Origin of the sequence: Actinomycetospora sp. CA-084318 (genome assembly GCF_050955885.1) — a bacterium.
In the GTDB taxonomy this organism is placed as follows: Bacteria; Actinomycetota; Actinomycetes; order Mycobacteriales; family Pseudonocardiaceae; genus Actinomycetospora.
In genome coordinates this window covers 113,793-168,874 of the sequence record NZ_CP192098.1, presented here as the reverse complement: position 1 = coordinate 168,874, position 55,082 = coordinate 113,793, and the positions used below count along the sequence as shown (strand labels likewise).

The 55,082-nt window shown below is 74.5% G+C and carries 60 protein-coding genes and 1 riboswitch (1 of these 61 only partly in view); of the genes, 18 read left to right on the top strand and 42 right to left on the bottom strand.

The features are described 5' to 3' along the window. Together ACQPYX_RS00850 and ACQPYX_RS00845 are read left to right on the top strand one after the other, a co-directional pair. On the top strand, window positions 1–1,316 hold the 3' portion of the coding sequence (locus tag ACQPYX_RS00850) for a peptide chain release factor 3 (RefSeq protein WP_433801027.1). It extends 301 nt beyond the left edge of the window; only the last 1,316 of its 1,617 coding nucleotides appear in the window; the start codon falls outside the window, past its left edge; the stop codon is at window positions 1,314–1,316. Next, window positions 1,313–2,164, top strand: coding sequence for a polysaccharide lyase (locus ACQPYX_RS00845; protein WP_433801026.1), 852 nt, complete (start codon window positions 1,313–1,315; stop codon window positions 2,162–2,164). Before ACQPYX_RS00850 ends, ACQPYX_RS00845 begins: the two co-directional genes overlap by 4 nt. Before the next feature lie 126 nt (window positions 2,165–2,290). Here the strand turns inward: ACQPYX_RS00845 and ACQPYX_RS00840 are convergent, their stop codons facing one another. The 3 genes from ACQPYX_RS00840 to ACQPYX_RS00830 all read right to left on the bottom strand — a co-directional run bounded on the left by ACQPYX_RS00840 (window position 2,291) and on the right by ACQPYX_RS00830 (window position 5,129). Beyond that, complete coding sequence (locus tag ACQPYX_RS00840; RefSeq protein ID WP_433801025.1) at window positions 2,291–2,668, bottom strand: hypothetical protein; 378 nt, start codon at window positions 2,666–2,668, stop codon at window positions 2,291–2,293. Between the two features lie 51 nt (window positions 2,669–2,719). Further along, complete coding sequence (locus ACQPYX_RS00835) at window positions 2,720–3,079, bottom strand: hypothetical protein (RefSeq protein WP_433801024.1); 360 nt, start codon at window positions 3,077–3,079, stop codon at window positions 2,720–2,722. A 133-nt stretch (window positions 3,080–3,212) separates the two neighbouring features. Further along, complete coding sequence (locus ACQPYX_RS00830; RefSeq protein ID WP_433801023.1) at window positions 3,213–5,129, bottom strand: heparin lyase I family protein; 1,917 nt, start codon at window positions 5,127–5,129, stop codon at window positions 3,213–3,215. Window positions 5,130–5,350: 221 nt separating this feature from the next. Here ACQPYX_RS00830 and ACQPYX_RS00825 point away from each other — a divergent pair, with 221 nt between their 5' ends. The 4 genes from ACQPYX_RS00825 (at window position 5,351) to ACQPYX_RS00810 (ending at window position 8,611) form a co-directional block, all read left to right on the top strand. Continuing rightward, window positions 5,351–5,788 (top strand): VOC family protein, encoded by a 438-nt coding sequence (locus ACQPYX_RS00825; RefSeq protein ID WP_433801022.1) that lies wholly within the window; start codon window positions 5,351–5,353, stop codon window positions 5,786–5,788. An 80-nt stretch (window positions 5,789–5,868) separates the two neighbouring features. Continuing rightward, on the top strand, window positions 5,869–6,906 hold the full coding sequence (locus tag ACQPYX_RS00820; protein WP_433801021.1) for a protein kinase domain-containing protein: 1,038 nt from the start codon (window positions 5,869–5,871) through the stop codon (window positions 6,904–6,906). After that, complete coding sequence (locus ACQPYX_RS00815; protein WP_433801020.1) at window positions 6,903–8,147, top strand: PP2C family protein-serine/threonine phosphatase; 1,245 nt, start codon at window positions 6,903–6,905, stop codon at window positions 8,145–8,147. The genes ACQPYX_RS00820 and ACQPYX_RS00815 overlap by 4 nt, the downstream gene beginning before the upstream one ends. Further along, on the top strand, window positions 8,144–8,611 hold the full coding sequence (locus ACQPYX_RS00810) for an FHA domain-containing protein (protein ID WP_433801019.1): 468 nt from the start codon (window positions 8,144–8,146) through the stop codon (window positions 8,609–8,611). Before ACQPYX_RS00815 ends, ACQPYX_RS00810 begins: the two co-directional genes overlap by 4 nt. On the opposite strand, the gene ACQPYX_RS00805 is transcribed toward ACQPYX_RS00810, so the two are convergent. From ACQPYX_RS00805 to ACQPYX_RS00790, 4 genes are all read right to left on the bottom strand, one after another. After that, window positions 8,571–9,032, bottom strand: a complete 462-nt coding sequence (locus ACQPYX_RS00805) for a GtrA family protein (RefSeq protein ID WP_433801018.1) — start codon at window positions 9,030–9,032, stop codon at window positions 8,571–8,573. The two genes, ACQPYX_RS00810 and ACQPYX_RS00805, sit on opposite strands and share 41 nt — an antisense overlap. A 32-nt stretch (window positions 9,033–9,064) precedes the next feature. Further along, complete coding sequence (locus tag ACQPYX_RS00800; protein ID WP_433801017.1) at window positions 9,065–10,099, bottom strand: decaprenyl-phosphate phosphoribosyltransferase; 1,035 nt, start codon at window positions 10,097–10,099, stop codon at window positions 9,065–9,067. Continuing rightward, window positions 10,096–10,671, bottom strand: coding sequence for a phosphatase PAP2 family protein (locus tag ACQPYX_RS00795; RefSeq protein ID WP_433801016.1), 576 nt, complete (start codon window positions 10,669–10,671; stop codon window positions 10,096–10,098). Before ACQPYX_RS00795 ends, ACQPYX_RS00800 begins: the two co-directional genes overlap by 4 nt. A 74-nt stretch (window positions 10,672–10,745) precedes the next feature. Continuing rightward, complete coding sequence (locus ACQPYX_RS00790) at window positions 10,746–11,537, bottom strand: HAD family hydrolase (protein WP_433801015.1); 792 nt, start codon at window positions 11,535–11,537, stop codon at window positions 10,746–10,748. Window positions 11,538–11,594: 57 nt separating this feature from the next. On the opposite strand from ACQPYX_RS00790, the gene ACQPYX_RS00785 reads away from it, so the two are divergent. Beyond that, on the top strand, window positions 11,595–12,227 hold the full coding sequence (locus tag ACQPYX_RS00785) for an endonuclease (RefSeq protein WP_433801014.1): 633 nt from the start codon (window positions 11,595–11,597) through the stop codon (window positions 12,225–12,227). Window positions 12,228–12,299: 72 nt separating this feature from the next. After that, a complete protein-coding gene (locus ACQPYX_RS00780) occupies window positions 12,300–13,544 on the top strand; it encodes an ATP-grasp domain-containing protein (protein WP_433801013.1) in 1,245 nt (414 codons plus the stop codon). 15 nt (window positions 13,545–13,559) lie between these two features. Here the strand turns inward: ACQPYX_RS00780 and ACQPYX_RS00775 are convergent, their stop codons facing one another. From ACQPYX_RS00775 to ACQPYX_RS00760, 4 genes are read right to left on the bottom strand one after another with little or no spacing between them, the layout of a single operon-like run. After that, the gene (locus ACQPYX_RS00775) at window positions 13,560–13,997 is read right to left on the bottom strand and encodes a DUF350 domain-containing protein (RefSeq protein WP_433801012.1); all 438 of its coding nucleotides are present in this window, start codon (window positions 13,995–13,997) and stop codon (window positions 13,560–13,562) included. Between the two features lie 45 nt (window positions 13,998–14,042). After that, on the bottom strand, window positions 14,043–14,840 hold the full coding sequence (locus ACQPYX_RS00770) for an SCO6745 family protein (protein WP_433801011.1): 798 nt from the start codon (window positions 14,838–14,840) through the stop codon (window positions 14,043–14,045). A gap of 2 nt (window positions 14,841–14,842) precedes the next feature. Next, window positions 14,843–16,012, bottom strand: a complete 1,170-nt coding sequence (locus ACQPYX_RS00765) for a glutathionylspermidine synthase family protein (RefSeq protein ID WP_433801010.1) — start codon at window positions 16,010–16,012, stop codon at window positions 14,843–14,845. Window positions 16,013–16,024: 12 nt separating this feature from the next. Next, entirely contained in the window at window positions 16,025–16,825 is an 801-nt protein-coding gene (locus ACQPYX_RS00760) for a hypothetical protein (RefSeq protein ID WP_433801009.1), read from the bottom strand. A gap of 100 nt (window positions 16,826–16,925) precedes the next feature. Here ACQPYX_RS00760 and ACQPYX_RS00755 point away from each other — a divergent pair, with 100 nt between their 5' ends. From ACQPYX_RS00755 to ACQPYX_RS00745, 3 genes are all read left to right on the top strand, one after another. Then, window positions 16,926–18,137, top strand: a complete 1,212-nt coding sequence (locus ACQPYX_RS00755; RefSeq protein WP_433801008.1) for a septum formation family protein — start codon at window positions 16,926–16,928, stop codon at window positions 18,135–18,137. Window positions 18,138–18,144: 7 nt separating this feature from the next. Then, window positions 18,145–18,492, top strand: coding sequence for a metallopeptidase family protein (locus ACQPYX_RS00750; protein WP_433801007.1), 348 nt, complete (start codon window positions 18,145–18,147; stop codon window positions 18,490–18,492). A 126-nt stretch (window positions 18,493–18,618) separates the two neighbouring features. Continuing rightward, window positions 18,619–18,861 carry a hypothetical protein gene (locus tag ACQPYX_RS00745; RefSeq protein WP_433801006.1) on the top strand — a complete coding sequence of 81 codons (243 nt, stop codon included), beginning with the start codon at window positions 18,619–18,621 and terminating at the stop codon, window positions 18,859–18,861. Window positions 18,862–18,957: 96 nt separating this feature from the next. On the opposite strand, the gene ACQPYX_RS00740 is transcribed toward ACQPYX_RS00745, so the two are convergent. Genes ACQPYX_RS00740 through ACQPYX_RS00730 form a run of 3 tightly spaced genes read right to left on the bottom strand, consistent with a single transcriptional unit; the run spans window position 18,958 to window position 21,505 of the window. Further along, window positions 18,958–19,602 (bottom strand): histidine phosphatase family protein, encoded by a 645-nt coding sequence (locus tag ACQPYX_RS00740; protein WP_433801005.1) that lies wholly within the window; start codon window positions 19,600–19,602, stop codon window positions 18,958–18,960. A gap of 11 nt (window positions 19,603–19,613) precedes the next feature. Then, window positions 19,614–20,588, bottom strand: a complete 975-nt coding sequence (pheA, locus tag ACQPYX_RS00735) for a prephenate dehydratase (protein WP_433801004.1) — start codon at window positions 20,586–20,588, stop codon at window positions 19,614–19,616. Next, a complete protein-coding gene (locus ACQPYX_RS00730; RefSeq protein WP_433801003.1) occupies window positions 20,588–21,505 on the bottom strand; it encodes a hypothetical protein in 918 nt (305 codons plus the stop codon). Before ACQPYX_RS00730 ends, pheA begins: the two co-directional genes overlap by 1 nt. Before the next feature lie 114 nt (window positions 21,506–21,619). Here ACQPYX_RS00730 and ACQPYX_RS00725 point away from each other — a divergent pair, with 114 nt between their 5' ends. Beyond that, window positions 21,620–22,426 (top strand): DUF2470 domain-containing protein, encoded by an 807-nt coding sequence (locus tag ACQPYX_RS00725; protein ID WP_433801002.1) that lies wholly within the window; start codon window positions 21,620–21,622, stop codon window positions 22,424–22,426. Here the strand turns inward: ACQPYX_RS00725 and ACQPYX_RS00720 are convergent. Together ACQPYX_RS00720 and ACQPYX_RS00715 are read right to left on the bottom strand one after the other, a co-directional pair. Then, window positions 22,395–22,730, bottom strand: a complete 336-nt coding sequence (locus tag ACQPYX_RS00720) for a DUF3817 domain-containing protein (RefSeq protein ID WP_433801001.1) — start codon at window positions 22,728–22,730, stop codon at window positions 22,395–22,397. The two genes, ACQPYX_RS00725 and ACQPYX_RS00720, sit on opposite strands and share 32 nt — an antisense overlap. Then, window positions 22,727–23,164: a hypothetical protein gene (locus ACQPYX_RS00715; RefSeq protein ID WP_433801000.1), complete on the bottom strand. Its 438-nt coding sequence runs from the start codon at window positions 23,162–23,164 to the stop codon at window positions 22,727–22,729. The genes ACQPYX_RS00720 and ACQPYX_RS00715 overlap by 4 nt, the downstream gene beginning before the upstream one ends. Before the next feature lie 55 nt (window positions 23,165–23,219). Here ACQPYX_RS00715 and ACQPYX_RS00710 point away from each other — a divergent pair, with 55 nt between their 5' ends. The 3 genes from ACQPYX_RS00710 (at window position 23,220) to ACQPYX_RS00700 (ending at window position 26,341) form a co-directional block, all read left to right on the top strand. Then, on the top strand, window positions 23,220–24,020 hold the full coding sequence (locus ACQPYX_RS00710) for a CPBP family intramembrane glutamic endopeptidase (protein ID WP_433800999.1): 801 nt from the start codon (window positions 23,220–23,222) through the stop codon (window positions 24,018–24,020). A gap of 22 nt (window positions 24,021–24,042) precedes the next feature. Beyond that, the gene (locus ACQPYX_RS00705) at window positions 24,043–25,233 is read left to right on the top strand and encodes an arginine deiminase (protein WP_433800998.1); all 1,191 of its coding nucleotides are present in this window, start codon (window positions 24,043–24,045) and stop codon (window positions 25,231–25,233) included. A 175-nt stretch (window positions 25,234–25,408) separates the two neighbouring features. After that, window positions 25,409–26,341 carry a DUF5914 domain-containing protein gene (locus tag ACQPYX_RS00700; protein ID WP_433803647.1) on the top strand — a complete coding sequence of 311 codons (933 nt, stop codon included), beginning with the start codon at window positions 25,409–25,411 and terminating at the stop codon, window positions 26,339–26,341. 40 nt (window positions 26,342–26,381) lie between these two features. Here the strand turns inward: ACQPYX_RS00700 and ACQPYX_RS00695 are convergent, their stop codons facing one another. Further along, window positions 26,382–27,104, bottom strand: a complete 723-nt coding sequence (locus ACQPYX_RS00695) for a class I SAM-dependent methyltransferase (RefSeq protein WP_433800997.1) — start codon at window positions 27,102–27,104, stop codon at window positions 26,382–26,384. 217 nt (window positions 27,105–27,321) lie between these two features. On the opposite strand from ACQPYX_RS00695, the gene ACQPYX_RS00690 reads away from it, so the two are divergent. The 3 genes from ACQPYX_RS00690 (at window position 27,322) to ACQPYX_RS00680 (ending at window position 30,735) form a co-directional block, all read left to right on the top strand. Next, the gene (locus tag ACQPYX_RS00690) at window positions 27,322–28,977 is read left to right on the top strand and encodes a ferric reductase-like transmembrane domain-containing protein (RefSeq protein ID WP_433800996.1); all 1,656 of its coding nucleotides are present in this window, start codon (window positions 27,322–27,324) and stop codon (window positions 28,975–28,977) included. A gap of 52 nt (window positions 28,978–29,029) precedes the next feature. After that, complete coding sequence (locus tag ACQPYX_RS00685; protein WP_433800995.1) at window positions 29,030–30,103, top strand: hypothetical protein; 1,074 nt, start codon at window positions 29,030–29,032, stop codon at window positions 30,101–30,103. 71 nt (window positions 30,104–30,174) lie between these two features. Then, complete coding sequence (locus ACQPYX_RS00680) at window positions 30,175–30,735, top strand: ferritin (protein ID WP_433800994.1); 561 nt, start codon at window positions 30,175–30,177, stop codon at window positions 30,733–30,735. A gap of 7 nt (window positions 30,736–30,742) precedes the next feature. Here the strand turns inward: ACQPYX_RS00680 and ACQPYX_RS00675 are convergent, their stop codons facing one another. The 25 genes from ACQPYX_RS00675 to ACQPYX_RS00555 form a co-directional block, all read right to left on the bottom strand. Further along, a complete protein-coding gene (locus ACQPYX_RS00675; RefSeq protein ID WP_433800993.1) occupies window positions 30,743–31,660 on the bottom strand; it encodes a DUF4328 domain-containing protein in 918 nt (305 codons plus the stop codon). A 4-nt stretch (window positions 31,661–31,664) separates the two neighbouring features. Continuing rightward, a complete protein-coding gene (locus tag ACQPYX_RS00670) occupies window positions 31,665–31,985 on the bottom strand; it encodes a rhodanese-like domain-containing protein (protein ID WP_433800992.1) in 321 nt (106 codons plus the stop codon). A gap of 64 nt (window positions 31,986–32,049) precedes the next feature. Next, window positions 32,050–33,699, bottom strand: coding sequence for a solute symporter family protein (locus ACQPYX_RS00665; protein ID WP_433800991.1), 1,650 nt, complete (start codon window positions 33,697–33,699; stop codon window positions 32,050–32,052). After that, on the bottom strand, window positions 33,696–34,052 hold the full coding sequence (locus tag ACQPYX_RS00660) for a DUF485 domain-containing protein (RefSeq protein WP_433800990.1): 357 nt from the start codon (window positions 34,050–34,052) through the stop codon (window positions 33,696–33,698). Before ACQPYX_RS00660 ends, ACQPYX_RS00665 begins: the two co-directional genes overlap by 4 nt. 147 nt (window positions 34,053–34,199) lie before the next feature. Next, window positions 34,200–35,918, bottom strand: a complete 1,719-nt coding sequence (locus tag ACQPYX_RS00655) for a cation acetate symporter (RefSeq protein ID WP_433800989.1) — start codon at window positions 35,916–35,918, stop codon at window positions 34,200–34,202. 6 nt (window positions 35,919–35,924) lie between these two features. Next, the gene (locus ACQPYX_RS00650; protein ID WP_433800988.1) at window positions 35,925–36,785 is read right to left on the bottom strand and encodes a hypothetical protein; all 861 of its coding nucleotides are present in this window, start codon (window positions 36,783–36,785) and stop codon (window positions 35,925–35,927) included. Beyond that, on the bottom strand, window positions 36,782–37,642 hold the full coding sequence (locus ACQPYX_RS00645) for a LytR/AlgR family response regulator transcription factor (RefSeq protein WP_018331683.1): 861 nt from the start codon (window positions 37,640–37,642) through the stop codon (window positions 36,782–36,784). The genes ACQPYX_RS00650 and ACQPYX_RS00645 overlap by 4 nt, the downstream gene beginning before the upstream one ends. A gap of 128 nt (window positions 37,643–37,770) precedes the next feature. After that, a complete protein-coding gene (locus tag ACQPYX_RS00640; RefSeq protein WP_433800987.1) occupies window positions 37,771–38,124 on the bottom strand; it encodes a hypothetical protein in 354 nt (117 codons plus the stop codon). Next, window positions 38,121–38,864, bottom strand: a complete 744-nt coding sequence (locus tag ACQPYX_RS00635) for an ESX secretion-associated protein EspG (protein WP_433800986.1) — start codon at window positions 38,862–38,864, stop codon at window positions 38,121–38,123. The genes ACQPYX_RS00640 and ACQPYX_RS00635 overlap by 4 nt, the downstream gene beginning before the upstream one ends. Continuing rightward, window positions 38,861–40,156 (bottom strand): hypothetical protein, encoded by a 1,296-nt coding sequence (locus ACQPYX_RS00630; protein WP_433800985.1) that lies wholly within the window; start codon window positions 40,154–40,156, stop codon window positions 38,861–38,863. Before ACQPYX_RS00630 ends, ACQPYX_RS00635 begins: the two co-directional genes overlap by 4 nt. A gap of 66 nt (window positions 40,157–40,222) precedes the next feature. Then, window positions 40,223–41,128 (bottom strand): S49 family peptidase, encoded by a 906-nt coding sequence (locus tag ACQPYX_RS00625; protein ID WP_433800984.1) that lies wholly within the window; start codon window positions 41,126–41,128, stop codon window positions 40,223–40,225. A gap of 23 nt (window positions 41,129–41,151) precedes the next feature. Beyond that, window positions 41,152–42,357 carry a histidine kinase gene (locus ACQPYX_RS00620; protein ID WP_433800983.1) on the bottom strand — a complete coding sequence of 402 codons (1,206 nt, stop codon included), beginning with the start codon at window positions 42,355–42,357 and terminating at the stop codon, window positions 41,152–41,154. A gap of 85 nt (window positions 42,358–42,442) precedes the next feature. Further along, a complete protein-coding gene (locus tag ACQPYX_RS00615) occupies window positions 42,443–43,303 on the bottom strand; it encodes an Fpg/Nei family DNA glycosylase (protein WP_433800982.1) in 861 nt (286 codons plus the stop codon). 9 nt (window positions 43,304–43,312) lie between these two features. Further along, window positions 43,313–43,756 (bottom strand): hypothetical protein, encoded by a 444-nt coding sequence (locus ACQPYX_RS00610; RefSeq protein ID WP_433800981.1) that lies wholly within the window; start codon window positions 43,754–43,756, stop codon window positions 43,313–43,315. Window positions 43,757–43,765: 9 nt separating this feature from the next. Then, window positions 43,766–44,638 carry an alpha/beta fold hydrolase gene (locus tag ACQPYX_RS00605; RefSeq protein WP_433800980.1) on the bottom strand — a complete coding sequence of 291 codons (873 nt, stop codon included), beginning with the start codon at window positions 44,636–44,638 and terminating at the stop codon, window positions 43,766–43,768. Continuing rightward, entirely contained in the window at window positions 44,635–45,138 is a 504-nt protein-coding gene (locus ACQPYX_RS00600; protein WP_433800979.1) for a helix-turn-helix domain-containing protein, read from the bottom strand. The genes ACQPYX_RS00605 and ACQPYX_RS00600 overlap by 4 nt, the downstream gene beginning before the upstream one ends. Window positions 45,139–45,144: 6 nt before the next feature. Next, window positions 45,145–45,450, bottom strand: a complete 306-nt coding sequence (locus tag ACQPYX_RS00595; RefSeq protein ID WP_433800978.1) for a hypothetical protein — start codon at window positions 45,448–45,450, stop codon at window positions 45,145–45,147. A gap of 81 nt (window positions 45,451–45,531) precedes the next feature. Beyond that, a complete protein-coding gene (locus ACQPYX_RS00590) occupies window positions 45,532–45,744 on the bottom strand; it encodes a hypothetical protein (protein ID WP_433800977.1) in 213 nt (70 codons plus the stop codon). Between the two features lie 203 nt (window positions 45,745–45,947). Continuing rightward, window positions 45,948–47,729, bottom strand: a complete 1,782-nt coding sequence (locus ACQPYX_RS00585) for a PHA/PHB synthase family protein (protein ID WP_433800976.1) — start codon at window positions 47,727–47,729, stop codon at window positions 45,948–45,950. 176 nt (window positions 47,730–47,905) lie between these two features. Further along, a complete protein-coding gene (locus ACQPYX_RS00580; RefSeq protein WP_433800975.1) occupies window positions 47,906–48,790 on the bottom strand; it encodes a methyltransferase domain-containing protein in 885 nt (294 codons plus the stop codon). A gap of 208 nt (window positions 48,791–48,998) precedes the next feature. After that, entirely contained in the window at window positions 48,999–49,634 is a 636-nt protein-coding gene (locus tag ACQPYX_RS00575) for a hypothetical protein (protein WP_433800974.1), read from the bottom strand. Between the two features lie 90 nt (window positions 49,635–49,724). Next, on the bottom strand, window positions 49,725–50,753 hold the full coding sequence (locus ACQPYX_RS00570) for an aldo/keto reductase (protein WP_433800973.1): 1,029 nt from the start codon (window positions 50,751–50,753) through the stop codon (window positions 49,725–49,727). A 68-nt stretch (window positions 50,754–50,821) separates the two neighbouring features. Continuing rightward, window positions 50,822–51,952 carry a glutathione-independent formaldehyde dehydrogenase gene (locus ACQPYX_RS00565; protein WP_433800972.1) on the bottom strand — a complete coding sequence of 377 codons (1,131 nt, stop codon included), beginning with the start codon at window positions 51,950–51,952 and terminating at the stop codon, window positions 50,822–50,824. A 72-nt stretch (window positions 51,953–52,024) separates the two neighbouring features. Continuing rightward, the gene (locus ACQPYX_RS00560; RefSeq protein ID WP_433800971.1) at window positions 52,025–53,371 is read right to left on the bottom strand and encodes a purine-cytosine permease family protein; all 1,347 of its coding nucleotides are present in this window, start codon (window positions 53,369–53,371) and stop codon (window positions 52,025–52,027) included. After that, a riboswitch (TPP riboswitch) is annotated at window positions 53,369–53,475 on the bottom strand. (Overlaps the previous gene by 3 nt.) Window positions 53,476–53,539: 64 nt before the next feature. Next, entirely contained in the window at window positions 53,540–54,895 is a 1,356-nt protein-coding gene (locus ACQPYX_RS00555) for a DUF1996 domain-containing protein (protein WP_433800970.1), read from the bottom strand. Between the last annotated feature and the right edge of the window lie 187 nt (window positions 54,896–55,082).

The window sequence follows — 55,082 nt, the reverse complement described above, 5'->3', positions numbered from 1 at the left end:
GCGACTTCTCCGAGGACACCTACCGGGTGCTCGCCGCCGTGGACGCCGCGGTGATGCTCCTCGACGCCGCCCGCGGTCTCGAGCCGCAGACCCTGAAGCTCTTCGACGTCTGCCGGGCGCGGGGCGTGCCGGTGCTGACCTTCGTCAACAAGTGGGACCGTCCCGGCCGCGAGCCGCTGGAGCTGGTCGACGAGGTCGAGCAGCGGATCGGGCTCCGGCCCATGCCGATCACGTGGCCGGTCGGCATCGCCGGCGACTTCCACGGCCTGGTCGAGCGGGCCGACGGGACGATGCGCCGCTTCACCCGCGCCGCGCACGGGGCGTCGAAGGCGGCCGAGGAGATCCTCGACGCCGACCGTGCCGCCGCCGAGGAGGGCGTCGACTGGGAGCGGGCCACCGAGGAGCTCGAGCTGCTCGGCGAGATCGGCGCCGACTTCGACCCGGTCGACTTCCACGCGGGCACCGCGACGCCGGTCATGTTCGGGGCCGCGCTGTCGAACATCGGCGTCGCCCGCCTGCTCGACGCGCTCGTCGAGCTCGCGCCCCCGCCCGCCCCCCGGCCGTCGGCCGCCGGCGAGGAACGGCCGATCGACGCGCCGTTCTCCGGTCTGGTGTTCAAGGTCCAGGCCTCGATGGACAAGTCGCACCGCGACCGGGTCGCCTTCGTCCGCGTGTGCTCCGGGCGCTTCGAGCGCGGCATGGTGCTGACCCACGACGCCACTGGCCGGCCCTTCGCGACGAAGTACGCCCAGGCCATGTTCGGCCGGGACCGGTCGACCATCGACGAGGCGTTCCCCGGCGACATCGTCGGGCTGGTCAACGCGAACGCGCTGCGCCCGGGCGACACCCTGTGGGCGGAGAAGCCGGTCACGTTCCCGACCATCCCGAGCTTCGCGCCCGAACACTTCTCCGTGGCGAGGGTGGCGGACGCGTCGAAGACCAAGCAGTTCCGCAAGGGCATCGAGCAGCTCGACTCCGAGGGCGTCATCCAGGTGCTGTCCTCCGACCTGCGCGGTGACCAGGCGCCGGTGCTGGCCGCCGTCGGCCCCCTGCAGTTCGAGGTGGTCGCGGCCCGGCTCGCCGACGAGTTCTCGGCGCCGATCAAGCTCGAACGTCTCGACTACACGATCGCCCGCCGCACCGACGCGGCGGGCGTCGAGGCCCTGAAGGGGGCGATCGGGATCGAGGTGCTCACCCGGCGGACCGACGGCGAGCTGCTCGCGCTCTTCCCGCACAAGTGGCGCCTGCAGGCGGTCGTGCAGAACCAGCCGTCGCTGACGCTGGAACCGCTCATCGCCGAGGGGTCGGGCCAGTGAGGGCACACGGCCTGCTCGGTGCCGCGGTGTCCCTGCTGCTGGTGGCCGGCGTCGTCGTCGGGTGCTCCACCGACGAACCGTCGCGGTCGGGCAGCACCGCACCCGGCGTCGCCGCGACCGGCGAGCCGCCGCCCCTGACCGGCGCGCCCGACCCGGCCACCGTGCCGCCGCCCATCTGGCAGGCGTCGCTGTCCGGGCCGGACCCGCTGCGCAACTTCCGCGACACGCCGTACAACAACGACGGGGCGCCCGCGCCCAAGCTGGTCGACGCGCCCGGCGTGAGCGGCGCCAAAGCCCTCGAGTTCACCGTCCCCGGAGGCGGGCGACGCAGCGAGCTCGAGCCGAACATCAAGTTCTACCGCGAGGGCGACGAGGCCTGGTTCGGTTTCGCGTGGAACCTCCCCTCCGACTTCCCGGTGAACGCCGAGGGCTGGCAGGTCCTCGCCCAGTGGAAGAACTCGGGGGAGGGCAGCCCGCCGATCGAGGTCAAGGTCGAGGGCGGCCAGTTCAAGCTCGACGGCGGCGCGGGCGGCGACGACCCGGGCGGCAACTACTTCTCGGTGCCGATCGGGCCCGCCCTCACCGGGCGCCAGACCGACATCGTCGTGCACATCGTCTTCTCCACCGACCCGCAGAAGGCCTCGGTCGACGTCTGGCAGAACGGCCAGCAGCGGCTGACCGGCTACAAGCCGCCGGGCGGCACGCGCTACGAGGGCGACGACTCCTACCTCAAGACCGGCATCTACCGGGACTCCGCGATCTCCCAGACCGCGAACCTGTTCCTGGTCGACGCCCGCGTGGCCGACAGCTACGAGTCCGCGTCCGCGCTGGTCGGGCCGAAGGGCTGAGCCGGTCGTCGCCCCGGCCCCCCCGGACCCCCCGGACCGAGCGAACGGCACTCTCGCGCACATAGATGCTGCGAGAGTGCCGTTCGCTCGGTCCGGGTGGGGCGGGGTGGGGCTGGGTGCGGCGGCTCAGGCCGTCGGGCGCCGACCCGCGGGGAGTCCGCGCGGCGGGATCGCGTCGTTGATGATCTTCGAGAGGGTGTCGGGGTCGTCGACCTCCACCACCACCCGGTGGTAGGGCTCGCCCCGCAGGTAGATGGCCAGCAGCGTCGTCGCCGCGTGCACCATCCACAGCTGCCGGCGCTCGCCGACGCCGTAGGTCCCCGCGCGCAGCAGACCGGGCACGCTCACGCCGGGCAGGTGCACGCGGGGACTGGCCACCACGGCGTCCCGGCGACCGAGCGTGCGAGCGCCGAGGACGCGGTCGATCGGCAGGAACAGACCACTGCGGAACGCGTAGAACCGATCACGCCCGGTGAACCGGAGCAGAACTCCCTGCTCGGTCACCCTGGTCTGGACGCCCACCCCGCGGCCCCCTCCGCGCACCCGTCGCGCGTCCTACGGACGACCGGCCCGGGCCGACGACTGCTCGTAGGCCTGCGCGGCGGCCCGCCGGGCCTCCTCGTAGCCCTTCGCGACGGCCGTGTGCCCGTCGTCGTGGGCCTCGGCGACCGCCCGCTCGGCGGCCTTCGCCATCTCCGCGAGCGCGCGCTCGGCCTCGTCGGCCGCCCGCGACAGGTCCGAGCTCGCCCCGCCCGAGGCGGCGTCGGACGTGGTGTCCGAGGGCGCGCCGGAGGTGGTGCCGGTGGACGGCCCGGTGTGGTCCGTCGGGTCGGGGGTGCCGTGGCGACCGCGCGTGGGCTCCGCCGGGGCGTTCCCGGTCGACGGGGTGCCCGGTGCGGGGGTCGATGAGGTCACTGCGTCTCCGTGCGTCCGACGTCTCGGGCCGCCCGGCTCGGCGCGCAAGCGATTGCGATGCGGCCGGACCCGGTCGGGCCCGCGTCCGGCCAGCATGGCAAACCGGATGGTCGGGGACGACGCCACCCCCCGCTCAGCGCGGGTACGCCGCCGCGTAACTGGTCCCGATCCGCCAGTCGTCGAAGAACAGCGTGCCCGGTTGGCCGATGGCGGTACTCCGGTAGATGCCGGTCTTGAGGTAACTGGTGGTGCCCGGGTAGAGCGTGCCGGCCGGCGGGCGGAACCCGCGGATCGTCTGCCGCCCGTCGACCCAAGTGTCCACCGACCCGCCGCCCTCGGCGAAGCGGACGTGCACCACCACCTGCTGCGCCCGACCCGGGGTGGCCGGACCCATCGGGATCTCGAACGGCGCCCCGCGGTCGAACCCACCGTCGAGCTGGAACTGTCCGCCGCCGACCTTGACCGAGAGCGGGGGCGAGCCCGTCCCGTCGTTCTTCCACTGCGTGATGACCTGCCAGTCGTCCGTCCCCGCCGGGAACCCCGGGGCCAGGGTCACCGAGAAGCCGAAGAACAGGTCGTCGCCGTTGCGCAGCGACCGGAAGTTCGGCTCCAGCTCGGCCCGCTGCCCGCCGCCGGGCATCGTCACCTGCAGGGCCGGACCGAGCGCCGAGGCCACCACGCCCGGTGCGGCCGCGCTGACCGTGTTCCAGGGCGTGGACCGGTAGTTCGCGAGTCCGCGGGCGAAGTCCGCCTGCCAGAGCAGCTTCCCGCCGTCCGGCGCCGGGCCGCCCGGCACCGTGGTCGGAGCGGCCGGACCGGCGCCCGGCGTGCCCGCGAGGAACCCGACGACGTCGAGCACCACGTGCATCGCCGAGCCGGCGTCGGCCACCTGGATCGTGCCCTGGGGGCTCACCGGGACCACCGCGAAGCCGGGCCGCACCGCGCCGGCGGGCACGACCACCGCCGACGTCGTCGGGGGTGGTCCGGCGCCCCAGACGCCGATCGCGCCGTTCGCCGAGGGCCCGAGCCCGGTGACGTTGAGCAGCACGGACGAGACGCCCGTCGCCGGGACGCCGGCGCGACCGAGGACGGGGACCGTGCGGATCTGGCCCGGCGTCAGCGGTCCCGTCCCGACGGCGGCCGTGGCCGGGTCGGGCGTCCGGCTGTCGTAGAGCCGCGCCGGGGTCACGGCCCGCCCGACCGGCGCCGGCACCACCGCGACCAGGTCCGCCAGCAGGTCGACCGTGCCGGCCTGGTTGGCGACCGTGATCGACCCGTCGTCGCCGACGGGCACGATGGTCATGTTCGGCAGGGTGTCGCCGGGGACGAGGGTGAGCTGCGGCGCGAACGGCTTCGGGCCGCCGGTGCCCCAGGCCGAGACCGTGGTCGGCTGCGCGGCGTCGGTCGCGGTCAGCGAGAGCAGCACCGCCGAGCCGGGCGGCGCCGGTGCGAACCCGCGGCCGTCGACCTGCACCCGCCGCTGCTCGCCGGGCTGCAGCGCGCCCTCCGCGCGCGTGTCCAGCACGCGCTGCGGCACCCCGGAGGCGAGCGGCGAGTTCTCCGGGAACCACCCGACGACGTCGACGGTCGCGTCGGAGACCCCCGTGACGTTGAACAGGCTGACCGCACCGCCGCCGCCCAGCTTGGTGACGATCGTCTTCGTCACCGGCACGTCGGGCGCGAGGGAGAGCGTCGACGTCGGCGGCCGCGGGGCGTCCTGCGGCCACAGCGTCATGTAGGTCGAGCCGAACAGCGTGGTGCCGGTGACGTTAAGGACCACCGTGCCCGCGCCGGTGTCGGGCACGCCGCCGCGCCCGGCCACGGGGATCGAGACCGTCTGCCCCGGGCCGAGCGGACCGGCCGTCGTGAAGCCCTTGTCGACGACCTTCGCGGGCACGCGGGAGTCGAAGAGCCGGGCGGCCTGCAGGGGGACGAAGGCGCCGGCCCCGGCGGGTGGCACCGGCGGCGGGGCGGACTGCGCGAGCGCGGGCGCGGCGCCGCCGAGGAGGGCCGCGACCAGGAGGAGCGGGAGGACCCAGCGCGTTCTCATGGGCTCCTCGAGTGGCGACCGGCGGGGCCACCGCCGTTCCCCCGATCGGGCGGTGCCGGACGACGATGCCACACGGCCCGCGACCGCCGTCCGTCAGGCCCTCCCCCCGTGGCAGCGAAGCGTCGTTGCTGTCACCGGGCGACAGCAACGACGCTTTCCTGCCATCAAGGGGGCAGGACGACGCTTTCCTGCCACCGAGGCCGCGCGCCACCATGGCGCGCATGAGCCTCGAGGTGCAGGTCACGGTGGACGCGGAGGATCCCGGCGCGCTCGCGACGTTCTGGGCGGCGGCGCTGGACTACGAGGTGCAGGCACCCCCGCCACCGTTCGGGTCGTGGGACGAGGCCCTCGAGGCGTGGGGCGTCCCGCCGGAGCGGCGCAACGACGCGTCCGCGGCGGTCGACCCGGACGGCCGGGGGCCGCGGATGTTCTTCCAGCGGGTGCCGGAGGGCAAGACGGTGAAGAACCGGGTGCACCTCGACCTGCGCGCCGCCCCCGGGCTCACCGGCGACGAACGGATGGCCGCGCTCGAGGCCGAGGCGCAGCGTCTCGTCGGACACGGCGCCACCCGGCTGCTGCGCGTCGAGCCGGACCCGCCGCTGATCGGCGGCAACATCGTCATGGCCGACCCCGAGGGCAACGAGTTCTGCCTCGACTGAGCGGTGGCGCGGCGGGGGTATCGTTCTCCGGACCGCCTGCGGGTGGCGTCGGGTGAGCGAGGTACGGGGTGGACGGACGAGTGCGGTCGAGCCGTCTGCGCACCCCCGTCCGCGACGCGGGGCCGTTCCCCACCGATCCGGCCGTGCTCCTGCCCGAGTCGCGGCGCACGTGCCCGGACTGCCACGCCCCGGTCGGCCGCGGGCGCGACGGCCGACCGGGTCGGCTCACCGGCACGTGCCCGGCCTGTCGCTGCGGGTTCGACCTGCGCCCCGACCTCGCCGTCGGCACGGTGCTGGCCGACCGCTACCGGGTGCTCGACGTCCTCGCCCGGGGCGGTGCGTGGCTGTACCGGGCCCACGACGAGGACCGTGACGACGAGGTGGTGCTCGCCCGCGTCCGCGACGACGGCACCGCCGCGACCGCGCTGGTCGGCCGTCCGCACCCGGCGCTCGTCGGGGTGCGGGACGTCCTCGACCACGCCGGCACGCGGCTCGTCCTGGACCGCCTGCACGGCACGCCGCCCCGCGGGCCGCTCCCCCCGGCCGAGGCGGTCCGGATCCTCACCGCGATCGCGCCCGCCGTCGCGCACCTGCACGCGCTCGGGCTGCTGCACGCCGACCTCAAACCCGCCAACGTCCTGCTCACCCCGCGCGGCCCGGTGCTCGTCGACCTCGGGTCGCTGCGCCGCGCCGACGACCGCACCAGTGCGGTGTGGGGCACCGACGGGTTCCTCGCCCCCGAGATCGCCCCGGGCGGCGCCGGCCCGTCCGTGGCCTCCGAGGTCTTCGCCCTCGGCCGGTCGCTGGACGTGCTGCTGGGCGCCCCGGTGCTGCCCCACCTCGGGCCGCCGCGGGAGCCGTCGGTGCTCGACGCGGTCGTCCGCCGGGCGACGGCGGTCGAGCCCGGCCTGCGCCATCCCGACGTCGCGGAGTTCGCCCGCGACCTCGTCCTCGCCCTGCAGCGGGGCCCGGCGTGCACCACCCTCCCGGGGCAACCCGTCGATCACGGCGTGGGCGTGGCGGACGCCGTGGACCTCGTGCACCAAGATGGCTCCCTGCGCTCACCCGCGCCGCCGTCCCGCCCGTCCCAGTCCGAGACAGGAGCCTGCCCGCCGTGACCGAGTCCTCCGCGCCGCCGTCCCCGACGAACGGCCCCGGCGACCCGGCTCGGGGCGGCCCGGATCGCGACCCCGACGCCACCTCCGCCACCACCCACGACCCCGTGACCGCGGACCCGGACGACCCGGACCCCACCGGGGGCGTGCCCGTGCAGTCCGTGGGCCCCGCGGGCAGCGCCGGGGAGCACACCGACCTGCGGGCGGTGCTGGAGGCGACGCGCAACCAGATCGAGACCGCGGACTGCCCGGAGTGCGGCGCGAGCGTCGACGAGGCCCAGGACGTGGTGTGCGGGCGCTGCGGGACGCGGCGTCCCGCGGTGCGCGACCACGTGGAGTTCCGCCTCGGCCCGGCGGCCGCCGTCACCGACCGCGGCCTGCGGCGCCGGCGCAACGAGGACGCCTGCGCGCTGGGCCGGATCGCGACCGCCGACGGCGAGGTGCTGGTGGCGTCCGTGTGCGACGGGGTCGCCTCGGCCCGCCGGGGCGACGAGGCCTCGCTCGCGGCCGCGGAGGCCTGCGTCGCCGCGGTGCTGACGCGGATCACCGCCCGGGGGTCGCTGGGCCTCGACGAGCTCGCCGCCACCGGGGCGGGCGCGGCCGCCGAGGCCGCCGCGGACCTCGTGCGCCACGGCGACCCGGCCGACCCGCCCGCCACCACCTACACCGGCGCGGTCACCCGCGGCGGCTCGGCCGTCGTCTCCTGGGTGGGCGACAGCCGCATCTACTGGCTCGCCGGCGACGGCACCTCGCAGCTGCTCTCCACCGACGACTCGTGGGCCGAGGAGATCGCCGCCGCCGGGGTGATGAGCCGCGAGCAGGCCCACGCCGACCGTCGTGCCCACGTGCTCACCCGCTGGCTGGGCTACGACTCGCCCGAGGGGCCCGCGCGCGCCCGCCGCTTCCGGCCCGCCGGGCCCGGCTTCCTGCTGCTGTGCAGCGACGGCATCTGGAACCACGTGCCCGACGCCGACCGGCTCGCCGCCGTCCTGGCCTCCGGGCGTGGCGCGGCCGACGTGCTCGGCGACGCCCGGGCCCTCGTCGACGCGGCGCTGGCCGACGGCGGCTACGACAACGCGACCGTCGCGCTCGTCCCCCTCGACCCGGCCGACGGCGACGAGTGGGACACCCGCTCGGGCGGGGAGGACACCGGTCCCATCCTCATCCCCCTCGACCCCGACGACGACGCCCGCCGCGACCCGGCCGCCGAGTCGACGGTGGACCCACCCGACGGGTCGGCGTGACGCGCTGGACCGCGCGCGTCTGGGCCGACCGGGACCACTACGAGCTGGTGCGCGCGCGGGACGACGGGTCGTCACCGGTCCCGGAGTTCCCGCGCGAGCCGCGGGAGTTCACCGTCGAGCTGGCGGGCGAGCAGGTGGCGATCGGGCGGCGGCCGGTGGCCGACGAGGCGGGCGCCGCGGAGCGGGCCGGTCCCGCCCCGTCCCCGGACGACCCCGGGATCGACCTGACCGGTCCGCCGCGCGACCCGGGCGTCTCGCACCTGCACGCGGTGCTGCTGTCCGTCGGCGACGACCGCTGGGTGGTCCTCGACGCCGGGTCCACCAACGGCACCACCGTGAACTACGGCGCGGAGGCCCTGACGCCGGGCGCGCCGGTCCCGCTGAGCTCCGGGGACACGATCCACGTCGGTGCGTGGACCACGATCACCGTCCGGCGACGGGACGACGCAGCGGATCGAGCCTGAGCCGCAGGGTCGCCGGGTCGGCCTCGGCCGCCGGGACCACCACCGCGCGCCGCTGCCCCCGGGCGAGGACGAAGCGCGCGGCGAGGAAGCTCGCCGGCACCGCGGCGACGGACGCGACCAGCGGGGCGATGCGCTCGTCCACCCCGAGGGTCACGAGCGCGACGACGCCGACCGTGGTCGCCGCGATGTTCACCGCCTGCGACGCCGGGTAGAGCACGAACCGCCGCCAGGACGGGCGGAGCCGGAAGGTGAAGCGGCAGTTCAGGAAGAACGACACGATCATCGCGACGCCGAGCCCGAGGACGTGGGCGGTCAGGTAGCCGACCTCGCGCAGGGCCAGCAGGTAGACCGCGTAGTAGGTCACCGCGTTGACCACGCCGACGAGGGCGTAGCGCACGAGGGCGGCGAGGGTCCTGGTCATGTCGCCGTGTCCGTACCCGCGGCGCGCACGGTTCAGTGCACGGCCGAGGTGGACACCGCGAGGAAGAGCAGTACCGCCCAGGCGAGGCCGAGCACCTGGAGCACCCGGTCGTTGATCACGATCTCCTCGGGCTCCCCGCCGTTGCCGCCGTCGACGTCGACCGCGTAGCGCAGGATCGCCACCACGAACGGCACCACCGAGATGATCGCCCACATGCTCGGCGGGGTCGGCAGGGCGTTGCGGACCGGCTGCACGCCGATCTGGAAGGCCCACAGCGAGTAGGCCAGGATCACGATGGTGGCCGAGAGCGACCACACGAACCGCAGGTACGAGGCGGAGTAGCGCTCCAGCGACTTGCGGATCTTGGCTCCGGTGCGCTCGGCGAGCCGCATCTCCGCGTACCGCTTGCCCGAGGCCATGAACAGCGAGCCGAACGCCATGGTCAGCAGGAACCACGGCGAGAGGTACAGCGACGCGGCCGCGCCGCCGGCGATGGCGCGCATGAGGAAGCCGGAGCTCACGATGCACACGTCGATGACGGGCTCGTGCTTGAGCCACAGGCAGTACGCGAGCTGGACGACCACGTAGACCACGACGACGATCGCCAGGTCCAGCGAGGCCACGAAGCTCAGCGCGATCGCCCCGGCGAAGAGCACCACCGCGGTCCCGTAGGCCACCGCGGGCGGCACGATCCCGGCCGCGATCGGGCGGAACCGCTTCTTCGGGTGCGCCCGGTCGGCCTCGACGTCGCGCGCGTCGTTGACCAGGTACACCCCGGACGCGGCGAGCGAGAACGCCGCGAAGGCGACGAGGACCTGGATCCAGACCGAGAACTCGCCGAGCCGGCCCGCCGCGAAGGGGGCGGCGAAGACGAGGACGTTCTTGACCCACTGCTTGGGCCGCATCGTCTTGAGCAGCCCGAGCGGCACCGCCAGCGGCCCGGTGCGCCGCACCGGGACCGCCGTGTCCTCCGGGGCGTCCTCCGGCTCGCGGTTCTCGTCGAGGACGACCTCCTCGGCGGCGGGCTCGGAGGGGAGGGCGGCGGCCTTCTCCTGGGACGTGGTCATCGGGTCCTCCAGCGGCCCAGTCGGCCCCGCTCGATCACGCGGCGCGTCGCGAGGGCGCACGCGGCTCCGAGGGCGGTTCCGGCCAGCACGTCGGTCGGGTAGTGGACGCCCAGCACGAGGCGGGAGAGCGCCATCGCCGGGATCACGGCGGTGAGGGGCCCCTCGGCGCCGGAGCGACGCAGCAGGCCGGCGTAGAGCACGACCGCCGCGGTGGTCGACGTGGCGTGCGAGGAGGGGAAGGACAGCCGGCTCGGGGTGCCCACGTGCACGGCGATCCGCGGGTCGTGCGGGCGTCGCCGGCGGACCACCCGCTTCACCGCGATCGAGGCGCCGTGCGCCCCGGCCACGCCCACGGCAGCGGTGGCCCAGGTACGACGACGGGCGGGGTCGAGCGCCGCGCCCGCGGCGCCGAGGGCCAACCAGCCGGCGGCGTGCTCACCGAACAGGGACATCGCCCGCGCGGCACGCACCACCGTGGGGTGGTCGATGCGGCGCTGGACCGCGACCAGCAGCCCGGCCTCGTCGACTCCCCCGGGTGCCCGGTCGAGCACACGTCCTCCTCGGCGCAGCATTCGATTGCGCTCCGATGCTACGCGGGCCTTGACACGCGCCCCCCACCGAGGCAGGGGCCGCGCCGACCGCGGGCTCAGAACCAGCGCTCGAGCACCATCGCCACGCCGTCGTCGTCGTGGTGGCCGGTGACCTCGTCGGCGGCGTCCGCGAGGTCGGGGTGGGCGTTGCCCATCGCCACGCCGTGCCCGGCCCAGCGCAGCATCGCGAGGTCGTTCGGCATGTCCCCGAACGCCACGACCTCCTCCGCCGGCACCCCGTGGTGCGCCGCGGCGAGGGCGAGCCCGTGCGCCTTCGTCACGCCGGGGACCGAGCACTCGACGAGCCCCTTGCCGGTGGAGAACGTGACGTCGACCAGGTCGCCGAGCGTGGCGCGCACCGCGGTGGCCATGGCGTCGCTCGACATGCCCGGGTGCCGCGCGAGCACCTTCACCGCGGGCCGGGCGGCGAGGTCGCCGGTCGCGATCTCGACGTGGTCGGACCCGGGCCACGCGGGCTGGTAGGCCGGTTCGCAGCAGAACTCGGGGGCGTCCACCCGCTCGACCGCGAGCCCTGCGCCGGGCAGCGCGGTGCGGAGCCGGTCGATCACCTCGGCGAGCGCGTCGACGTCGAGCTCCGCGGCCTCGACCACCCGCCGGCTCCCGGCGTCCCAGAGCACCGCGCCATTGGCCGCGACGCACAGGCCGCGCAGCCCGATCGCGTCGCACACCGGGTCGATCCAGCGCGGCGGCCGCCCGGTGGCGATGACCAGCGGCACCCCCGCCTCCGACATGCGCTCCAGGACGCGCACCAGCCGCGGACCCGGCCGGTCGTCGGCACCGAGCAGGGTGCCGTCGACGTCGCTGGCCACCAGGCGGGGTGCTCTCATGTCGGCGATTCTCCGCCGCCGGCGCGTCGCGCGCCCGAGCCCGGGTATGCCGCCTGCATGAGCCACACGCAGACGGCCGCCCGGCTGCTCGAGGACGCGGGCGAGACCTTCGCCGCCGAGGCCGGCATCACGCTCGACGACAAGCCCGCCCCGCTCTACCGGCTGCTCGTCCTCACCGTGCTGCTCTCCAGCCGGGTGCAGGCCCGGCTCGGCACCCGCGCGTGCGCCGAGCTCGTCGACTCCGACCTCGGGACGCCGGACAAGATGCGGGCGGCGACCCACCAGCAGGTCCACGACGCGCTCGACCGCGCGAAGTTCCTCTCGAAGGACCAGACCGCGGACGCCCTGATCGACGGGGCCGCCCTCGTGGCCGACCGGTGGTCCGGCGACCTGCGGCGGATGCGCGCCGAGGCGGACGGCGACGCCGACCGGCTCGGCGAGCTGCTCCGCGAGGTCCCGCGCCTCGGACCGGTCGGGGCCGACATCTTCCTGCGCGAGGTGCAGGCGGTGTGGCCGGAGTTCCGTCCGCACCTCGACGGCAAGGCCACCGACGGGGCGAGGGCGGTCGGGCTGCCGACCGATCCCGACACGCTCGCGGGCCTGGTCGACGAGGGGGATCTGGCCCGCTTCGCGGCCGCGCTCGTCCGGGCGGCGCTGGACGACGAGGTGGCGGAACGCGTCTCGGCGTGATCACGGTCTAGTCTCGGCGCGAACTCGCTCGTCCCCCGATCGGACGAGCGTCCGGCGTGAGAGGCGGTCGCGGTGCTCCTCGACGAGGCCCGCAGGGAGCCCGGCCGGGCCCGACGGCCGGAGGTCGACCTCGACCGCTCGGTGCCCGCCCTCCTGCTCAAGCTCGGTTCCTACCCCCTGCACCACGGTGGGCTCGGGGTGGTGCGGAGCCTGGGTCGGGCCGGCGTCGACGTGTACGCCGTGACCGAGGGGGCGCACACGCCGGTCGCCTGCTCCCGGTACCTGCGCGGCCGGTTCACCTGGCCGACGACCGGCGGGGAGGACCCGGCCGAGCTCGCCGAGGGGCTGCACGCCCTCGCCCGCACGATCGGGCGCCGGCCGGTGCTGGTGCCCACCGACGACGAGAGCGCCATCGCGATCGCCGAGCTCGGCGACGAGCTCGCCGACGACTTCCGCTTCGCGCGCAGCTCCGACCCCGCCCTCCCCCGCCGGGTGGCGAGCAAGGAGGGGCTGGCGGAGGTCTGCGCGCAGCACGGCGTCCCGACCCCGGCCACCGTGGTGCCCGCGTCGCGCGACGAGGTCGAGGCGTACGCGGCGCACGGCACGTTCCCGGTGGTGGTGAAGAGCCGGGCGCCCTTCGAGCGGCACCGCCACCCCTCGGTCCGCTCGACCACCGTGGTCGGCACCCCCGACGAGCTGCGGGCGATGGCCCGGGACTGGGACGACGAGCCCTGGGTGATCCTGCAGGAGTACCTCCCGCCGGAGGACTCCGAGGACTGGGTGGTGCACGCCTGGACCGGCCCGGACTCCGCGGCCGTGTACACCGGGGTGAAGCTGCGCTCGTGGCCGCCGCGCGCCGGCGTCACGACGGCGGGTCGGGCCCGGTGGAACCCCGAGCTCGCCGACCTCGCGACCCGCCTGTTCGCCGCGACCGGGTTCGCCGGCATCGCCGATCTCGACGTCCGCCGGGACCGGCGCGACGGCCGGTACAAGCTGGTGGACTTCAACCCGCGGGTCGGCGCCCAGTTCCGGCTGTTCTCCGACGACGCGGGCCTCGACGTGGTCCGCGCCCAGCACCTGGCGCTGACCGGCCGCCCGGTGCCGTCCGCGGAGGTGCCGGAGGGCCGGGCCTTCGTCGCCGAGGACTTCGACTACGCGGCCCGGGTCGCCTATCGCGGCCGGCGCACCGACGGACCCGCCCCGGCCGGGCGGGCCCCGTCCACCGAGTTCGCCTGGCTCGCCGCCGACGACCCGCTGCCGGTGCTCCCGGTGGTCGTCGGCCGGGCCCGGCCGTTCCTGGCCCGGCTCCTGCCCTGACCGACGTCAGAGGCCTCAGATGATGGCGACGGCGACGACGATGCCGAGCGCGAGGTGCATCCCGGCGATCATCGCCGAGACCGGCGTGTAGCCCTCGTCGTGCAGGCAGGCCCCGACGTCGAGCCGCGAGACGAACTCGAGCCCGCGCACCGCGATCACCTGGGCGAGGATCCCGACCAGGCCGAAGATCAGGGTGTTGAGGATGCCGGTGAGGAAGCCGCCGCCGGAGACGTAGATGGCGGTGACGACGATGAACGCCATCGACACGAGGCCGGAGGCCGCGACGACGACGGCGTTCGGCCGGCCCTCGCGCACCAGCGCGCGCAGGTCCCCGGGCGTGGTCAGGTCGATCGCGAAGTAGCCGACGTACATCAGCACCGCGCCGATCACCGCGTAGATGGCGATCAGGCCGATGCCGGAGAACAGGGTCGGGAAGAAGTCGGGCGTGAGCACGCGGCCCCCAGACGGGTGGTCCAACCGGACGAAAGGGGCGCCAGACTAGCGGGTCAGGCCGATCGGGTTGGGGACCGGCACGACGCTCCAGCACGCGTCCGCGATCGGCGCCAGCAGCTCGGCCAGCCGCTCGGTGCGCTCCGGGCCGAGCGCCGCCCACGGCGCGGCCGCCGCCCGGTCGGTGGCGTCCTCCACAGCGGCGTGCACTGCGGCCGCCTCCGCGGGCGAGTACCGCGCGCGGGCCGCATCCCAGACGTCGTCGGGAAGGCGCCGGCCCAGCCGCAGGTCGCGCTCCGGGGACTCCCCGGCGAGCACCTTGAGCACGTGCGAGTCCACCGGGGAGACGCCGTGCACGGTCAGGGCGGCGAGGTGCCCGTCGCCGCGGTGCTCGCGCAGCGTCGTCGTGGCCTGCCAGAGCGCCAGGTGCGGATCGGCCGGCCGGGGCAGGGCCCGGTTGGCCGCACCGAGGACGCGGCCGGCGTCCTCACAGGCCCGCGACGCCTCCCAGGCGAGGTCGGCGGCCTCCCGCACCGACACGTCGTCGGGAAGGACCGGCAGCTCGCGGACGGCGGCGTCGATGCCGCGCAGCCGGCGTTCGAGCGCCACCTCCGGGGTGACCGTGACGGCCTCGAGGGCGTCGGCGATGCGGTCGGGCGCGAAGCCGCCGAACGCCGCCGTGATCACCGGCGACGGCACCGACCCGAGCGGCGCCGCGCGCTGCGCGACGTAGCGCGACCAGAACGAGGGCCCGAGGTCCTCCGTGGCACGCAGCGAGGCGGGCGCGAAGTAGATCAGCGCGTGGACCGGCTCGAACAGCCGCCACATCCGGCGGGCCGGGTGCACGGTCAGTCCGGGATGCGGTGCGGCACGAACGCCGCGCCGTTGTCGGTGACCAGGCCCGTCGACTCGCGGATGCCCATCCCGGCCGCCTCGTCGCCGACGATCCACGCCCCGAGCACGGGGCGGTAGCCGTCGAACTCCGGCAGCGGGTCGAAGAGCTGGTAGACGTAGCCCTCCTCGCCGTACACCCCGCCGGTCTCGACGACGGGCTCCCCGGCGCCGGCGACGATCTGCACGTTCGCGCCCTCGCGGCCGAGCAGCGGCTTGCGGACGTACTCGGTGAGGAAGCCGGGGTCGCCCAGGCTCGCGGGCAGCAGGTTCGGGTGCCCCGGGTACATCTCCCACAGCACGGCCAGCAGCGCCTTGTTCGAGAGCAGCGTCTTCCACAGCGGCTCGACCCACTGGGTCTCCGGGAGGCTGCGGGTGACGTGCTTGCCGAAGTCGTCGCCGAGGATCCACTCCCAGGGGTAGAGCTTGCAGACGCAGCTCATCGGGGCCTCCTCGAGGTCGACGAACCGGTCCAGCGCGGAGTCCCAGCCGATCTGCTCGATCGCCAGGCCCACGGTGTCCAGCCCGGCCTCGGCGGCCGTCTCCTGGAGGTAGGCGGTGGTGACGTGGTCCTCGCCCGTGGTCTCGGCCTGCGACCAGCAGAAGTGCACGTCGCCGCGCGGCAGGTTCTCCGCGATCGCGCCCCACTGCGCGACGAGCTTCTCGTGCAGCGAGTTCCACTGGTCCTGGTCGCCGTAGACGTCCTTGAGCCAGTACCACTGGCAGATCGACGCCTCGAGCAGCGAGGTCGGGGTGTCGGCGTTGTACTCCAGCAGCTTCGCCGGCCCGGAGCCGTCGTAGCGCAGGTCGAAGCGGCCGTAGAGGTGCGGGTCGTGCCGCTTCCAGGAGTCGGCCACCTGGTCCCAGCACCACTCGGGCAGCGCGAAGTCGCGGAAGCGGCCCGCCGTCACCACGTGGTCCACCGCCTCGAGACACATCGAGTGCAGCAGCTCGACGTCGGCCTCGAGGGAGAGGATCTCGGCCATGTCGAACACGTAGTGCACGGACTCGTCCCAGTACGGGCGGGTGCCGTTGGCGGACGTCGTCGCCGGGGTCCCGAAGACGAGCCCCTGCTCCTCGATCTTCTGGCGCCAGTCGGGGCGGGGGGTGGATCGCTCGCGTCGCACGCGGTGAGCCTCTCAGCTGCCGGAGCTGGAGCCGCCGGAGGAGCTGCCCGACGAGCCGCGGCTGCCCGACCCGCTCGTGCCCGACGACGTGCCGCCCACCCCGAGCCCGCCGCGGCTCACGGTGCCGCTGCTGCCGTTGGAGGTGCCGACGCTGCTGCCGGACGTCCCGCGCAGCGAGGTGCCGCTGGCCGGCGGGTTGGTGGTCCCGCCGCGGGCCACCGTGCCGACGGGGGCGTTCGAGCCGTAGTTGTAGTGGTACTGGTTGCCGAACCCACCGAGGAAGATCGGCACGAAGGCCCCGCTGGAGTTGTAGTAGCCGCCCTGCTGGACGCCGCTGGAGCACTGGCTGTCGTCCACGACGACGCCGTTCTGGTCCACGCACTGCGCGGTGGTCTCGTCGTCCCCGCTCGAGGCGGCGTACGCGATCGCCACGATCGCGACGATCCCGACCGCGACCCCGCCGCCGATCAGGATGCGCTTGCGGGTCTTCGACTTCCGCTGCTCGGCGGCGGCCGCCGCCTCCTCCTGGGCCCGGCGGCGGCGCTCGGCCTCCCGGCGGGCGCGCTGCTCGGCCACGGTGGGCTCGCGCGGGGTCGTCGTCTCCGGGTCCTGGTAGCGGATGCCGCCGCGGCGCTTCTCGGGCTCGGGCGTGGGCGAGACGAGCGTGCCCTCCGGCCCGGTGTCGCCCGGCTCGGCGGCCTCGCCGCGCTGCACGGCCTGCCACTCCTGCGCGGTGTCGGGCGCGGCCGGCGTGCCCTCCGGCGGCGTCGGGGCGTCGTCCGCCCGGTGCGCGCCGCCCGGCTGGTCGGTCATGTCCCTCCGCCCCCGCTCATGTCGCCAGTCCATCACACCACCGGGCCCGTCGTCCCCCCGTCAAGGCGACGAACCGGGCACGCGGCATGATGGCAGCACCATGCTCGTACGGGAACGCCCGTCCTCCGGCCGAGGGGACGACTCAGGTACCGACCGTGACGACCACGCCGGTCGGCGGCTCATCGCGCGCCGCGGCGTCGTCGGTGTGCTCGTCGGCGCGCTGGTGATGCTGCTCGCCGCGTCCGCCCTGGCGGCCACCGGCTCGAGCCTCGGGTTCCTCGGGCTCGCCTCGAACGAGGGCGGGTCGCCGGGGATCCTCGGCGGCTCCAGCACCGGCCCCTCGACCGACCGCGCGGAGCTGCCGTCCACCCCCGGGACGTGCCTGACCTGGACGACCGCCGACGGCTCGGACGTCTCGCAGGTGCCGTGCGCGCAGTCGCACCTGTTCGAGACGGCGGGTCCGGTCCAGGCCCCGCTGCCCGACGGCGCGCCGTTCCCGGCGGACGCCGCGTGGCAGCAGCTGGTGGCCGCGCAGTGCGGCCCGGTGGTGCAGAGCTACCTCGGGAAGGCGCTCGACCCGACCGGCCGCTACAAGGTGGGCGCCCTCAAGCCCACCCAGTCGGCGTGGGACGACGGCGACCGCACGGTCCGCTGCGGCCTGCAGGCCCCCGGCCGCTCCGGCGCGCTGTTCTCCTCGACGGGGAAGGTCGCCGACGCCGACCAGGCCGTGGTGTTCGCGCCCGGCACCTGCCTCGGCCTCGCGGGCAAGGAGGTGTCCGACCCGGTGTCGTCGTGCGCGAAGACGCACGCGGCCGAGGTCGCGGGCACCGTCGACCTGGGCGCGAAGTTCCCGAACGGGCTGCCCTCGGTCGACGACCAGGACAACTTCCTGCAGCCCGAGTGCACGAAGGTCGCGCAGGACGCGGTCGGGGCGCAGAAGCTGACCGACTCGAAGCTCACCGTGTACTGGACGAACATCAACCAGGCCTCGTGGGACGCCGGGACGCGCCGCGTCAGCTGCAACATGGGCTCGCTGCTCGCCGACAACTCCGGGTTCGCGCCGCTCACCGGCGCGGTCAAGGACGGCGTGACGATCGGTGGCGCGGCCCCGGCCTCGGCCGACCCGCTGCCGCCCGCGGGCGCCCCGGCCGAGGCGCCGGCCACCACCGACCCGGCGGCCCCGGGCGCCGACGCCACCGACCCGGTCGTCCCCGCGCAGCCGACGCCGACCCAGCCCCAGCCGGGCCTGCAGCTGCCGGTGCCGCTGCCCGGCGTCGGCCAGCCGGCCGCACCCGCCGCGCCGGCCAACTGAGCCCGGGGTGGACGGGGTCGCCCCCGAGCGCTTCGAGGAGCTCGTCGGGGAGGCCCTCGACGAGCTCCCGCCGGAGCTGCTGCGGGCCATGGACAACGTCGTCGTGCTCGTCGAGCCCCGCCATCCGGACGAACCCGACCTGCTCGGGCTCTACGAGGGCGTCGCCCTGACCGAGCGCACCAGCGACTACGGCGGCGTCCTGCCCGACCGGATCACCCTCTACCGGGACGCCCTCGTCGAGCTGTGCGCGGACGAGGACGAGCTGCGCGACGAGGTGGCGATCACCGTGGTGCACGAGATCGCGCATCACTTCGGGATCGACGAGGAGACCCTGCACCGGTACGGCTGGGGCTGATCGCCGTCCCGTCGCCGCCGCGAGGTGTACGTGGGGCAGCTCTCGAGGCCTGCCGACCTGTCTGGCGTACACCTCGCGGCACCTCGGGGTGGACGCGCGGCCACGCGGCGGGGAGGGTGGCCGCCCATGGCGGACCTGATCGCGGAGTTCCTGCAGGCCGTGGACGGCGCCGGGGAGCGGGTGATCCCGGAGTCGGCCCTGGCCGGCGGGGTCGCGGAGGACCAGCAGGCGCAGTTCGACGCGTTCCTGGCGCAGCTCGAGGCGGCCGGGCTGATCGTGGACGTGAGCCCGGAGGAGGTCGGGCGGCGCTTCGTGCACGTCGCCGTGACCGACAGCGGGCGCCGCTACATCGCCGACCAGGGGTCGTGACGGGGGCACGATCTCGTCGCGCGGAGCGAAGTGCTCGCCCAGCGAGCACATCGCTCGGCTCGTCCGGATCATGACCCGCGCAGAGCGGGGGTGGCGTCAGCCGCCCGTCGCGTCCCGGCTCGAGGCCAGGCCACCCGGAGCCTCGCGACGCCACGCCACCAGCCGCCACCCGCCGTCCGGAAGGCCCTCGAACTCGAGGCGGCCGCAGTTGTCGAGGTGGTCGTCCCCGTCCGGGAGCAGGTCGTCGCCCCCCGCGAGGGCGTGCCCCACGAGACGGAGCACCGCGCCGTGGCTGACCAGCACCGTCGTGCCGTCCGGGTGCCGCCGGCGGAGCGCCTCGACGGCGGGCAGGTAGCGGTCGAGCACGTCCTGGGCGGACTCCCCGCCCGGCATGCGCGCCGAGAGGTCGCCGGCGCGCCAGGCGTCGTACACGTCGCGGAAGACCGCGACCGACTCGTCGTCGGAGTGCCCCTCGAGGTCACCGACCTGCACCTCGTGCACCCCGTCGACCACGCCGACCGGCAGCCCGAGCACCGTCCCGACGATGCCGGCGGTCTCCTGGGCGCGGCGGGCGCGCGAGCCGTACAGCGCGCTGACCGAGAGCGCGGACAGCTCCTTGCCGAGCGCCTCGGCCTGCAGCCGGCCGAGGTCGGTGAGCCCGGGACCGGGCAGCACGGTGTCGAGGATCTTCCCGACGTTGGCGGGAGTCTGTCCGTGACGGGCGAGCACCAGGGTCGGCACGGTCTCCACGTCTACCCGACGACGGGCCTCGCGGCCGTACGGGATGGCAGGGATCGCAGTGCCTGCAGCCACTCCGCGGCCGCCGCGTGGTCCGCCGCGGACTGTCCCGGGACCGTCGCGGCCACCGGCGGCGACGGCGCCGTCGAGCCCTCCGGGACGGTTGCGCGCGGGTACGAGCCGAGGAAGCGCAGGTCGGTACAGCGGCGGTGCAGGGCCGCGAGCGCCTCGCCCATGGCCGCCTCGGCGACGTGCCCGGCGCCGTCGAGGAAGAACCAGTACGTGCCCAGGCGCGCCTTCGAGGGCCGCGACTCGATGCGCGTGAGGTCGACGCCGCGGATGGCGAACTCGGTGAGGATCGCGAGCAGGGCGCCCGGCTCGTTCACCGTCGTCGCGGCGATCGACGTGCGGTCCGCGCCGGTCGGCGCGGGCAGGGCGACGTCCGCGCGCCCGACGACGACGAAGCGGGTCACGGCGTCCCCGGTGTCGTGCACCCCGTCGGCGAGCACCTCGAGCCCGTAGTGGCGGGCCGCGACCGGCGCGCAGACGGCGGCGTCCACCTGGCCGTCGGCCACGGCCGCCGCGGCCGCCGCCGTCGACGGCGTCATCCGCACCTCGGCGCGGGGCAGGTGCGCCGCGAGCCACCGGCGGGTCTGGGCCTCGCCGTGCGGGTGGGACGCGACGGTGGCCACGTCGGCGCCCCTCGTCCCCGGCCGCACCAGCACCCCGAACCGCACCGGCAGCAGGATCTCCCGGACCACGACGACGGGCGGGGTCTCGACGAGCCCGTCCATCGTCGCGGGCACCGCCCCCTCGACCGAGCTCTCGATCGGCACGCACGCGAGGTCGGCGTCGCCGGCCCGCAGCGCGTCGAGGGCCGCGGTGGTGCTGGCGGCCGGGGTGGTCGACGCGCCCGGGAAGTCGTCGAGCACCGTGCCGAGCGCCTGCTCGCAGAAGGTGCCGTGCGGACCGAGGAACGCGATGCGCACTAGACGAGCCCGAGCCGGGCCATCTCGGCCCCCTGGTCGGCGGGCGCGGTGGACCCGAACGACGACAGGTGCGCCCGGACCCGCGCCGCGGTGGGCTCGTCGACGGCGGCCGCCTCGTGGGCCAGCGCGTCCACGTCGGTGGTCTCGAGCGCCTGCCGGACCTCCGCGACGAGCTCGTCGGTCACCTCTCCGTCCGCGGGCGCCGCGCGCAGGGCCCGGGTGACGGCGACGAGCAGGTTGAGCCAGCCGTGGTGGTCGAAACCGGTCTCCGGGTCGACGTGGCGGGCGGCGGACTGCAGACCGATGCTGGCGGTGAAGGAGCGCCCGGACGCGGCGACGACCGCGAGGAAGCGCGACACGTCGGTGACGCCGGGGAAGACACCCGCCCGGTCGCCGCCGCAGCGCAGCTTGGGCCGGCAGCCGTGGCCGACCACCCGCTTCACGCCGTCGATCCAGTCCTGCGAGCCGTCGGCGTCGGGCCGGCGCGGCTCGACGACCGCCACGACCTCGTCCGGCACGAACTCGGTGACCCGCTCCAGCCAGACCGAGTCGACGTCGTGCGGCGCGGGCATCTCGACGGTGCCCGTGGTCAGCAACGCGGCGCGCGAGGAGGTCAGCGACAGCGCCTTCGGCACCCCGCCGAGTCCGGTGTCGACCGACAGCGCGACCGGCAGCGGTGCGGACGGGCGCCGTTTCACCAGCTCGGCGACGAACTCCTGCAACCGCGACACCGGCACGACCAGGGCTCCGAGCAGGCCACCGTGCTCCCCCGCCCGGGCCTCGAGGTGCGCCCCGACGACGTCGGCCATCTCTCGACGCGGACCCGGCGACACGAGCACCGCGTCGTCGAGGATGCGCGCGAGGAGCGTGGGCACACCGTCGACCGGTGCCCCACCGGCCTGGGGGACGGTGGACACGAGGGCACGGTAGCGGGCGACCGGCCGGGTCCGGTCCACCGGGCGTCGACCTTGCCCTCCCACCCCTCGGTTCGGTTAGGCTCACCTAAGTTCAACGACCGTGAGGAGCCCGCCGTGGCCAGGAGCTGCCCGCCCCAGCCCGCCGTCCCGAGTCCGGCCGAGCGCGCCCGGGCCACGGCCGAGCGCGCGTCGTCCGCGGCGCTGATCACCGGGGCGCCCACCGGGGACGCGACCGACCGGGTCGTCCCCACGCTGCACCACGTACCCGCCTCCGGGGCGGCGACGCTGCAGGTCCCGGCCGACCACCCGCTGGTCGCCGCCACCCGCGCCGCCGACCACCTGCCCGTGATGATGGAGCTCTCGGACACCGCCCCGGTCCCGGTGCGTCAGCCGGTCCGCGGCCTGGTCTGGGTCTGCGGCCGGGTGCGGGTGCTGCCGGCGCGCGTGGCGCGACGCGCGGCGCTGCGGATCGCGGCCGACCGGCCCGACGAGCGGCTGCTCGACGTCGGGCACGGCGACGTCCTGCTCCGCCTCGACCCGGCGTCGGTGGTGCTCAGCGACGCCGAGGGCACCGGGACGCTCACCCCAGCCGAGATGGCCGCCGCGCCGGGCGACCCCTTCACCGAGTGCGGCGACGCCTGGCTCGCCCACCTGGCCGGGGCGCACGGCTCGCTGGTCGCGGGCCTGGCCCGGCACCTCCCCACCGCCCTGCGCCGCCCGGAGCACACGCTGGTGCCGCTCGCGGTGGACCGGCTGGGGCTGCGCCTGCGGGTGGAGACCGCGCACGGCGACCACGACGTGCGGCTCGGCTTCTCCCGCCCGGTCGCCTGCCCGCGGATGCTGGGCGCGGAGGTGCGCCGGCTCGCGGGCCTGCCGGAACCCTCGGACGTCAGCCCGACGACGCGCGCAGCGGAGCGGTGACCTTCCGCTCGGCCACGAACGACACGAACGGGATCGTCCCGGCCAGCGCCACCAGCAGCAGCCTGCCGACCGGCCAGCGGGCCTTCACGCCCAGGTCGGCGGTGAGGGCCAGGTAGCCCATGTAGAGGAAGCCGTGGATCGGTCCGACGATCGCGACGAGCAGCGGCTGGTCGGCGAAGTACTTGAGCGGCATCGCGACCAGCACGAGCACGAGGAGGCCGACACCGACCACGTAGGCGCCCACGCGGTAGCGCCGCATGGCGGCGACGACCTTCTCGGAGAGGGCGGCGGTCGGTGCGGTCACGGGGTGGGCTCCTCCCGGTCGCGGCGGCCCAGTTCGGCCAGCATCGCGTTGTAGTCCTCGGTGGCACGGATCCGGGCCGGCCGTCCCGCACCGGCACCCGGCTCGACCCCCGCCGGCCGCGGGGTGAACGGGCTGTCCTCCTCGGGGATCGTCCCGACCGCGGGGGCCGGGGACGACCCGGCGTCCGGAAGGCCCTCCTGGATCTCGGCCAGGTACCGGGCCTCGGAGCGCAGCATCCGCCACCACAGGGCGGCGAAGAAGACGCCGAACAACGGCCACTGCAGCGCGTACCCGGCGTTGAGCAGGGTGCCCGTGGCCGACTCGGCGCGGATCAGCTGCCAGTAGGCCATACCCCCGCACACCACGACGGCGCAGAGCGCGAGCACGGTCCAGCCCACCCAGCGGGGGGTCGCGAGCACTCGCAGGACCTGCACCCCTCCGAGGTTACCGACGCGGCGCGCGGGCGCGCCGGGCCTACTGTGATCACCGATGAACAGCTGGCTGTCCCCGGCGCGGCCGGACGTCGAGGTCGTGACCGGCCGCGACCGCCGGCTCCTGGTCACCGAGATCCTCGTCGTCGCCACCGTGACCCTCGGCCTGTCCGGCCTGCGGTCGCTGATCTCCCTGCTGGACTCGCTCGCCGCGCCCGCCCCGCTGGCGCAGCGCCAGGTGACGATCGACCAGCCCCTCGCGACCGACGCCTGGGTCGACCTCGCCGCGCAGCTCGCCTCGTCGCTGCAGCTGATCGCGTGGGGCGGGCTCGGGCTCTACCTGCTCCTGCGCGCGGGCACCGGGCCGCGCGGGGTGGGGCTGGACGGGCGCCGGCCGTGGCGCGACCTGCGCGCCGCGTGCGGGCTCGCCGCCCTGATCGGCATCCCCGGGCTCGGCTTCTACCTGGTCACGCGCGCGATCGGGATCAACCTGACGGTGGTCCCGTCGGTCCTCGACGACCACTGGTGGCGCGTCCCGGTGCTGCTCGTGTCGGCCTTCGCCAACTCCTGGGCGGAGGAGGTGCTGGTCGTCGGCTGGCTGCTCACCGCCCTGCGTCGGCTCGGGTTCACCGAGAACCGCTCGCTGCTGGTCGCCGCCGTCCTGCGCGGCTCGTACCACCTCTACCAGGGCTTCGGCGGCGGTCTCGGCAACCTCGTCATGGGCCTGGTGTTCGGGCGCTACTGGCAGCGCACCGGCCGGTTGTGGCCGCTCGTCGTGGCGCACACGCTGATCGACGTCGTCGCGTTCGTGGGTTCGGCGCTGCTCGCCGGGAAGGTGTCCTTCCTGCCGGGGCGCTGACGCGGTCCTAGGGTCGTCGGCCATGGCGCCGCGCGTGGACACCGAGGTCGGCCCGCTGCGGACGGTGGTGCTCCACCGCCCCGGCCCCGAGCTGCAGCGGCTCACGCCGCGCAACGCCGACCGGCTCCTCTTCGACGGCATCCCGTGGGTCGAGCGGGCGCAGCTCGAGCACGACCGCTTCGCCGGGACGCTGCGCGCGCACGGCGTCGAGGTGCTCCTGCTCGCGGATCTGCTCACCGAGGCCCTGCACGACGACGCGGCGGCCGACTCCGGCATCGCCGCGGCGGTCGACGAACGGGTCCTCGGCCGGGAGCTCGGGGCGGCCGTGCGGGAGCAGATGGCCGGGCTCGCCCCCGACGACCTCGCCGCCGCCCTGATCGGCGGGCTGACCTTCCGCGAGCTCGGCGACGGCGAGAACTCCCTCGTCCGCCGGATGCACGGGCCGGACGACTTCGCCGTCGACCCGCTGCCCAACCTCATGTTCACCCGCGACTCGTCGATGCGGGTCGGCGACCGGGTGGTGGCCGCCGTGATGGGGATGCCCGCACGACGACGCGAGGCCTCGCTCGTGGCGCTGGCGCACGCCGGGCGCCCCGCCCTGGGCGGCGTCACCCACACCGCGCCGCGGGACGTCTCGGCCGTGGAGGGCGGCGACGTGCTGCTGCTGGCGCCCGGGGTGCTCGCGATCGGGGTCGGGGAGCGCACGAGCCCCGCGGGGGCCGAGTCGTTCGCGCGGGCGATGTTCGCCGACGGGCTGGCCCACACCGTGCTCGCGGTCCCGATCACGCAGCGCCGGGCGACGATGCACCTGGACACGGTGGCGACGATGGTCGACGTCGACACCATGGTGGTGTTCCCCGAGGTCCTCGACGCGCTCGAGGCGTGGACGATCCGGCCGAGCACGCCCGGGCTGTCCATCACGGGCCCCGAACCGTTCCGTCCCGCCGCCGCCCGGGCGATGGGCATCGACGAGCTCCGGGCGGTGGACACCGGGCCCGCGGGGGTGGCCGCCGAGCGCGAGCAGTGGGACGACGGCAACAACACCCTCGCGCTCGCACCCGGCCTCGTCGTCGCCTACGAGCGCAACACCACGACGAACGGTCGGCTGCGCGACGCGGGGATCGAGGTCGTGACGATCGAGGGGTTCGAACTGGGCTCCGGGCGCGGCGGGCCGCGCTGCCTGTCGTGCCCGTGGGCCCGCGACGTCCCCTGATCGGGTCGGCGCGCCTCGTTCGGCGCAGCCAGACGTGCGTCCGGCCACAGACCACCACGCCCCACTGCACCGGTACGGACGCCGTCCTAGCGTCCGTTGCGTGCTGAAGAAGCGCCCGGTCGGCCGAACCTCGGCGAACCCTCTGCGACGACTGTCCGGCGAACGCTGGGAGGCCATGGAGCCGACCTGGCGGGACGCGAAGCCGGGCATCATCCACGCCGCGCTGGAGCGGGCGCAGGCGCGGCCGTCGGGCAACTGGTACGTCGTCGGCGCGTCGCGCGACATCCGGGTCGGCTCCCCGACCGGTGTCACCGTGGCGGGCGTCGAGCTCGTCGTCTGGCGGTCCCCCGACGGCGGGCTGCACGCCGGCCCGGGCGCCTGCCCGCACCTCGGCGCGGACCTGTCCACCGCCCAGCAGTCCGGCTGCGAGCTCATCTGCCGCTGGCACGGCCTCGCGCTCGGTCCCTCCGGACGCGCGGGCTGGCGCACGCTGCCCGCCCACGACGACGGGGTGCTGGTCTGGGTCCGGCTCGACGCGGTCGGCGGCGAGGAGCCCACCGACGCGCCGGTCCTGCCGGTGCGCCCGCCGCACGCCGAGAGCCTCGTCGCGGTGGCGTCGATGGTCGGCACCTGCGAGCCCGACGACGTGATCGCCAACCGGCTCGACCCCTGGCACGGCGCCTGGTTCCACCCGCACTCGTTCGCCGACCTGCGGGTCGACTCCGCCCCCGGGCGCACCGCGTCCGAGGCGGAGGACCACTTCGACCTGCACGTCGCCTTCCGGCTCACCCGGACCTGGGGCGTGCCGGTCGAGGCCCGCTTCACCTGCCCCGATCCGCGCACCATCGTCATGCACATCACCCGCGGCGAGGGGGCCGGCAGCGTCGTCGAGACGCACGCGACCCCGATCGCCCCGCACCCCGACGGCCGCGCCCGCACCCTCGTGACCGAGGCCGTCGTCGCCCACTCCGAGCGGCCCGGGTTCGTGCACGCGACGAAGGCGCAGCGCCTCGTCCGCCCGCTCATGGAGTTCGCGGCGAAGCGGCTGTGGGTGGACGACATCGAGTACGCCGAGCGCACCTACGAGGTGCGCCGGCGCCGCATGTGAGCACTTTCCGTGGCCGGGGCCACGGAAAGTGCTCACGTCCTCACACCGGGCGGCGGCCCAGGATCGTGTGCACGATGCCCTTCTGCCAGCCGTCGACCGGCTCGACCCGGACGTCGTCGAGACCCGCGTCGCGCAGCCGACCGGTGAGCCGGGCGATGCCGTCGAAGTGCAGTACCGACCGCCACAGGTAGCGGTACAGCGACGCGTCCCCGGTGACCCGCCACCCGAGCGGGATGATGATCGCCCAGCAGACGGCGGTCCACGTCGCGCGCGCCCGCGCCGAGTCGGCCACCGAGTACTCGTGCACCGCCAGCGGCGCGCCCGGCGCGAGCAGCCCGTGGAGGTCCTTCACGCCCGCCGTGACGTCCGGCAGGTTGCGCAGCAGGTACGCCGCGAGGATGCCGTCGAACGGCCCCTCGACGCCGTGCGCGGCCAGTTCCTCGGCGCGGGAGTGCACGAACCGCACGGTGCTCGGCCACGACTTGGCCCGGGCCTGCGCGAGCATCTCCGCCGACGCGTCCGCGGCCACGATCTCGGCCTTCGGATAGGTCTCCACCAGCGCCTGCGTGGACAGCCCGGTCCCGCACCCGACGTCGAGCAGGCGCAGCCCGGCCCCGTCGTCGGGCAGGGCCAGCCGCCGCGCGGAGAGCCGCAGGTGGTCGAGGTAGCCCGGGTTCGCGCCGACGAGGCGGTCGTAGGACGTGGCGTCCTGGTCGAACGCCGCCGGCACCACGGCGGCCTCTCGGGCGCGGTCGAAGGTCACGGTCGTCCATCCTGCCGTGCGGACCCGTCGGGGGCATGTCCGGCACCCGGGACGAACCGGTCGCGGGGCCGCCGGGCACCAACCTGAGAGGCGTACCGACGAACGGCGCAGCGATCATGCCCGTCGTCGCCGGATCCCGGTCGATCGGCGCGGTCGGGCGGGCGGGCCTCTCAGACTCGCCGGTCACGGTCCGGTCACGGGCCTAGCTTCTCCGGCCGTGCGCAGACGGATGACGACGATCGTGTGGAGCGGCGTGCTCCTCGCGATGACCGCGGTGCCGTTCGTCCTCTCGGCCTGGCGCGGGCACTCGACCGCGCCGGCGACGATGCTGTCGGTCGGGCTGGGCGTGCTCGGGCTCGGCGCGCTCGTCGTGGTCGTCCTGGTGCCCAGTCGCATCCGCACCCTCACCCGCGCCTTCGGCGTCGACCGGGTGATGGGCCTGCACCGCTGGCTCGGCCTGCTCGCGCTCGCCGCCGTCGTGCTGCACGCCGTCGTGGCGCTGTGGAACCACCCCGCGCTGATCAACCCGCTGACCGCGCGGGACACCGCGAAGGTCGGCTGGGGCTCGTTGGTGTCGCTGCTGCTGGTCGGCGGGGTCGCCGCGGGCGGACGACGTCCCGGCGCCCGCTACGAGGTGTGGGCGCGGCTGCACGTGGCGCTCGCGGCGGCCGGACTGGTGCTCGCCGCGCTGCACGTCGTCTGGCTGAACCACCTCGTGACCGACCCCGTGATGCGGGGCTGCCTGCTGGTCCTCGCGGCGGCGCTGCTCCTCGTGCTCTCGCACCGCTGGGTGTGGCGTCCGCTGTTCTCCCGCCAGGGCGCCTACGTCGTGTACGGCGTGCGCCGCGAGAGCCCGACCGTGTCGACCCTGGTCCTGGCCCCGGTCCACCTGCGCCGCGGCGGGCTCCACTTCGAACCCGGCCAGTTCGTGTGGCTGCGGCTGCGGCGCGCGGTGGTGGGCACCGAGGAGCACCCGTTCACCATCGCCTCGAGCGCCAACGTCACCGGCCGGCTCGAGCTGACGGTGCGCGACCAGGGCGACTTCTCGCACCGCGTCGCCGCGCTGCGCCAGGGCGACAAGGTGTGGCTGGACGGGCCGCACGGGTCGTTCACCGCCGAGGACCACGGCGGCCGGGCGGGGCTCGTGCTCGTCGCGGGCGGCGTCGGGATCACCCCGATGATGAGCATGCTGCGCACCCTCGCGGAGCGCGGCGACGGCCGCCGGCACCGCCTGGTCCTGGCCGAGCGGGGCACCGAGCCGCTGTTCGCCGACGAGCTCGCGGTGCTCACCCGCCGGTTGGACCTGCAGATCACCCGGACCGCGGGCCGCCGGATCGACCTCGCGTTCCTCGCCGAGGTGCTGCCGCCCGCCCCGGAGCGCGACCACCTCGACTACTTCGTCTGCGGGCCGGCGTCCCTGGCCACCGGGACCCTCGCCGCGCTCGAGCAGCTCGCCGTGCCCACGTCCCGGGTGCACTGCGAGCAGTTCGGCTGGTCCGGGCCGCTGCCCACCTCCACCACGACCTCCGGGACGTCCGTCCCGGTCGATCCTGCTCCCCCGAAGGATCCCCATGTCCCGACACTCGGCCCGGCCGCGCATCCCGCGGTGGGCGGTCGCCGTCCCGCTCTCGATCCTGCTCGTCCTGGGGGCGGCGCAGGCGTGGGCGTCGTCGCGCACGAGCGAGGGCCCCACGACGGGCTCGACGAGCTCGGCGGGCTCGCCGCACGGACGGGCCCCCTCCCTGCTGTCCCGGCTGGCGTCCGCGATCACGGGGCGGTCGCGACGCGAGGAGAACGCCGACGAGCCGGCCGCCCCGGGCGCGACGACGGCGTCCGCCGCTCCCGCCGCGGCGGCCGGCACGCATCACTCTGAGCAGCACCACCAGCAGCAGCAGGCACAGCCCAACCCGAACTGCACGCTGGTCGTGCCCCCGGCGCCCCTGAGCGCCGCCGGTCTCGCCACCCCGTACCGGCTGCAGGGCTCCGACGGGAAGGGCGCCTGCCACGAGGCGGACACGGCGCAGGCCGCGTTCGTGGAGGCCACGGTGCTCGACCCCGCGACCGGCGCGCTGTCGGTCTACCACCCGCTGGTGGTCGACGACGGGTCCCGGCCCGCCGCCGCGCCGGTCACCCCGCACCTGCCCGCGGGCGCGGTGGTCGGCGTGTGGTTCGGCTTCAACGGCACCACCCTCACCCTCGGCGGCGACGACGCCGGGTGCGTGAACGGCACGCCCGGCTCGCCGTTCGGCCAGTTCGCCGACTGCGGCGCGGCCCGCTTCTTCGCGGCCGCGAACGCCTCCGTCGCCGCGGGCCGGACCACCGTGCCCGGGCTCGGCACCGCCGCCGACGGCCGGCCGTGCCCGACGACGCGGGACTTCGCGGTGGTCGACCAGGACCAGAGCGACAACCTCGCCACCTCCTACCGCGTGCTCGACGACGGCCGGACCGCGCAGGACGCGGTGGCGAACCGCGGCCTCGGCGGCACCGTGCTGACCAACGCCAGCGACAACGGGCTGCTCGACGCCTTCGTCGACCCCGCCCTGGGCTGTCACCCGATGACCGCACCCGACCTCGGCGACGACGGTCGGGCGGTCCCCTCCCTCGCACTGAACGAGCTGCAGGCCGCCGCCCACCAGGGCGACCCGGTCGCGGTCGTCCCGGCGAACGACCCGATGGTGCTGGCCGGGGACGCGCCGTCGCGCGCCAAGCTGACGCTCTACCGGCTCGGGGTCGACCAGTCGCCGGCCGCGCCGTCCGACGGAGCCGCGTACTGCCGCTCCCTGGTCTCCGTCGCCCCCGGACGGCTGGCGGCCGACCGGGCCCGGTTCAGCGCCGCGCCCTCGCCCGACCCCGCGGCGGCGAACTCGCTGTTCACGTTCCTCGCCCAACGGCTGCAGACCTCGTTCCAGAACCTGCACTGCGCCGACCTCGGCGTCGGGAAGCCGCCGGTGACCGTGCAGCAGGACGGGGACCGGGCGGTGGCCGCGACGGTCGGCTGAGCCGGGGCGGGGATGGTGCCGCGAGGCGGACGCCATACCCCCGCGAGGTAAGGCCGCCCTACACTCACCGGATGGAAGAGCCGTCCTCCTCGAGGTTCCACGACCTCCTGCGCGACCAGATCCGCCACGAGTTCACCGCGTCGCAGCAGTACACCGCCGTCGCGGTCTACTGCGACGACGAGGACCTCCCGCAGCTGGCGGCGCACTTCTACGCGCAGGCGCTCGAGGAGCGCAACCACGCCATGGGCATGGTGCAGTACCTGCTCGACAACGACGTCCACGTCCGCATCCCGGGCATCGACGAGGTCCGCAACGACTTCAAGTCCGTCGAGGACGTCGTCGAGCTCGTGCTCGAGCAGGAGCGGCGGGTCACCGACCAGATCACGCTGCTCGCCCGCACCGCGCGCGACCAGGGCGACTACCTCGGCGAGCAGTTCATGCAGTGGTACCTCAAGGAGCAGGTGGAGGAGGTCGCCTCCATGACGACGCTGCTGCGCATCGTGCGCCGGGCCGGGGAGAACCTCTTCCACGTCGAGGACTTCGTCGCCCGCGAGATGCCGGCGGACGCGGGCACCGACCCCACCGCGCCGCCCTCGGCCGGCGGGATCGCCACCCTCGGCGGCGGGGCCTGACCAGGGGCTACCCGGCCACGACGTAGCTGCGCCCCGAGGCGCGCAGCACCGGCGCGAGCAGCTCGGTGAGGTGCGCCGTGACCCGGACCGTCAGCACGGCGACCACCGCGGCGAGGACGTCGGACCAGAAGTGCAGGACGACGCCGTCGGCGAGGGCCTGCGTGCTGTCGGCGAACCCCTGGACCACCGTGACGAGCCCGAGCACCACGCCGACCACCCAGGCCGCCCACCAGGCGAGGACCGTGCGGGACGGCGTCGGCCGGACGTCGGCGGGCCGGCCCGAGGCGGCGTGCTCGATCTCCGCGAGGGTCGCCCCCGGCACGGTCAGCGTCAGCGGCGGCAGGACGCAGCCCACCAGCAGCATGCGGGTGGAGCGCCAGGGCCGCGTGCCCGAAGCCTCCGCCGCGATCTCCCGGGCCCGCAGCAGCCAGCGCAGGAACACCGCTCCCGTGGCGAGCGCGGCCACCGGCGCGAGCAGGCCGAACAGGCCGACGATCGCGTCGGACCAGCCGAGCAGGACACCGGAGAGCGCCCGGTCGCGGCTCACCAGGAGCAGCACGTAGCGGAAGGCCTCGCCGAACGCCGCGACGCCGCAGAGCAGGGCGGTGGTGACGGCGAGCCGGCGCAGCAGGTCCGCGGTGGCCCGCAGCGCGTCGTCCGGCGCGGGCGGGGGCGGTGGGGCGAGGGGACCGTCCGGGTCGCCCGGCTCGGGGCGCGCCGCCCACGGCCACAGGCTCCACCGCGGGATCGACCGGTAGCGGGGCGGGCCGGCGTAGGGCGCGCGGCGCGGGGCCGGCGTGCGGGGGCGGGTCGCGTCGGGCGTCGTCGCGACCCAGCGGACCCCGCCGAGGACGCGGCCGCAGTGCACGCAGAACCGCCCGGTCCCGCCGGGCGGCTGCTCGCGGCCGCACCGCGGACAGGTCACGGGCTCAGACCACCTGGGCCGGGCCGGGCCCGTCGGCGACCACCGGACGCCCGGCGGCCTCCCACGCGAGCATCCCGCCGGTCACGTTGACCGCCTCCCGCCCCTGGTTGCGCAGGTAGGCGGTGACCTGGGCCGACCGGCCGCCGACGCGGCAGACCACGGCGAGCGGGCCGTCCGGGACCTGGTCGAGCCGCTCCAGGAACGCCGACATGGGGACGTGCACCGCCTCCGGGGCGTGGCCGGCGGCCCACTCGTCGTCCTCCCGGACGTCGAGCAGCGTGGCTCCCGCGGGCACCTCGGACACCGACACGGCCGGGACGTTCATGGTCCCCATTGTGCGCTCCGCGCCGGTGAGCACCCGGTGGGGCATCCCCCACCGGGTGCACCCCTCAGTGCGAGACCGCGGTGTTCGACGAGCCCGCGCCGGTCATGGAGCGGACCTCCATCTCGGCGGCCTTGCGCTCGTGCTCCTCCTGCTCGGCCGCGGTGCCCTTGTTCGCCCCGACGTAGGTACCGACGACGCCCAGCAGGAACGAGAGCGGGATCGACACGATGCCCGGGTTGGACAGCGGGAACAGCGCGAAGTCCGTCCCCTCCCCGAAGATCGACGTCGACGAGCCGGACACCACCGGCGAGAAGACGATCAGCACGACACAGGACACGAGCCCGCCGTAGATCGAGAACAGCGCGCCGGTGGTGTTGAACTTCTTCCAGAACAGCGAGTAGAGCAGCGTCGGCAGGTTCGCCGAGGCGGCCACCGCGAACGCGAGCGCCACCAGGAACGCGACGTTCTGGCCGTTGGCCAGGATGCCGCCGATCACCGCCACGAACCCGACGACGAGCGCGGTCCGACGGGCGACCCGGACCTCGGAGCCCGGCTCGGGCTTCCCCTCCTTGAGCACCGACGCGTACACGTCGTGGGCGAAGGAGGCCGCCGAGGTGATCGTCAGGCCGGCGACCACCGCGAGGATCGTCGCGAACGCGATCGCCGAGACGACGCCGAGCAGGACCGTGCCGCCGAGCTCGAAGGCGAGCAGCGGGGCCGCGTCGTTGACGTTCTTCGACGACAGCAGGTTGGCCGGCACGATCGCCGCCGCGCCGTACCCGATCACCAGGGTGAACAGGTAGAAGATGCCGATGATCCAGATGGCCCAGTTCACCGAGCGGCGGGCCTCCTTGGCCGTGGGCACGGTGTAGAAGCGCATCAGGACGTGCGGCAGACCCGCGGTGCCGAGGACGAGCGCCACGGCCAGCGACAGGAAGTCGATCCGGCTGGTGATCGTCTTGCCGTACTGGTTGCCGGCGTTGAGCAGGTTGGTCGGGGACCCGTCGTTCGCGGCGCCGAGCAGCGCGGAGAGGTTGAACCCGTACAGGCCCAGCACCCACACCGTCATCACCGCGGCGCCGATGACCAGCAGCGTCGCCTTGATGATCTGCACCCAGGTGGTGCCGCGCATGCCGCCGTAGAGGACGTAGACGATCATGACGAGGCCGACGAGCGCGATGACGATCGACTGGCCGTCGAAGATCGTGCCCGGCGTGTTGGGGATGCCGAGCAGCAGCGAGATCAGGCCGCCGGCGCCCGCCATCTGCGCGAGCAGGTAGAAGAACGAGACCACCAGGGTCGACACGGCGGCCGCGGCCCGCACCGGGCGCTGCTTCATCCGGAAGGCGAGGACGTCGCCGAGGGTGAAGCGGCCGACGTTGCGCAGCAGCTCGGCGACCAGCAGGAGCGCGGTGAGCCACGCGACCAGGAAGCCGATCGAGTACAGGAAGCCGTCGTAGCCGTTGACGGCGATCGCGCCGGCGATGCCGAGGAACGAGGCCGCGGAGAGGTAGTCCCCGGAGATGGCGACGCCGTTCTGCGGGCCGGTGAACGAGCTCCCGGCCGCGTAGTAGTCCGACGCGGTCGTCGCCGACCGGCTCACCCGGTAGACGATGAAGAGGGTGACGACGACGAACGCCAGGAAGATCCCGATGTTCAGGTACGGGTTGCCGAGCTGGGAGGCCCCGCCCTGGGCGAGCAGTCCGGTCGTCACAGCTTCCCCTCCACCGTCTCGCGCAGCGCCTCGGCCTGCGGGTCGATGTTCTTCTCGGCGAACTTGGCGTACAGCACGGCGATCACGAAGGTGGACACGAACTGCAGGAGGCCGAGCAGGAGGCCGACCGTGAAGTTCGTGCCGCCCAGGCGGGTGTTCACGACCCCGGGCGCGAAGTCGGCCAGGAGCACGTACACCAGGAACCAGGCGAGGAACAGGCCGCTCATCAGGAAGATGTAGCGACGCCAGCGGTTGCGGAGCGCCTTGAACTCCGGGTTCCGCTGCATCTCTTCGTAGGGGGTGGGAGCTCCGAGCGGGTCGGAACCCCTCGAGCTCTCCTCGGTCGCGCTCATGCGTCTCACCCTTCGGGGCCGTCGGTCCGCCGCGTGCCGGAGTTCCAACGGACGAACCCTAGTGGGCGTCACTCCGGCGCAGATGGTCCTTTCGTGTGGCGAAAGGCGTTACGTACTGTATGCCCTGTGTGAAGCGAGTGGGTGATCTCAGCGACCCACACGCATCTCGCCGAGCCCGAGACGCTCGGGAGCGTGCAGCCGCAACAGGGTCCGGCCCACCTGGGCCGGGATCCGCGAGGCCGTCGCGCGGCTGACGACCACCATCGTGATCACCGCGGCGGGCACCGACACGGCGGCCGGCTGGCCGAGCAGGATGCCCACGACGCCGTCGAGCCGGACCCCGGCCAGGGTGGTGACGGCCGCCGCGAGCGAGAGCGTCCCGCCCACCGCGATCCCGCTGATCGCCCCCCGGTCGGTCAGTCCCCGCCACCAGATGCCGAGCAGCAGCAGCGGGGCGAACGTCGAGGCGGCCACGGCCAGCGCCAGCGTCACCGCGTGCGCGAACTCCAGCCGGGCGAAGACCAGCGCCCCGACGATCGGCACCACCCCCGCCACGTGCGCGGCGATCCGGAAGTCGCCGAGGCGCCCGGGCAGGACGTCGCTGGAGAGCACGCCGGCCACCGAGAGCAGCAGCCCCGCCGACACCGACAGCAGGGTCGCCGCGATCCCGGCCGCGACGAGCCCGCCCATCGCGGCGCCGATCCAGCCGCCGATGGTGAGCGAGGGCAGCAGCAGGACCACGGCGTCACCCTCGCCCGCGGTGAGCAGTTGGGGGGCGACGGAGCGGGAGAGCGCCCCCAGCACGATCGGCACGATGCTGAAGAAGCCGAGCAGCGCGATGACCAGCACCGTCGTGCGGCGGGCCGCCCGCCCGTCGGGGTTGGTGTAGTAGCGGACCAGCACGTGCGGCAGCCCCGCCGTCCCGAGGCAGGTCGCGAGCAGCAGCGAGTACACCCACAGCGGGTCGCGCTGCCCGTCGCCGAACGGCGTGTCCCAGGCCCGGTTGTCGGTGACCGCCTCGCCCACCACCGGCATCCGGGCGCCGGCCGGGAACACCAGCGTCGTGTCGCGCGGGATGTCCTGCGTCCCGGGGCCCCAGGTGACGGTGGACGGGTCCCCGCCGTCCGGCCGCACCTCGACGGTGACCGGGTCGACCACGGTGAGCTGGACCGGGTCGTGGATCTCGACGGTGGTCGGGCGGTCGAAGGCGACCACCCCGCCCCGGTCCGGGGCCGCGGTGAGCCCCGTCCCGAGGAACCAGGCGACGAGCACGACGGCCGGCAGCACGAGCGCGACGCCCTTGAGCCAGAAGCCGAACGCCTGGACGAGCGTCATCGAGCGCATGCCGCCGAAGGTGACCGCCGCCGTCACCACGAGACCGACCGCGAGCACCCCGACCCAGCCCGGGGCACCGGTGACGACCATCAGCACCAGCCCGGCGGCCTGCAGCTGCGGCACCAGGTAGAGCCAGCCGATCACCACGACGACGAGCGTGGTGAGGCCGCGCAGCGTCGTGGAGTCGAGCCGCGTCTCGGCGAAGTCGGGCACCGTGTACGCCCCGGACCGGCGCAGCGGGGCGGCGACGAAGAGCAGGAGCACCCCGAACCCGGCAACGAACCCGACGGGGTACCAGAGCCCGTCGACCCCGTGCGAGAGCACGATGCCGGCGATCCCGAGGAACGACGCGACCGACAGCGACTGCCCGGCGATCGCGGCGGCGTTCGCGCGGCTGCGCACCGTGCGCGACGCGGCCAGGAAGTCGTCGGTGGAGCGGGTGACACGCACCCCGAGCGAGCCGATCGCGATGACCGCGACGGCCGCGAGCCCGAAGAGGACGACGGCGACGACGGAGTCCGACCCGGACATGGCGGCTCAGTCCTCGACGTCGTCGGCGAAGTCGAGCTCGTTGCGCTCGGCCGTCCGGGTGTAGAGCCATCCCAGCAGGAGCAGGAAGGGGAACGCGAGCACGCCCAGCAGGACCCACGGCAGCGAGACGCCGAACACGACGGTCCCGGCGACCGAGGGCATCGTCAGGAAGACGACCGGGAGCACGCCCAGGACGATGACCGCGACGACCGCGAGCCGGACGGCGAGCATGAGCTGCGAGCGCATGAGGTTGGACAGGAGCAGTTCACCGGTCGCGGTCTGCTGCTCGATCTCGGCGACGGTGCCGACCGCGCGGGTGGGCGAGCGACGCTCGGCCAGCACGATCCGCTGCCGCTCCGGCGGCGTCGCGTGCGGGATCTCGGGTCCCGTCCCGGGTCCGTAGAGCGGCTTCTTGTCGTCGAACCGCACCTCCTCGGAGGCGGTGACGCCGGAGGCCGGGAAGGTGGAGGCGAGCGGCAGCCCGCGCACGGGCGTCGGGTCGATCTCGACGTCGGGTGGCGCGGCCGGTGTGGGCGGACCCGCGGGCGGGCGCTCCGCGTACATCGGCACGACCTCGGCCGGGCCCGCGTCCTCGCTCGGTGCGGCGTGCCGGGGGCGGTAGCCCGGCGGCGGGGTGTGCCCGGTGTGCTCGGACTCGGGTCGGGCGTGCCGACCCACCCGGCGGGCGACCCCGGGCGGCACCGGGCCGGGCGTCGGCCGCGGCGGTGACGTCGCCGCCCGGGCGCGCACGCGCGCGATGGCGGGGACCTCCTGCGGCCCCGATCCCTCGGCCGGGCGGGCGTCCGGCGGGCCGACCGGGTCGGGGTCCTCGCCCCCGGCCCGGGTCCGCCCGTCGGTGGCGGTCACCGCCGGCCCCACGCCTGTTTCGTCGAGCGGACGAGGCGGTCCTTGAGCTCACGGGTGTGGCGGCGGCTCACCGGGAGCTCGGCCACCTCGCCCGGCTGGTTGCCGTTGCCGAGCCGCACCACGTACCCCGAGCCCGCCAGCCGCAGCTCGGTGATCAGCGGCAGCGCGACGAGGTACGAGCGGTGGATGCGCACGAACCCGGCGTCGGACCAGCGCTCCTCGAGCACCGACAGCGGGATGCGGACCAGGTGGCTGCCCTCGGTGGTGTGCAGGCGGGCGTAGTCGCCCTGCGCCTCCACCCAGCGCACGGTGGAGCGCTGCACCAGCTTGGTGGTGCCGGCGAGCTCGACCGGGATCACCTCGTCGTCGCCCTCCTCCTCGACGGCGGGCTCGACGGGGACCGTCGTGCCGCGCGAGGCGAGGATGCGGGTGAGCGAGGCGTAGAGCCGCTCCGGGCGCAAGGGCTTGAGCAGGTAGTCCACGGCGCCGACGTCGAAGGCCTCGACCGCGCGGTCGTCGTGGGCGGTCACGAAGACGACCGACGGCGGGATGACGTAGCGCGAGAGGACCTGCGCGAGCTCCAGGCCGTCGAGCCCCGGCATCCGGATGTCGAGGAAGAGCACGTCGACGTCGGACTGCTTCGCGGGCGAGGCCATGCCCTGCGGCGGCGTGCCGAACCCGCCCAGGTTGACCTGGTCGCCGCCGGTCAGGATGCGCAGCGCCGAGATGGAGTCGTTCGCCTTCAGCACGGTCGAGACGCGTTGATCCTGCTCGAGCAGGTAGGCGAGCTCCATGAGAGCGGGTTCCTCGTCGTCGACCGCGAGGACGACGAGGCCGTCGTTGTCGTTGGTAGTCACTGTCGCGCCATCCTGCCCAAGGGTCGGTCCCACGTCCACGATAGGGACCCTGCCCGTGTCACCGTGCCCGGGTCGGCCCTCCGACGCGCGGCGCTACCGGACCTGACGTACTCCGTCACCCGATCGGATCACCCCTGACCCGGATCGGGATCGGGGTCGAGCGAGTCCCGGATCGAGCCCTCGGACTCCCGCCACGCCGCGGTGCCCTCGACGACCGCCCGGCGGACGGCCTCGAGCTGGCGGGCCAGGTCGTCCGCCGCGGGCACCGTGTCGGTGACGAGCAGCTCGCGGTACCAGGCGGCCATCTCGGCGTTCTCCTGGCCGGTCCCGGTGGCCAGCGGGTCCTCCGCGAGCCGGCGGAGGGCCTCCCGGGCCTCGGCGACCGTGCGCTCCAGGTCGTCCACCTTGCCGGCGAAGCGTTCGGCGTCGGCCGGGTCGAGCGCCGCGAACCCGCGTTCGGACGCGGGGCCCGGTCCGCTCATGTCGTGCTCCTCCCCGGCTCGGGCAGCAGCGCCTCGACCTCGGCCCGCGTGCCGGGCGACGCCGCGTCGTCCGGCACGAGCCGTGCCGTTCCCGGCGACCCTGCCCCGGGCCGATCGTGCCGCAGTCGGTAGCGACCGCGGGGCGAGTCGAGCCATTTGATCCGTGCATCTGCACGGTCGTCCGCCCAACTTACCCCGTTCGGAGTAACAGCGGTGCCGAGTTGTGTCCAGGCGGTGGCGCTCTCGAGGACCGCGTCGACGGCCAGCCGCTGCCGTTCCCGACGACGGGTCTCCAGGACCGCCGCGGGCGGCGGCACCTCCAGCGGTCCGCCGGGCGCGGGCGGCAGGCGCGGCACGAGCCCCAGCACCGCGGCCGCGAGCTCGTCCGGCGCCACCGCCCGGACCTGCACGTCGGCGCCCGCGTGGTCGGCGGAGGTGAGCAGGGCGGCCCCGCCGCGGCCGCCGAGGGCGACGGCCGCCACCGGCCCGGCCCCGCGGCGCACCAGGTCGACCTGGCGGTCGGCGTCCCGCACGGCCGTGCCGACGGCGAGCAGCGTCGCGGCCGGCCCGGGCGCGAGCAGGCCACGACCCGCCAGCGCGTCCTCGGTCCGGGCACGGGCGAGCACCGTCTCGTCCTCGGTGTCCGCGGGCCAGGCGACGGGCGTCAGCGGGTAGGGCCAGTCGCCGACGCCGCACTGCTCGAGCACCCAGAGCAGTTCGTGGCGGCGCACCGTGATCACGGGCCCTCCCCCAGCACCGGCGGGGCGACCCGGCGCCCGCCCGCGCCCCACCCCGCGGGGTCGGGGTCGACGAGCCAGCTCTCGTGCCGCACCGGGACGGCCTCCCGGCCCTCCTCCGTCGGCTCCTCCCCGTCCTCCGGCCGTGCCTGCGGGATCGGCCCGTCGGGCCCGAAGTCGTCCGGTCGGGCAGCGGGTCGGTGATCAGCGAGCACCTGCGGTGGCCGCGGGGGGCGGCCGACCGCCGAGGGTGCTCGCTCGTCCGGGGGACGGGTCGGGGCCACCGGGCGCGGCGCACCGGGACCGGGTCCGGGCGGTCGGGCGGTGGCGGCCCCCGGTCCGCGGCGACCGGGCGCCGCGGCGCCGGGCACCGGCGCAACACCGCCCGCACCACGACCCGCACCACCACCCGCCACCCCTCTCGCCGCACCGCCTGCCACACCTCCCGGCACGCCTCCCGCCGTCGTCCCGCCGGAGGGTCTCGGCCCGCCACCGAGGCCGGTCGAGCCCGGGGCGGCAGCGGTCGCCGAGGGCCCGGCGACCGGTGTCACCGGCGACGCGGCCGCCCCGGCACCGGCTGCGGCCGGCGGTCGGACGCCCGCACCCGTCGTCGGGACCGCCCCGGAGCCCGTCGTCGGGCCGGCCGGGGCCGCCGCGCGCTGCAGCACCCCGCTCGCGGCCCCGCGGGCGCCGACCGGGAGCGGCGCGCGCCCGGAGGCGGTCGGCACGGGCGCGGTGCCCGGCGCCGGCGCGGGTCCGGCGCCCGCCGGACCGACCCCGCGCGCGGCCGCGGCCGTCTCGGACAGGTAGGTCCGGTACGCCTCGCGGGCCGCGGCCTGGTCGGCCGCCGCCGCCCGGAACCCGCCGTAGCCGTCGGCGGGGCGGCCGGTGACCAGCGACCGCAGTTCGTCGAGCACCGGCGTCACGCCGAGGCTCGGCAGCGCGGGCGGCCGGGGCGGGCCGACGGCCGCGCGGACCCGCACGAGCGCGGCGCGCAGGCCGTCGACGCCGCGGGCCTGGCCCCCGACGGTCTCCGCGAGCTGCTCCATGCGCTGCGCGAGCACACGGGAGCGGGCGCCCGCCGCGTCGGCGTCGCGGCCGACCCAGGTCTCGCCGACACCGCGCTGCGCGGCCTGCAGCCGCTCCGCGGCGCCGCGCAGCTCGTCGGCGCGGGCCAGGTGGCGGTCCCGGGCCGCGGCCAGGGCCTCCGGGCTCGCCCCGTCGCGGGTCCAGCGGTGAATCTGCTCATGGCTGAGCCCGGACACGTCGCGTCCGTCCCAGCCGACCGCCGGCATGTGACTCCGTCCTGTGAGTAGTAATCCGTCCTCCAGCACGGATTACTACTCACTCGGCGCAGCCCCCTACAACCCGAAGCGGCTCCACACGGCCCGGTCCTCGAGGTACTCCAGCGCCCCGACGACCGCGGCCGCGGGGTCGAGGGCGCCGAGACCGGGCACGCCCGCGAGCACGCCCACGCCGAGCCGCGCGAGCAGCGGCTTGCGGGGCTCCACCGCCACCGCCTCGGCGTCGGGGTAGCGCTCCTTCAGCACCTCGCGCGGCGTCCCGATCCCGTCGATCAGGCCCAGCTCCAGCGCTCGTCGGCCGGTCCACACCTCACCGGTGAACAGGTCCGCGGACTCGTCGAGCGCGTCCCCGCGCCGGCTGCGGACCCACTCGATGAACAGCTGGTGCAGCTCGGCCTGCATGCCGAGCAGCCACTCGACGTCCTCGGGCTTCTCCGGCTGGAACGGGTCGAGCCGGGCCTTGTTCGCGCCCGCGGTGTGCAGCCGGCGCTCGATGCCGAAGCGCTCGATCAGCCCGGTCAGGCCGAAGCCGCCGCTGACCACGCCGATGGAGCCCACCAGCGAGGTGGGGCACGCGTAGATCTCGTCGGCGGCGCAGGCGAGCCAGTAGCCGCCGGAGGCTGCGACGTCCTCACAGAAGGCGAGGACCGGCAGCTCGTGCTCGGCGGCGAGGCCGCGGATGCGGTCGGCGACGAGCTGGGACTGGGTGGGCGATCCGCCGGGCGAGTTGACGACGAGGGCGACCGCGACGGCGTTCTCCGCCTCGAACGCCCGCGTGAGCGCGGACTCGACGGACTGCAGGTTGATGACGGCGCGGGGCACGGGGCCGGACGCGGAGGCGATGACGCCGTTCAGGCGCACCACCGACACGGTGCCGCCGGAGACCCGCGAGGCGAGCGCACCGGGCAGGACCGACGACACGGCCGGCGGGAGCTTGAGGGCCGAGGGCAGGCGGAGGTCCATACCAGCCAGTCTGCCGCATCCGATCAGACCCGGACGCCCGCCCGGAACTTCGGCACCCGCAGGCTGATCTTGGTCCCGGCGCCGCGCTCGGTCTCCACGACGAGGCCGTAGTCCGGCCCGAACGCCGAGCGCATGCGGTCGTCGACGTTGCCGAGCCCCACGTGCGCGCCCGAGAGGTGGGCGTCGCGGTTGTCCTCGCGCAGCGCCTGCGGGTCCATGCCGACCCCGTTGTCCTCGACGGTGATGAGGCACTCGCTCGCCGAGTCCTCCGCGGTGAGCGTCACCGTGCCACCCTCGACCTTGCCCGCCAGACCGTGCCGCACGGCGTTCTCCACGAGCGGCTGCAGCGCGAGGAACGGCAGCACCACCGAGAGCACCTCCGGCGCCACCTGCACCTTGACGGCGAGCCGGTTGCCGAAGCGCGCCCGCTCGAGCATGAGGTAGCGGTCGATGTTCTTGAGCTCCTCGGCGAGCGTCGTGTACTCGCCCGCCTGCCGGAACGAGTACCGGGTGAAGTCGGCGAACTCCATGAGCAGCTCGCGGGCCCGCTCGGGGTCGGTGCGGATGAACGAGGCCACGGTGTTCAGCGCGTTGTAGATGAAGTGCGGCGAGATCTGGGCGCGCAGTGCGCGGACCTCGGCCCGGTTGAGCCGGTCGCGCGAGTCGTCGAGGTCGGCCAGCTCGAGCTGGCTGGAGACGTACCGCGCGACCTCCGCGGTCGCCCGCAGCAGCACCGGCCCGGGGGTCTCCCCGCTGACCGCCGCCAGCGTCCCGACGACGTTGCCGTCGACCTCCAGCGGGACGACGACGATGCCCTTGACCGGGCAGCGGTCGTCCCCGCACTCGATGTCGCGCCGGCTGGCCATCTGCTGCCGCCCGGTCTTCATCACCTTCTCGGCGTAGAACCGCACGTCGAGGTTGTGGTGCTCCGCCTCGCCGTCCCATGCGAGCGGCACGCAGTCCGCCGCCGTCATGGAGAGCGCCTCGGTGTCGAGCAGCGTGCGCAGGTAGGGCACCGCGAACTGCGCCGAGGACTCCGAGAGGCCCTCGCGCAGCGCGGGCGCCGCGAGCGAGACGGTGTGCAGCGTGGAGAAGGTGGCCCGCTCGAGCGGGGACGCGAAGGCGTGCCGCCGCCGGAACCGCTGGTAGACCACGACCCCGACGACGACCAGCACGACCACCACGCCGAGGACGACGAGGACGGTCGGGGAGGTCAGCCAGCCGAGCACGCGGTCATCGTCTCCCCCGCCACCCCGTCAGAGCAACGAGCCACACGTTCCCGACGACGGGTGATCATCCGTTCGGCGGTATGCCTCACTTGACGAGACGGGACAGGCGGCGGTCCGCCAACGGTTTGCCGCCGGTCTGGCAGGTGGCGCAGTACTGGAAGGAACGTTCGGCGTAGGACACCTCGCGCACGGTGTCCCCGCAGACCGGACACGGCAGGCCGGTACGGGCGTGCACCCGCATCCCGGAGCGCTTCTCGCCCTTGAGCAGGGCCGCGTCCTGGCCGACGGCCCGGTCGACCGCCTCGGTGAGCACCGCGATCATCGCGGCGTGCAGCCGGTCGAGCGCCTCGGCGTCGAGCTTCCCGGCGATGGCGAACGGCGACAGCTTCGCGACGTGCAGGATCTCGTCGGAGTAGGCGTTGCCGATGCCGGCGATGGTCCGCTGGTCGGCCAGCAGCGTCTTCAGACGGGTGGACGCGCCCGCGACGATCTCGCCGAACTGCGCCCGGGAGAGGGTGAGCGCGTCCGGGCCGAGCGAGGCCACCTGGGGGATGGTCGCCGGGTCGGTCACCACGTAGGCCGCGAGTCGCTTCTGCGTGCCGGCCTCGGTGAGGTCGAAGCCCGGGCCGCCCACCGTCTCGAGGTGGACCCGCAGCTCGAGCGGGCCCTTGCCCGGTTTCGGCGGGGTGGTGGAGGCCTGCTCGTGCCAGCGCATCCACCCGGCCCGCGAGAGGTGCACGACGAGGTGCAGCCCGTCGAGGTCCACGTCGAGGAACTTCCCGATGCGCCCGGCGCCGGTGACCAGCCGCCCGGTCAGGGCGGACAGCGGCGGGTCGAAGGTCTTCAGCGCGGTCATGCTCGCGAGGTCGACCCGCGCGACGGGCCGGGCGATGGCGTGCGTGCGCAGGTGCTCGGCGAGCGCCTCCACCTCGGGGAGCTCGGGCACGGGGCCCTCCTACTGGGGTTGCAGCGGGCTGTTGGCCCGGGCGGGGGTGCCACGGTTGCGGAGGGTCCGGACGATCTGGCGGAACTCGGCCTTGGCCTCGGTGCGGCCGCGGACGAAGCCGCCCCACTCCTCACCGGAGTCGTCGTCGTCGGACTGGCGCCCGCCCTCGGCGCGGATCAGCCAGCGCCGCCGCAGGGCCCACCGGGCCGGGAAGAACGCGACGACGAGGAAGAGGAACACGCCCATCCACCACGGCACCTCGACCGCGGGGACCGTGATGGCCCAGGCGATGAGGGCGAAGATCAGGAGACCCATGATCGCGATGATGATGATCGCCGCGTTCCGGCCGCCCTCCTTCTCGTGCTCGAAGCCCTCGGACCGCTCCAACCAGATGATCTTCGACGTGACGTACCACAGCCGGCCGTTCACGTCCTCCACCATCTTCTGGGCCATACCGGCAGCCTAGTGACGATTCAGGAAGTCCTCGACCACCGGACCGAGTTCATCCGGACGCGTCAGCAGCCCCAGGTGGCCGCCGCGGTGCAGGTGCACCTCGGAGCGCGGGAGCAGCGAGCCCATCACGTGGGCGTTGACGATCGGGATGACCGGGTCCTTGCGACCGGCGAGCACGAGCGTCGGCGCCGCGATGAGGGGCAGCACCGGCAGGCTCGTCCAGGTCGTCAGGGCGAAGAGCTGGTGCAGGTAGGCACGCGCCCGCACCGGCCGGACGCGCGAGAACAGCGCGTCCACGGCGTCCGGGTCCTCGCCGACGTAGATCTCGCGGCCGGCGTCGCGCCGGTAGGAGGGGTCGTTGTAGCGGCGCGGCGTGAGCATCCGGGCGAGCACGCTGATCCGGGCGGGCACCATCATCACGCCGGTCCCGGTGGAGACCAGCGCGAGGCTCCCGGTGCGCCGGGGGTACTGCAGCGCGAACTGCTGCACGATCCCGCCGCCCCAAGACAGGCCGAGCAGGTCGACCACGCGGTGCGAGGTGCCGGTGAGCCCGTCGAGCTGGTCGAGCAGGTCCGCCAGCAGCGTGGTGAGGGCCGCCATCGGCAGCGGCACGGCCGAGAGCTGCGAGCCGCCGATGCCGGGCACGTCGAACCGGATGACCTCGCGGCCCGGGTCGAGGGCGGCCACGAGCGGGTCGAGCAGCTCGAGGCTGGCGCCGATGCCGTTGACGAGCACCAGCGGGCGCGGGGCGGTGGTGCCCGCCGGCCGGGGGACCGCGGGGCGGACCGCGACCCGCAGGCGCCGGCCCGCGACGGCGAGCGTCCGCTCGACCGGCTCGGGAGACGCGGCCTCGAGGGCGGGACGGGGCGTCGTGGCGGTCATCGGGGGACTCCCTCCGGCGTCCGGGGCGCGGCCCCGTCGGCGGTGTCGGGCGCGTGGGAGGCGCCAGCGGCGTCGTGGCGCCCGTCGGTGTAGCTGCGGTACACCGCGATCAGCGCCTCCTTCTGCGCCTGGGTGAGCCGGGGGTCGGCCCGGACCGCCCGCTCCACGGCGGGATCGGCGGTCGGGCTGGTCCCACCCGCGGACCCGGCCTGCTCGCGGACGAGTCCGGCGTGTTCGAGCAGGGTCTCCGCGGAGAGGTCGAGCGCGTCGGCGATGGCCTGCAGGACACGCACCGAGGGCACGTGGAGCCCGCGCTCGACCTGGCTCAGGTACGGGTTCGAGATGTGCGAGAGCGCCGAGAGCTGGCGCAGCGAGAGCCGGGCGAGACGCCGCTGGTCACGGATGAAGGCGCCCAGCGCGCGGCGCTGGGCGTCCCACACCGACCCGGCGGCGTCCGTGGTGGGACGTGCCCGGCCCGCGGCGCCGTTCGGCGAGGACATCGGGGGTCAGCGCGTGCGCAGCGCCGACACGGCGCCGAGCATCTGGTGCGCGGCCGAGCGCTGCATCTCGAGCACCGCGATGCCGGTGTCGTAGGCACGGTCGACGAACTCCGCGGCGGTCGAGGGGAGGCTGCCCACGACGGTCCCGCTGCCGGCGCGGCGCGTGGCGTCGTCGGCCCCGGAGAGCGCGGCGCTCCACAGCTCGGTGACCCCGGAGGCCAGCTCGGTCATCAGCTGCTGGCCGCGGGCGACGGCGTCGGCCACCTGGTCGGTGACGTTCCCGGTGGGGGCAGTGCCGTTCGAGGTCGACATCCTCGGCTCCTCTCCTGCGACGGCGCCGGTCTGCTCGACCGGCCGATCAACCGCTCAGGATACCGAGCACCCGGGGGTGTGTCAGGGGCGCGGGAGTGAGGCGAGGATCGCGCCCAGTCGGCGGTCGACCTCGAGGAGGCACTCCGGGCAGTCGCACCGGGACTCGGGGGCGGTGAGCAGGAGGTCCAGCCGCAGGAACGCCGTGTCGTAGCGCGACCCGACGGCGTCGTCGACGACCCGACGCCACGCGACGGAGGCCGACCGGACGAGGTGCTCGGAGGGGTGCTGGTCCATGGGGCAACCGTTCGACGTCGTTCGTGATCGGAGCGTCCGTTGCGATCCCCGCACCGCCGTCGCGCTCTACGCAACACGGTGCCCTCCGGCTCCACCGGCGTCAAGGCGCGTCACGGCGCGGTGACCGGACGGTCACGCCCGCGCCACCTCCGGACGCGACGGGGCGGGAGGCCGACCGCCTCCCACCCCGTCGTCGGGACGGGTCAGCCGCTGCCGAGCACGTACTGGCCGGGCGCGTCACCGAGGACCGGGTGCGCCTCGCTGCCGACCTGCGGCGGACTCTGCATGTCCCCGCCGCGCTCGTCGATCCAGCCGATCCACGTCTCCCACCAGGAGCCCTGGATCTCGGTGGAGCGCTGCCGCCACGCGTCCGGTCCGGGCGCGTCGGAGCCGGTGGCCCCGACGGTGCCGACCCAGTGCTTGGCCTTCGGGCTGGGCGGGTTCACCACGCCGGCGATGTGGCCCGCCGTCGAGAGCACGAAGGTGACGTCGCCGCCGAGCAGCTCGGTGGAGGTGAAGGAGGTCTTCCACGGGGCGATGTGGTCGTTCTCCGCCGCCACGATGAAGGTGTCCGCCTGCACCGCCTTGAGCGTCAGCGGCTCGCCGTCGATCTCGAGCTCGCCCTTCGACAGCTCGTTGTCGAGGTAGAAGTGACGCAGGTAGAACGAGTGCATCGCCGCCGGCATCCGCGTGGAGTCGGTGTTCCACGCGAGGATGTCGAAGGCGGGCGGTGCCTTGCCCTCCAGCCAGTTCGGCCCGATGTAGTTGAAGATCAGGTCGTTGGCGCGCAGCAGGTCGAAGGTCGTGGCCATCGACTCGGCCGGCAGGTAGCCGGTCTGCTCCATCGACTTCTCGAGCCGGTCGGCGATCTCCGGGCTCACGAAGGAGGAGATCGGGCCGACGCTCGAGTAGTCGAGCATGGTGTTGAGCAGCGTGAGCGAGTTGATCCGGTCGTCGCCGCGGACCGCGCACCGCGTGGTCAGCAGCGCGGCCATGAGCCCGCCCAGGCACAGGCCCATCACGTTGACCTTGTCGGCCCCGGTGATCTCCTGGACCACGTCCAGCGCGGTGGCCGGGCCGAGCTCGAGGTAGTCGGCGAACGTCGTGGTCGCCATCGAGCTGTCCGGGTTGCGGTAGCTGATCATGAACACGGTGTGGCCGTGCTGCACCGCCCACTCGACGAGGCTGCGCTCCGGCGCGAGGTCCATGACGTAGTACTTGTTGATCCACGGCGGGCTGCACAGCAGCGGGATCGCGTGGACCTCGTCGGTCTGCGCCTCGAACTGCACGAGCTCCATGAGCCGGTTGCGGTAGACGACCTTGCCCGGCGTCGCGGCCAGCTCCTTCCCGACGCGCAGGCCGCTCTTGTCGACCTGGCGCGGCTTGCCGCCGTTGGTCGCGAGGTCGTCGAGCACGTTGCGCAGACCGGCGACGACGCTCGACCCGCCCGTCTCGAACGCGCGCTTGAGCGCGGAGGGGTTGCCGGGGAGCACGTTGGTCGGCGAGACGACGCTGCCGATGAGGCCCATGAGCATCCGGGCGCGGTCGTCGGAGTCCTCGTCGAGCGAGGCGGCGCCGACCAGGTCCTCGAGCAGCGCGACCAGGGCGAGGTACTCCTGGCGCAGCGCCCAGTAGGCCGGGTTCTCCACCCAGGTCGTGTCCTTGAACCGGCCGTCCTTGCTCGTCGGCACCGGCTCGGTCGTCGGGTCGTTCTCGACGGTGCCGCCGGCGAGTCCGCGCAACGCGCGGCCGGTCGCGGCCGCGCCGATGCGGGCCGACAGCGCGGCGAACGACGACGCCGCGCGGCCCACCTCCCCGGGGTGGGTCACCCACCCCTGGGCGAGTTGGAGGACCGTGCGGCCGAACAGGGCCGGGTCGGTCCGGGCGAGGACTGCATCGGGGACCACCCGTTCCATCGCGGTGGCGATGTCGGGGGCTCGCAGCGCCGGGGGTCCGCTGCGTCCGGGGTCGCTGGTGGCGGCCATGCCTTCTCTCCTTGCCGGGCGGCCCCGCACCCCTCGCGCCGAGGTGCCCTCGGGACCACCGTCCGCATGAATGTGTGCCCCTTCACACTGCCAGGAAAACAGCACGGCCGGCCGGGCCAGGAGGCCCGACCGGCCGGTAAGAGATGCACGTCCCACCCGCCTCCCGCGGGCCGGGGTCAGCCCAGCGGGCCGCGCTTGCGCGCGACGATCCCCTCGTAGACGAGCGGGCTCGCGTCGGTCGCGAGGCGGTGCCGGAAGCGCTCGCGGCGGACGACCTCGAGGGCGCCCGAGGCGAGGCCGTCGGAGATCATCGTCGCGAAGCCGGAGGTGTCGTCCTCGGCGAGGAAGGCGTCCTTGATCGTCAGCACCACCCAGCCGCCGTCGGCGATCTGGTCGTAGGCGGTGCGGAACGCGGCCGGCGGGATGTCGCCGAAGCCGAGCGCCGCCACGACCGTGAGTGCGGTGAGCCGGTGGTCGGCGAGGGTCCGCGCCGCGTCCGCCGGCAGGTCGGTGAGGTCGGCGACGAGGTAGTCGGCGTAGAGCCCGGGCCGGTCCCGTTCGGCCGCCGCGCGCGCCTCGGTGAGGATGTCGACGCCCACCGCGTGCGCGACGCCGATCGTGGACAGCTCCTCGGCCATGATCCCGTTGCCGGCGCCGAGGTCGAGGACCCGGACGTCGGCGGCGGACTCCCGGCTGCCCGCCAGGGCGTCCGCGAACAGGTCGGCCATGAAGCGGGGCGTGTCGCAGCCGAGGACGTCGTAGAAGATCTTCTCGTACAGCCCCGGGACGTCGAAGATCCGGTGGTAGTCGTGGAAGCGGAACTCCGACCAGGACCCGTCGGGCTGCTGGACGACGCACCACTCGTCGTTCTGGTCGAAGCGGCTGCTCGGCTCGGGCAGCGCGACGCGCAGGCCCTGGCGCGCTGCGGCGAGCGCGCCGGGGCCGCGGTAGGTGCCCACGCCGAGCCGGCCGTGCTCGCGGCGGGCGGCCTCGCTGCCGAGGTGTCCCGCGTGTCCTGCTCCGACGACTGCGGAATCGAACCCGTTCACCGTCGACGTCATGGCGACCACCCTTCGGTCACGCCGGAGCGCGACCAGCACGCGGACGAGCGAGGACGCCCGTCCGCAGGATCAGGACGATCGATCGTCGTCAGGCCCGTCCGGACCGGTCAAGCGGAGCGGTCGTGGGAGCGATGAGCCTCACGATCGCTTGATATGACGCCGCTGCGTCCGGACGCGATCACTGCTCGTGATCACGACAGGGATTCGGTCAGCGCCACTGCCCACGCTGGTCGCGCGGGTCGTAACGCTGCGTACGGTCCTGCGGGCCGCCGTAGCCACCCTGCGGCGGGTAGGGCGGCTGCGGGTCGTAGGAGCCGTAGTTCGCGTCGTAGCGCCCGTCGTAGGCCTGCGGCTGCGGCGGCTCGTAGGTCCGTCCGCCCCAACCACCGCGCTGCGCGGGCCGCACCGAGGTCGCCGAGACCCCGGAGAGCATCGAGACGATGCCGATGCCGATCGCCGCGTACAGGATGCCGGTGGCGATGTGCGCCGAGATCGACCCCTCGGCGAGGAACACCTGCAGGATCAGCACCACGATCACCAGCACCGCGATGGCCGAGAAGAACGACGCCGGCCGCGGCGTCGTCATGAGGAGCAGGTGCAGCAGCGCCGTGCTGGCGAGGGCGGCGATCGCGGCCGCGACGGGGATGACGGTGGAGGCGTTGTCGACCAACGCCCCCGACCGCCCGGCCGTCTGGATCCCGACCTCGAAGATGCTGTTGATGATCAGCACGCCGACGAACGCGATGCCGGCGGCGACGAGAGCCGTGGCCACCCCGCCCGCCCAGAGGCGTCCGGGGACGACCTCGACGTCGCCGTCGTTCCAGGAACGCTGCGGGTAGCTCACGGTCCGATCCTCCCCTGGCGGATACCGGAATGGTTGTACCGCACCGCCGGACGTTCACGATCGGAGGACGGGCAACTTCTCCCGGGGTCCCTACGCCGCCGCCCGCTCCTGCGTCGGACGGCGCCGCAGCCCGGCGTGCTCGATCGCGGGCGGGGCGTAGGACACGTCGCCCGGGTCGACGTCGGTGCCCGGCGGCACGATCTCGTCGATGCGGTCGAGCACCTCGTCGTCGAGCGTCACCCCGGCGCCCGCGAGCAGGTCGTCGAGGTGCTCCATGGTCCGCGGCCCGATGATCGCGCTGGTGACGCCCGGGTGGGCCACGGCGAACGCCATGGCCAGGTGGACCATCGACAGGCCCGCCTTCTCGGCCAGCGGGACCAGCTGCTCCACGACGTCGAGCTTGCGCTCGTTCGTGAGGCGGCCCGGCGCGAACGACATGCGCGGCGAGTCGGTCTCCTGCCCCTTGCGGTAGCGCCCGGTCAGCAGCCCCATCGCGAGCGGGCTCCACACCAGCGTGCCCATGCCGTAGCGCTCACAGGCCGGCAGCACCTCGCGCTCGATGCCCCGGTTGACGATGCAGTACGGCGGCTGCTCGGTGCGGAACCGCTCGAACCCGCGGCGCTCGGCGACCCACTGCGCCTCCACGATCTCCGACGCGGGGAACGTCGACGACCCGATCGCGCGCACCTTGCCGCTGCGCACGAGGTCGGTGAGCGCGGAGAGGGTCTCCTCGACGTCGGTGTCCGGCGACGGGCGGTGGATCTGGTAGAGGTCGACGTGGTCGGTCTGCAGCCGGCGCAGCGAGTTCTCGACCTCGGCGATGATCCAGCGCCGCGAGTTCCCCTGCCGGTTCGGGTCGTCGCCCATGCCGCCGTGGACCTTCGTGGCCAGGACGACGTCGTCGCGCCGGCCCTTCAACGCCTTCCCGACGATCTCCTCCGACTCGCCCCGGGAGTAGACGTCCGCGGTGTCGACGAAGTTCACCCCCGCGTCGAGGGCGCGGTGGATGATCCGGATCGAGTCGTCGTGGTCCGGGTTGCCCATCGCGCCGAACATCATCGCGCCCAGGCAGTACGGGCTGACCTTGATGCCGGTCCGGCCCAGCGTGCGGTACTTCATGTGCCTCCTTCGTCGGCATGTGAGCACTGTCCGTGGTTCCGGCCACGGAGCTCACCTGGCACGGCCACCTACGGCTTGAGGACGACCTTCGAGTAACCGTCCTCGCGGGCGTCGAAGCGCGCGTAGGCGTCCGGCGCCTCGTCGAGCGGGACCTCCTTGGACACCACGAACGACGGCGTCGCGCGGCCCGCGACGATCAGGTCGCGCAGCTGCGCGTTGTAGGCCTTGGCGTCGGCTTGGCCCGTGCCCATCTTCTGGCCCTTCTCGAAGAAGCGGCCCACGTTGAACAGCAGTCGCCCGTTCGCGGCGTTCTCGTCCGGCGCGCCGGGGTCCTGCGGCAGGTACAGCCCGACGATGCCGAGCCGGCCGGTGTGGCGCACCGCGTCGACCAGCTGGTTCAGCACGACGGCGGGCTGCTCCTCGCCGTCGTTCGCCGTGGCCTGGTAGCCGACCGCGTCGACACCCTTGTCGGCCCCGAGCCCGTCGGTCGCGTCGACGACCTGCTCCACCGGGTCGTTCGCGGAGAAGTCGACCGGGATCGCCCCGATGTCCTCGGCGAGCTGCAGCCGGGAGGCCACCTTGTCCACGACGAAGACCTTCGACGCGCCCTTGATCACCGCCGAGTAGGCGGCCATCAGCCCGACGGGGCCGGCGCCGAACACGACGATCGACTCACCCGGGTTCAGGTCGGCCAGCACGGTCGCGTGGTAGCCGGTGGGGAAGATGTCGGCGAGCATCGCGAAGTCGTTCTCGTGCTCGTCACCGGGCGGGAGGACGAGGGCGTTGAAGTCGGCGAACGGCACGCGCAGGTACTCGGCCTGCCCGCCGGTGTAGGGCCCCATCCCGACGTAGCCGTACGCGCCGCCGGCGTAGGGCGGGTTCACCGTCAGGCAGAACGCCGTCTTGCCCGCCAGGCAGTTCCGGCAGAATCCGCAGGCGACGTTGAACGGCAGCGAGACCCGGTCGCCGGGGCGCACCCGCGTGACGCCGGAGCCGACCTCCTCGACGACGCCCATGTTCTCGTGCCCGAACACGATGCCGGTCTCGGCGACCGTCCGACCCTCGTACATGTGCAGGTCGGAGCCGCAGATCGCGGTCGTCGTGATGCGGATCAGGGCGTCGGTGGGCGCCTCCAGCCGGGGGTCGTCGACCTGCTCGACGGCCACCTCGTTCGTCCCCTTGTAGACCACGGCTCGCATGACGCTCCCTCCGCAGGCGGGATGCACGGATGCGCATCCGACCCGCGGGGGCTCCCCCGGTGCGTGTGGATCTCAACCCTGCGCGGGGACGTTCTCCCGGCGCCGGGTGCGCTCGGCCAGGGCCGCGAACACGGCGGCGACGAGGCCCGCGACCAGGAACGACGTCAGCGACGCCGAGAGCCACGACGGCGGGGTGAACCCGATCGCGTCCCGCAGGGCCGACCAGGCGTCCGACCAGCCGGGCGCCCCGCCGGGGTTGATCAGCTGGTAGACGGCGAGCCCGACCACCCACGCCACGACCATGAGCGGGCGCGACGGGGCCCAGCGCGACAGGTCGAGCCGGCCCCGGTTCACCAGGGCCTCCCCCACGCCGACACCGAGCAGCGGCACGAAGACCGAGCCGATCACCGCGAGGAACACGGCGTAGTCGTCGATGGTGACGACGAGGCCGAGCACCGTGATCAGCAGGCCGATGGCCACGCAGAGCACCCGCCGGTCGGCGCGGGGCACGAGGTTCTGGGCCGACACGGCGGTGGAGTAGACGTTGGCGAAGGACTGGTCGGTCTCGCGCAGCGTCAGGATCAGCAGGGCGACGACGCCGAGCGGCGCGGCGAGCATCGGGGCGAACACCGCGTTCCCGTCCCCGGCCACCAGGGACAGTGCGGCGAGCCCGACGACGAAGCACAGGATCTGGGTGATGCCGTAGCCCACCGTGGCCGCGGTGAACGCCGTCGACACCCGCTTCGAGTGCCGGGAGTAGTCCGAGGCGACCGGGATCCAGGACACGGCCACCGCGATCGCCGCGTCCGTGCCCGCCCAGAAGCCCGACCACGAGCCGCTCTGCCCCAGGTCGGCGGCGGCGGGCCGGGTGAACAGCCACCAGGCGAGGTAGGCGACCGAGATCGCCACGAGGATCGTCACGACCCGGCGCAGCAGGCGCAGCATGCCGAGCGGGCGCAGCGTCAGCAGGGTCGTCACGACCCCCGCCCCGACGACCCACGCCCAGGTCGGACCGCCGAGGGCGAGCGTGCCCGCCTGCGCGATGACGACGAGCTCGAAGGTGCCCCAGCCGATGAGCTGGACGACGTTGAGCACCGACGGGATCCAGGACAGGACGCCGCCGAACAGTCCTCGCAGCACGACCATCGCGGGCGCCCCGCTGCGCGCGCCCGGGATCGCCGAGAGGCCGACCATGGCGCTGCCGATCACCGTCCCGACCACCGTGGCGACCACGGCGGCCGCCACCGTCAGGGGCGGGGCGCCCGCCGGCTGGAGCACCGCGAGCACCCCGGCGAAGCCGAGCAGGCTCACGCCGAGGTTGGCCCAGAAGGCGCCCTGGTCGAGGAACCCCAGGGACCGCGGGACGGGTCCGTCGAGGGTGGGGGCCACCTCGTCGTGGGTGGGCGTGGACGTGCTCATGGGGCCTCCGTTTCCCTGCGCCGGCATGACCCGGATCAGGTTCGAACGGTCGGGACCGCCAGGTCCCCTCTCAGTCCGTCGCTCGGACTCCCGTGGAACGCACTCGCGCCCCGCCGCCGACGGTAGATCGTCGGACGACGGGGCGCGAGGGGTGGGACGGGACGGTGCTCAGCCCGCCACGTTGATGCAGGTCTTCTTCTGGTTGATGCAGTCCGCCCCGGCCTGGTTCTGGGCGTCGGTGGCCATGTTCTCGTAGTCGGAGTGGTCGGTCGCCGGGTCGTGCTGGTTGTCCGGGAACGAGTCGATCGCGAACGCCCGGCCGGCCGGCTGGTCGTAGGTCAGGGTGATGCGCAGGGCCGGCACGGCCTTGAAGCCGTCCCCGCACCGCCCGTTCGCGTCCGGGTAGGCCATGTGCGACCGGAGGTCCTTGGACTCCAGGTTCTGGCCGTCCCAGCAGCTCGGGTAGTCGAGCAGGCGCACGAGGTTCGACCCGCTCGGGCAGATCGGGTACTTGTCGGTGACCCGGTCGGTGAAGCCGGTGCAGGTGTACTTGGCGTTGGCGTTCTTGCCGTCCTGCGCCTTGGCCTTGGCGTTGCCCATGATCATCATGAGGTGCTGCGGGAGCGCCTCGACCTGCTGGTCGCCGTGCCCGCGGAAGGTGAGCTGCGCCGAGGTCGGGGTCAGCTTGCGGCCGACGTTGCCGTCCAGGCTGCCGCCGTCCTGGCCGACGTCGTCGCCGGTGCCGTTGAGGTCACGCAGGACCGGCCAGAAGAAGGTGCTCTTGTCACCGTTCTTGCAGGACGTACCGGCCGCCTGCAGCGAGTCGTCGTTCGAGTTCGCGTTGGTCGACGTGTTGCCCACGTAGTCGTGGACGTGCTGGGCGCCGTTCCGCTTGCCCGGCGCGGCCATGTAGTTGTCCGAGTTGTTGTGGTCGCTGACCCCGCAGTCCACGGAGTAGCTGCCCTCGGAGAAGGACCCGCCGTCGCCGATGTTGCCGTTGCGGCTCACCGACCGGATGTCGACGTACTCGTCGGCCCCGGCGGCCGCGATCTTGTCGCGGCCGGCGAACTCGACCTTCTTCTCGCCCTTGGCCTGCTTGTCCGCGTCGTCCTTCTTCTGGTCGCCGGTCTTCTTGGCCTCGTCGGGAGACTTGTCGGCGCCGCCGTCGTCGTTGCCGTCGCCGTCGTTCCCGGTGCCCTTGCCCTCGGAGCGGCCGGAGTCACCGGACCCGTCGTCGGAGTCCTCCGACCCCTTCGACCCGTCCTCCGAGTCCTTGGAGTCGGAGTCTCCGGAGTCACCGGAGTCGGACGACTCGGACGACTCGTCGGAGTCCTTCGAGTCGCCGTCGGACTTCCCGCCGGTCAGGGCGGACAGGATGCTGCTGCCGCCCCCGGAGTCGCCGCCCTTGTCCTCGGCCAGCGCGTTGCCGCCGAGGACGACGGCGGTACCGCCGACGAGCAGGGCGGCGACGGCGGCGAGGAGCCGGAGCGGGAGCCGGGTGCGATGTCGTCCACGTCGGGGCATGGGCGAACGACCTCCAGACGTTCTTCGGTCCCGGACCTGGGGAGCGGTCCGGGTCGCGGCGGCGGCGTCCGGTCGGCCGGGGCTCGGGGTGTCGGTCGGGGGAGCCCGGACGTCGCCGCTGCGGGGGGAGCGGGGCCGAACGTTAGGAGCGCGCGCCGTCACCGGACCGTGATCTGAGAGTGAAGGT

Bases quoted from the DNA above. Each gene is read 5' to 3' on its own strand.
- ACQPYX_RS00830 (WP_433801023.1), bottom strand. From the start codon at position 5,129: ATGAGAACGCGCTGGGTCCTCCCGCTCCTCCTGGTCGCGGCCCTCCTC.
- ACQPYX_RS00825 (WP_433801022.1), top strand. From the start codon at position 5,351: ATGAGCCTCGAGGTGCAGGTCACGGTGGACGCGGAGGATCCCGGCGCG.
- ACQPYX_RS00805 (WP_433801018.1), bottom strand. From the start codon at position 9,032: ATGACCAGGACCCTCGCCGCCCTCGTGCGCTACGCCCTCGTCGGCGTG.
- ACQPYX_RS00800 (WP_433801017.1), bottom strand. From the start codon at position 10,099: ATGACCACGTCCCAGGAGAAGGCCGCCGCCCTCCCCTCCGAGCCCGCC.
- ACQPYX_RS00795 (WP_433801016.1), bottom strand. From the start codon at position 10,671: ATGCTGCGCCGAGGAGGACGTGTGCTCGACCGGGCACCCGGGGGAGTC.
- ACQPYX_RS00790 (WP_433801015.1), bottom strand. From the start codon at position 11,537: ATGAGAGCACCCCGCCTGGTGGCCAGCGACGTCGACGGCACCCTGCTC.
- ACQPYX_RS00785 (WP_433801014.1), top strand. From the start codon at position 11,595: ATGAGCCACACGCAGACGGCCGCCCGGCTGCTCGAGGACGCGGGCGAG.
- ACQPYX_RS00760 (WP_433801009.1), bottom strand. From the start codon at position 16,825: ATGACCGACCAGCCGGGCGGCGCGCACCGGGCGGACGACGCCCCGACG.
- ACQPYX_RS00755 (WP_433801008.1), top strand. From the start codon at position 16,926: ATGCTCGTACGGGAACGCCCGTCCTCCGGCCGAGGGGACGACTCAGGT.
- ACQPYX_RS00745 (WP_433801006.1), top strand. From the start codon at position 18,619: ATGGCGGACCTGATCGCGGAGTTCCTGCAGGCCGTGGACGGCGCCGGG.
- ACQPYX_RS00710 (WP_433800999.1), top strand. From the start codon at position 23,220: ATGAACAGCTGGCTGTCCCCGGCGCGGCCGGACGTCGAGGTCGTGACC.
- ACQPYX_RS00705 (WP_433800998.1), top strand. From the start codon at position 24,043: ATGGCGCCGCGCGTGGACACCGAGGTCGGCCCGCTGCGGACGGTGGTG.
- ACQPYX_RS00700 (WP_433803647.1), top strand. From the start codon at position 25,409: ATGGAGCCGACCTGGCGGGACGCGAAGCCGGGCATCATCCACGCCGCG.
- ACQPYX_RS00680 (WP_433800994.1), top strand. From the start codon at position 30,175: ATGGAAGAGCCGTCCTCCTCGAGGTTCCACGACCTCCTGCGCGACCAG.
- ACQPYX_RS00670 (WP_433800992.1), bottom strand. From the start codon at position 31,985: ATGAACGTCCCGGCCGTGTCGGTGTCCGAGGTGCCCGCGGGAGCCACG.
- ACQPYX_RS00660 (WP_433800990.1), bottom strand. From the start codon at position 34,052: ATGAGCGCGACCGAGGAGAGCTCGAGGGGTTCCGACCCGCTCGGAGCT.
- ACQPYX_RS00655 (WP_433800989.1), bottom strand. From the start codon at position 35,918: ATGTCCGGGTCGGACTCCGTCGTCGCCGTCGTCCTCTTCGGGCTCGCG.
- ACQPYX_RS00640 (WP_433800987.1), bottom strand. From the start codon at position 38,124: ATGAGCGGACCGGGCCCCGCGTCCGAACGCGGGTTCGCGGCGCTCGAC.
- ACQPYX_RS00630 (WP_433800985.1), bottom strand. From the start codon at position 40,156: ATGCCGGCGGTCGGCTGGGACGGACGCGACGTGTCCGGGCTCAGCCAT.
- ACQPYX_RS00625 (WP_433800984.1), bottom strand. From the start codon at position 41,128: ATGGACCTCCGCCTGCCCTCGGCCCTCAAGCTCCCGCCGGCCGTGTCG.
- ACQPYX_RS00610 (WP_433800981.1), bottom strand. From the start codon at position 43,756: ATGGCCCAGAAGATGGTGGAGGACGTGAACGGCCGGCTGTGGTACGTC.
- ACQPYX_RS00605 (WP_433800980.1), bottom strand. From the start codon at position 44,638: ATGACCGCCACGACGCCCCGTCCCGCCCTCGAGGCCGCGTCTCCCGAG.
- ACQPYX_RS00600 (WP_433800979.1), bottom strand. From the start codon at position 45,138: ATGTCCTCGCCGAACGGCGCCGCGGGCCGGGCACGTCCCACCACGGAC.
- ACQPYX_RS00595 (WP_433800978.1), bottom strand. From the start codon at position 45,450: ATGTCGACCTCGAACGGCACTGCCCCCACCGGGAACGTCACCGACCAG.
- ACQPYX_RS00590 (WP_433800977.1), bottom strand. From the start codon at position 45,744: ATGGACCAGCACCCCTCCGAGCACCTCGTCCGGTCGGCCTCCGTCGCG.
- ACQPYX_RS00585 (WP_433800976.1), bottom strand. From the start codon at position 47,729: ATGGCCGCCACCAGCGACCCCGGACGCAGCGGACCCCCGGCGCTGCGA.
- ACQPYX_RS00580 (WP_433800975.1), bottom strand. From the start codon at position 48,790: ATGACGTCGACGGTGAACGGGTTCGATTCCGCAGTCGTCGGAGCAGGA.
- ACQPYX_RS00570 (WP_433800973.1), bottom strand. From the start codon at position 50,753: ATGAAGTACCGCACGCTGGGCCGGACCGGCATCAAGGTCAGCCCGTAC.
- ACQPYX_RS00565 (WP_433800972.1), bottom strand. From the start codon at position 51,952: ATGCGAGCCGTGGTCTACAAGGGGACGAACGAGGTGGCCGTCGAGCAG.
- ACQPYX_RS00560 (WP_433800971.1), bottom strand. From the start codon at position 53,371: ATGAGCACGTCCACGCCCACCCACGACGAGGTGGCCCCCACCCTCGAC.
- ACQPYX_RS00555 (WP_433800970.1), bottom strand. From the start codon at position 54,895: ATGCCCCGACGTGGACGACATCGCACCCGGCTCCCGCTCCGGCTCCTC.